Source organism: Aquitalea aquatilis, assembly GCF_005155025.1.
In the GTDB taxonomy this organism is placed as follows: Bacteria; Pseudomonadota; Gammaproteobacteria; order Burkholderiales; family Chromobacteriaceae; genus Aquitalea; species Aquitalea aquatilis.
In genome coordinates, this window is record NZ_CP039731.1 from 2,634,321 (window position 1) to 2,690,483 (window position 56,163).

At 61.6% G+C, this 56,163-nt stretch carries 53 protein-coding genes (2 of these 53 running past the window's edge); 38 read left to right on the forward strand and 15 right to left on the reverse strand.

The window, feature by feature from the left end; translation table 11 throughout:
• The 7 genes from cheY to eat form a co-directional block, all read right to left on the reverse strand.
• Nucleotides 1–191, reverse strand: the 5' portion of a protein-coding gene (gene cheY, locus FAZ30_RS12320; protein WP_059284316.1) for a chemotaxis response regulator CheY. The gene continues 199 nt to the left of window position 1, outside the view; the window shows 191 of its 390 coding nt (coding positions 1–191); it begins with the start codon at nt 189–191; its stop codon lies off the left edge, out of view.
• Between the two features lie 78 nt (nt 192–269).
• A complete protein-coding gene (locus FAZ30_RS12325; protein WP_124644361.1) occupies nt 270–1,208 on the reverse strand; it encodes a chemotaxis protein in 939 nt (312 codons plus the stop codon).
• 36 nt (nt 1,209–1,244) lie between these two features.
• Entirely contained in the window at nt 1,245–2,195 is a 951-nt protein-coding gene (locus FAZ30_RS12330) for a chemotaxis protein (RefSeq protein WP_124644360.1), read from the reverse strand.
• Nucleotides 2,196–2,566: 371 nt separating this feature from the next.
• The gene (locus tag FAZ30_RS12335; protein ID WP_124644359.1) at nt 2,567–2,980 is read right to left on the reverse strand and encodes a hypothetical protein; all 414 of its coding nucleotides are present in this window, start codon (nt 2,978–2,980) and stop codon (nt 2,567–2,569) included.
• Nucleotides 2,981–3,269: 289 nt separating this feature from the next.
• Complete coding sequence (eutC, locus tag FAZ30_RS12340; protein WP_124644358.1) at nt 3,270–4,100, reverse strand: ethanolamine ammonia-lyase subunit EutC; 831 nt, start codon at nt 4,098–4,100, stop codon at nt 3,270–3,272.
• Nucleotides 4,100–5,479 carry an ethanolamine ammonia-lyase subunit EutB gene (locus FAZ30_RS12345; RefSeq protein ID WP_124644357.1) on the reverse strand — a complete coding sequence of 460 codons (1,380 nt, stop codon included), beginning with the start codon at nt 5,477–5,479 and terminating at the stop codon, nt 4,100–4,102. The genes eutC and FAZ30_RS12345 overlap by 1 nt, the downstream gene beginning before the upstream one ends.
• 37 nt (nt 5,480–5,516) lie before the next feature.
• The gene (gene eat, locus FAZ30_RS12350; RefSeq protein ID WP_137009529.1) at nt 5,517–6,932 is read right to left on the reverse strand and encodes an ethanolamine permease; all 1,416 of its coding nucleotides are present in this window, start codon (nt 6,930–6,932) and stop codon (nt 5,517–5,519) included.
• 366 nt (nt 6,933–7,298) lie between these two features.
• Between eat and FAZ30_RS12355 the strand changes: the two genes are divergently transcribed.
• Complete coding sequence (locus FAZ30_RS12355; protein ID WP_168190836.1) at nt 7,299–8,273, forward strand: helix-turn-helix domain-containing protein; 975 nt, start codon at nt 7,299–7,301, stop codon at nt 8,271–8,273.
• A 7-nt stretch (nt 8,274–8,280) separates the two neighbouring features.
• Here the strand turns inward: FAZ30_RS12355 and FAZ30_RS12360 are convergent, their stop codons facing one another.
• Complete coding sequence (locus FAZ30_RS12360) at nt 8,281–9,750, reverse strand: aminotransferase-like domain-containing protein (protein WP_137009531.1); 1,470 nt, start codon at nt 9,748–9,750, stop codon at nt 8,281–8,283.
• 224 nt (nt 9,751–9,974) lie between these two features.
• Between FAZ30_RS12360 and FAZ30_RS12365 the strand changes: the two genes are divergently transcribed.
• The 6 genes from FAZ30_RS12365 (at nt 9,975) to FAZ30_RS12390 (ending at nt 15,180) form a co-directional block, all read left to right on the forward strand.
• On the forward strand, nt 9,975–10,589 hold the full coding sequence (locus FAZ30_RS12365; RefSeq protein ID WP_124644353.1) for a LysE family translocator: 615 nt from the start codon (nt 9,975–9,977) through the stop codon (nt 10,587–10,589).
• Between the two features lie 110 nt (nt 10,590–10,699).
• Nucleotides 10,700–11,245, forward strand: a complete 546-nt coding sequence (locus tag FAZ30_RS12370; RefSeq protein ID WP_137009532.1) for an isochorismatase family protein — start codon at nt 10,700–10,702, stop codon at nt 11,243–11,245.
• Nucleotides 11,246–11,305: 60 nt separating this feature from the next.
• Complete coding sequence (locus tag FAZ30_RS12375) at nt 11,306–12,214, forward strand: EamA family transporter (RefSeq protein ID WP_137009533.1); 909 nt, start codon at nt 11,306–11,308, stop codon at nt 12,212–12,214.
• Nucleotides 12,204–13,127: a GlxA family transcriptional regulator gene (locus FAZ30_RS12380; RefSeq protein ID WP_137009534.1), complete on the forward strand. Its 924-nt coding sequence runs from the start codon at nt 12,204–12,206 to the stop codon at nt 13,125–13,127. The genes FAZ30_RS12375 and FAZ30_RS12380 overlap by 11 nt, the downstream gene beginning before the upstream one ends.
• Before the next feature lie 104 nt (nt 13,128–13,231).
• Complete coding sequence (locus tag FAZ30_RS12385) at nt 13,232–13,885, forward strand: LPP20 family lipoprotein (protein ID WP_137009535.1); 654 nt, start codon at nt 13,232–13,234, stop codon at nt 13,883–13,885.
• Nucleotides 13,885–15,180: a flagellar assembly protein T N-terminal domain-containing protein gene (locus FAZ30_RS12390; protein WP_137009536.1), complete on the forward strand. Its 1,296-nt coding sequence runs from the start codon at nt 13,885–13,887 to the stop codon at nt 15,178–15,180. Before FAZ30_RS12385 ends, FAZ30_RS12390 begins: the two co-directional genes overlap by 1 nt.
• A 64-nt stretch (nt 15,181–15,244) precedes the next feature.
• Here the strand turns inward: FAZ30_RS12390 and FAZ30_RS12395 are convergent, their stop codons facing one another.
• Nucleotides 15,245–15,727, reverse strand: coding sequence for a GNAT family N-acetyltransferase (locus FAZ30_RS12395; RefSeq protein ID WP_124644347.1), 483 nt, complete (start codon nt 15,725–15,727; stop codon nt 15,245–15,247).
• Between the two features lie 105 nt (nt 15,728–15,832).
• On the reverse strand, nt 15,833–16,702 hold the full coding sequence (locus FAZ30_RS12400) for a serine hydrolase (RefSeq protein ID WP_124644346.1): 870 nt from the start codon (nt 16,700–16,702) through the stop codon (nt 15,833–15,835).
• Between the two features lie 236 nt (nt 16,703–16,938).
• On the opposite strand from FAZ30_RS12400, the gene uvrB reads away from it, so the two are divergent.
• Nucleotides 16,939–18,951: an excinuclease ABC subunit UvrB gene (uvrB, locus tag FAZ30_RS12405; RefSeq protein WP_137009537.1), complete on the forward strand. Its 2,013-nt coding sequence runs from the start codon at nt 16,939–16,941 to the stop codon at nt 18,949–18,951.
• Nucleotides 18,952–19,026: 75 nt separating this feature from the next.
• On the opposite strand, the gene FAZ30_RS12410 is transcribed toward uvrB, so the two are convergent.
• Nucleotides 19,027–20,010, reverse strand: coding sequence for a bile acid:sodium symporter family protein (locus FAZ30_RS12410; RefSeq protein WP_124644344.1), 984 nt, complete (start codon nt 20,008–20,010; stop codon nt 19,027–19,029).
• 99 nt (nt 20,011–20,109) lie between these two features.
• Between FAZ30_RS12410 and FAZ30_RS12415 the strand changes: the two genes are divergently transcribed.
• Together FAZ30_RS12415 and FAZ30_RS12420 are read left to right on the forward strand one after the other, a co-directional pair.
• On the forward strand, nt 20,110–21,045 hold the full coding sequence (locus FAZ30_RS12415; protein WP_124644343.1) for a LysR family transcriptional regulator: 936 nt from the start codon (nt 20,110–20,112) through the stop codon (nt 21,043–21,045).
• 72 nt (nt 21,046–21,117) lie between these two features.
• Nucleotides 21,118–21,726 (forward strand): hypothetical protein, encoded by a 609-nt coding sequence (locus FAZ30_RS12420; protein WP_124644342.1) that lies wholly within the window; start codon nt 21,118–21,120, stop codon nt 21,724–21,726.
• A 166-nt stretch (nt 21,727–21,892) separates the two neighbouring features.
• On the opposite strand, the gene FAZ30_RS20405 is transcribed toward FAZ30_RS12420, so the two are convergent.
• Nucleotides 21,893–23,470, reverse strand: a complete 1,578-nt coding sequence (locus FAZ30_RS20405) for a methyl-accepting chemotaxis protein (RefSeq protein WP_158613609.1) — start codon at nt 23,468–23,470, stop codon at nt 21,893–21,895.
• A 420-nt stretch (nt 23,471–23,890) separates the two neighbouring features.
• On the opposite strand from FAZ30_RS20405, the gene FAZ30_RS20410 reads away from it, so the two are divergent.
• The 13 genes from FAZ30_RS20410 to fliJ all read left to right on the forward strand — a co-directional run bounded on the left by FAZ30_RS20410 (nt 23,891) and on the right by fliJ (nt 40,853).
• Nucleotides 23,891–26,080: a methyl-accepting chemotaxis protein gene (locus tag FAZ30_RS20410; RefSeq protein ID WP_168190837.1), complete on the forward strand. Its 2,190-nt coding sequence runs from the start codon at nt 23,891–23,893 to the stop codon at nt 26,078–26,080.
• A 210-nt stretch (nt 26,081–26,290) separates the two neighbouring features.
• A complete protein-coding gene (locus FAZ30_RS12435) occupies nt 26,291–30,469 on the forward strand; it encodes a sensor domain-containing protein (protein WP_158613608.1) in 4,179 nt (1,392 codons plus the stop codon).
• Between the two features lie 44 nt (nt 30,470–30,513).
• Nucleotides 30,514–31,281 carry a substrate-binding periplasmic protein gene (locus FAZ30_RS12440; RefSeq protein ID WP_205676595.1) on the forward strand — a complete coding sequence of 256 codons (768 nt, stop codon included), beginning with the start codon at nt 30,514–30,516 and terminating at the stop codon, nt 31,279–31,281.
• 90 nt (nt 31,282–31,371) lie between these two features.
• On the forward strand, nt 31,372–32,382 hold the full coding sequence (gene rlmF / locus FAZ30_RS12445) for a 23S rRNA (adenine(1618)-N(6))-methyltransferase RlmF (RefSeq protein WP_137009538.1): 1,011 nt from the start codon (nt 31,372–31,374) through the stop codon (nt 32,380–32,382).
• A 57-nt stretch (nt 32,383–32,439) separates the two neighbouring features.
• Nucleotides 32,440–32,934: a low molecular weight protein-tyrosine-phosphatase gene (locus tag FAZ30_RS12450; RefSeq protein WP_124644336.1), complete on the forward strand. Its 495-nt coding sequence runs from the start codon at nt 32,440–32,442 to the stop codon at nt 32,932–32,934.
• Nucleotides 32,935–33,016: 82 nt separating this feature from the next.
• Nucleotides 33,017–33,706 carry a chemotaxis protein CheB gene (locus tag FAZ30_RS12455; protein ID WP_124644335.1) on the forward strand — a complete coding sequence of 230 codons (690 nt, stop codon included), beginning with the start codon at nt 33,017–33,019 and terminating at the stop codon, nt 33,704–33,706.
• Nucleotides 33,707–33,715: 9 nt separating this feature from the next.
• Nucleotides 33,716–35,089 (forward strand): sigma-54-dependent transcriptional regulator, encoded by a 1,374-nt coding sequence (locus tag FAZ30_RS12460; RefSeq protein ID WP_124644334.1) that lies wholly within the window; start codon nt 33,716–33,718, stop codon nt 35,087–35,089.
• Nucleotides 35,090–35,091: 2 nt separating this feature from the next.
• Nucleotides 35,092–35,412, forward strand: a complete 321-nt coding sequence (fliE, locus tag FAZ30_RS12465) for a flagellar hook-basal body complex protein FliE (RefSeq protein WP_089085233.1) — start codon at nt 35,092–35,094, stop codon at nt 35,410–35,412.
• Between the two features lie 60 nt (nt 35,413–35,472).
• On the forward strand, nt 35,473–37,233 hold the full coding sequence (gene fliF, locus FAZ30_RS12470) for a flagellar basal-body MS-ring/collar protein FliF (RefSeq protein ID WP_124644333.1): 1,761 nt from the start codon (nt 35,473–35,475) through the stop codon (nt 37,231–37,233).
• The gene (gene fliG / locus FAZ30_RS12475) at nt 37,226–38,224 is read left to right on the forward strand and encodes a flagellar motor switch protein FliG (protein ID WP_059286226.1); all 999 of its coding nucleotides are present in this window, start codon (nt 37,226–37,228) and stop codon (nt 38,222–38,224) included. Before fliF ends, fliG begins: the two co-directional genes overlap by 8 nt.
• Complete coding sequence (locus FAZ30_RS12480) at nt 38,202–39,017, forward strand: FliH/SctL family protein (protein ID WP_137009539.1); 816 nt, start codon at nt 38,202–38,204, stop codon at nt 39,015–39,017. The genes fliG and FAZ30_RS12480 overlap by 23 nt, the downstream gene beginning before the upstream one ends.
• Nucleotides 39,001–40,392 (forward strand): flagellar protein export ATPase FliI, encoded by a 1,392-nt coding sequence (gene fliI, locus FAZ30_RS12485; protein WP_124644331.1) that lies wholly within the window; start codon nt 39,001–39,003, stop codon nt 40,390–40,392. The genes FAZ30_RS12480 and fliI overlap by 17 nt, the downstream gene beginning before the upstream one ends.
• Before the next feature lie 11 nt (nt 40,393–40,403).
• On the forward strand, nt 40,404–40,853 hold the full coding sequence (fliJ, locus tag FAZ30_RS12490; protein ID WP_124644330.1) for a flagellar export protein FliJ: 450 nt from the start codon (nt 40,404–40,406) through the stop codon (nt 40,851–40,853).
• 23 nt (nt 40,854–40,876) lie between these two features.
• Here the strand turns inward: fliJ and FAZ30_RS12495 are convergent, their stop codons facing one another.
• Genes FAZ30_RS12495 through FAZ30_RS12505 form a run of 3 tightly spaced genes read right to left on the reverse strand, consistent with a single transcriptional unit; the run spans nt 40,877 to nt 44,542 of the window.
• The gene (locus FAZ30_RS12495) at nt 40,877–41,917 is read right to left on the reverse strand and encodes an ABC transporter ATP-binding protein (protein ID WP_124644329.1); all 1,041 of its coding nucleotides are present in this window, start codon (nt 41,915–41,917) and stop codon (nt 40,877–40,879) included.
• Nucleotides 41,914–43,524, reverse strand: a complete 1,611-nt coding sequence (locus tag FAZ30_RS12500; protein ID WP_137009540.1) for an ABC transporter permease — start codon at nt 43,522–43,524, stop codon at nt 41,914–41,916. Before FAZ30_RS12500 ends, FAZ30_RS12495 begins: the two co-directional genes overlap by 4 nt.
• A gap of 4 nt (nt 43,525–43,528) precedes the next feature.
• Nucleotides 43,529–44,542, reverse strand: coding sequence for an iron ABC transporter substrate-binding protein (locus tag FAZ30_RS12505; RefSeq protein ID WP_124644327.1), 1,014 nt, complete (start codon nt 44,540–44,542; stop codon nt 43,529–43,531).
• A gap of 223 nt (nt 44,543–44,765) precedes the next feature.
• Here FAZ30_RS12505 and FAZ30_RS12510 point away from each other — a divergent pair, with 223 nt between their 5' ends.
• The 15 genes from FAZ30_RS12510 to FAZ30_RS12580 form a co-directional block, all read left to right on the forward strand.
• Nucleotides 44,766–45,725, forward strand: a complete 960-nt coding sequence (locus tag FAZ30_RS12510; RefSeq protein WP_168190838.1) for a flagellar hook-length control protein FliK — start codon at nt 44,766–44,768, stop codon at nt 45,723–45,725.
• Between the two features lie 106 nt (nt 45,726–45,831).
• Complete coding sequence (locus FAZ30_RS12515) at nt 45,832–46,362, forward strand: flagellar basal body-associated FliL family protein (protein WP_124644325.1); 531 nt, start codon at nt 45,832–45,834, stop codon at nt 46,360–46,362.
• A gap of 3 nt (nt 46,363–46,365) precedes the next feature.
• Nucleotides 46,366–47,370, forward strand: a complete 1,005-nt coding sequence (gene fliM, locus FAZ30_RS12520; protein WP_103523974.1) for a flagellar motor switch protein FliM — start codon at nt 46,366–46,368, stop codon at nt 47,368–47,370.
• The gene (gene fliN, locus FAZ30_RS12525) at nt 47,367–47,816 is read left to right on the forward strand and encodes a flagellar motor switch protein FliN (RefSeq protein WP_124644324.1); all 450 of its coding nucleotides are present in this window, start codon (nt 47,367–47,369) and stop codon (nt 47,814–47,816) included. The genes fliM and fliN overlap by 4 nt, the downstream gene beginning before the upstream one ends.
• On the forward strand, nt 47,816–48,286 hold the full coding sequence (gene fliO / locus FAZ30_RS12530) for a flagellar biosynthetic protein FliO (RefSeq protein WP_124644323.1): 471 nt from the start codon (nt 47,816–47,818) through the stop codon (nt 48,284–48,286). Before fliN ends, fliO begins: the two co-directional genes overlap by 1 nt.
• Complete coding sequence (gene fliP / locus FAZ30_RS12535; RefSeq protein WP_124644322.1) at nt 48,286–49,029, forward strand: flagellar type III secretion system pore protein FliP; 744 nt, start codon at nt 48,286–48,288, stop codon at nt 49,027–49,029. The genes fliO and fliP overlap by 1 nt, the downstream gene beginning before the upstream one ends.
• 5 nt (nt 49,030–49,034) lie before the next feature.
• Nucleotides 49,035–49,535: a GNAT family N-acetyltransferase gene (locus FAZ30_RS12540; protein ID WP_124644321.1), complete on the forward strand. Its 501-nt coding sequence runs from the start codon at nt 49,035–49,037 to the stop codon at nt 49,533–49,535.
• A complete protein-coding gene (gene fliQ, locus FAZ30_RS12545) occupies nt 49,532–49,801 on the forward strand; it encodes a flagellar biosynthesis protein FliQ (protein ID WP_103523979.1) in 270 nt (89 codons plus the stop codon). Before FAZ30_RS12540 ends, fliQ begins: the two co-directional genes overlap by 4 nt.
• 11 nt (nt 49,802–49,812) lie before the next feature.
• Nucleotides 49,813–50,589: a flagellar biosynthetic protein FliR gene (fliR, locus tag FAZ30_RS12550; RefSeq protein ID WP_124644320.1), complete on the forward strand. Its 777-nt coding sequence runs from the start codon at nt 49,813–49,815 to the stop codon at nt 50,587–50,589.
• Nucleotides 50,590–50,663: 74 nt separating this feature from the next.
• On the forward strand, nt 50,664–51,389 hold the full coding sequence (locus FAZ30_RS12555) for a YebC/PmpR family DNA-binding transcriptional regulator (protein WP_137009542.1): 726 nt from the start codon (nt 50,664–50,666) through the stop codon (nt 51,387–51,389).
• A 168-nt stretch (nt 51,390–51,557) separates the two neighbouring features.
• Nucleotides 51,558–52,853 carry an aminopeptidase P N-terminal domain-containing protein gene (locus tag FAZ30_RS12560; protein ID WP_137009543.1) on the forward strand — a complete coding sequence of 432 codons (1,296 nt, stop codon included), beginning with the start codon at nt 51,558–51,560 and terminating at the stop codon, nt 52,851–52,853.
• A gap of 2 nt (nt 52,854–52,855) precedes the next feature.
• Nucleotides 52,856–54,052 (forward strand): FAD-dependent monooxygenase, encoded by a 1,197-nt coding sequence (locus FAZ30_RS12565; RefSeq protein ID WP_124644317.1) that lies wholly within the window; start codon nt 52,856–52,858, stop codon nt 54,050–54,052.
• Nucleotides 54,053–54,062: 10 nt separating this feature from the next.
• Nucleotides 54,063–55,211 (forward strand): UbiH/UbiF family hydroxylase, encoded by a 1,149-nt coding sequence (locus FAZ30_RS12570; protein WP_124644316.1) that lies wholly within the window; start codon nt 54,063–54,065, stop codon nt 55,209–55,211.
• 15 nt (nt 55,212–55,226) lie between these two features.
• Nucleotides 55,227–55,964, forward strand: coding sequence for a DsbC family protein (locus tag FAZ30_RS12575; RefSeq protein WP_124644315.1), 738 nt, complete (start codon nt 55,227–55,229; stop codon nt 55,962–55,964).
• A gap of 27 nt (nt 55,965–55,991) precedes the next feature.
• Nucleotides 55,992–56,163, forward strand: partial view of an energy transducer TonB gene (locus FAZ30_RS12580; protein WP_124644314.1) — the beginning only. It continues 620 nt past the right edge of the window; 172 of the gene's 792 nt are visible here — the first part of the coding sequence; the start codon lies at nt 55,992–55,994; the stop codon falls past the right edge of the window.

Consider the following 56,163-nt stretch of genomic DNA (forward strand, 5'->3'; position numbering starts at 1 on the left):
GTCATGTTTGGCATGTTCCAGTCGGAAACGATGAAGTCGAAGTTCTGGCTTTTCAGCTTGTGCAAGGCCACCTGGCCGTCTTCGGCTTCATCAATATTGGTAAATCCCAACTCTTTCAACAGATTGCGAACAATTCTTCTCATGGTTGAAAAATCATCGACCACCAGGAATTTGATATTCTTGTCCACCATGAATGACAGCTCCAGAAAAATGATTTTCCACGGAATCAGCAGCGCTGCGCCCTTGTTTTATTTCCTGTCGGTAAGGCTTTACCTTTGCAGGTAAGGCATCAGGGTTTCTGACAAGATGGTGGGGTCGAATTTGGCCACATAGGCATCCACCCCCACGCTGGAACCCATTGCCTTGTTGGCGTTGGAGGAGAGCGAGGAGTGCATGATGACCGGAATGCCTTTGAAGCGGACATCAGACTTGATCAGCTTGGTCAGCACATAACCGTCCATTTCCGGCATTTCCGCATCCACCAGAATGATCTTCAGATAGTCGTGCAGCGATTCGTCCTCACCCCAGCTGCGGCCAGCCAGTACTTGCAGGCGATCCCAGGCTTCGCGGCCATTGGTGGCCTGCTGGAATTTGAGGCCCATCTTTTCCAGCACGCTGGTGATTTCCTTGCGTGCCACCACCGAGTCGTCGACGAAGAACAGGTACTGGTCGTTCTCCAGTTGTGCTTGCGGGATGTCCGGCAGGCGTGGCTCGCCAATGACCGATGCCAGGATCTGTTCCACATCCAGAATGGAGATCAGCTTGCCGTCTTCCAGTTCGGTAATGGCGGTGATCATGCTGGAGTTGCTGCCGCTCATCATCATGTTTTCCGGCGCGCGTACCCGGTCCCAGTCGACACGGATGATGTGGTCGACCGAATCCACCAGAAAAGCCTGCGTGCTCTTGTTGAATTCGGTGACGATCATGGTATCGAACTTGTGCTGCCCGCGTTCGGGGTCGACAAAGCTGGCCAGTGAAATCACCGGGATGATGTTGCCGCGCAAGGACAGCACACCCTGCACCCCGAACGGCATGTTGGGGGTTTTGGTGATGGCCGGCGTCTGCGAGACTTCCCTCACCTTGAACACATTGATGCCGAAGGTTTCGCGCGTGCCCAGCGAAAACAGCAGGATTTCCATTTTGTTGGAGCCTGCCAGTTTGGTACGGGCATCGACACTGGCAAGCAAGGATGCATCTGTGGCTGACATGGTTGGTCCCTCTCCCGGGTGGTGACCCGGTCTGGTTTAGTTTTTTGCCAGGCTGAGCATTTCGCGCAGTTTCATCGACAGCTTCTGGGCTTCGAACTTGGATACATAGGCATCGACACCCACCGACTGGCCCAGCTTCTGGTTGGAAGAACCGGACAGCGAAGAGTGCATCAGTACCGGGATGCCGGCAAAGCGCGGGTCGCTCTTGATCAGCTTGGTCAGCATGTAGCCGTCCATTTCCGGCATTTCCACGTCGGTCAGCACCAGATGCAGGGTTTCAGACAGGCGCTTGCCGGACAGCTCGGCCTGCATGGCCATTTTTTGCAGTTCTTCCCAGGCGCGCATGCCGTTGATGGCGAAGCTGTACTTCACCTGCATGGCGTCCAGGGTTTGCTGTACCTGCTTGCGGGCGACGGCGGAGTCGTCGGTGAAGAAGATCATGCGTTCTTCTTCGATGGGTTCGATATTGATGAAGTGGTGGGCGTCGTCAACCAGCGAGGTTTCCGCCAGCACTTTTTCCACATCCATCATCATGGCCAGCGTGCCCTGTTCCAGCTCGGTGACGGCGGTAACCAGGCCGGCCATGCGGTTGGTGATCATGTCCGGCGGCACGCGCATGGCGGACCAGTCCAGGCGCAGAATGGTGTCCACCGCCTCCACCAGAAAGCCCTGCGTCTTGCCGTTGTATTCGGTGACGATCATGATTTCCGGCTTGTTGCTGGTGACGATGCCGGCGTATTTGGCCAGATCGATCACCGGCACCAGCGAGCCGCGCAGGCTGACCATGCCTTCGACCGACGATGGCATTTCCGGGGCGGACGTGATTTCAGGGGTGCGCATCACTTCGCGCACCTTGAACACGTTGATGCCGAAAATTTCCTTCCTCCCCGTACGCTGGTCGTGACCCAGGGAGAACAGCAGGATTTCCAGCTTGTTGGTCCCCGCCAGTTTTGTTCTGGCATCGATTTTTTTAAGAAGGTCTGACACTAAGGCATCCTAGGTGATGTTTGGAATGGTGCAGCGCAAGCGCCCGTTCTGGCGGATGTGCCATTTCTGCTGGCGCAGCGGCAGGTGGCGGCCATTTACGGTCATGACCGCAGCACTGTTTGGCTGCTTGCAGTTTATTGCATTGTTTTTAAACTTTTATGCGCGGCAATGCCGTGCTTAATAAACCACACTATAGCTACTGTTGTTGAAAACAGCCAAGCGATGCAAGGTTTTGTCTGATGCAATTACTGGTAAATAGCTGTTGCAGGCAAGAATGAGAGGAATCTATGCGCTCCGCTGGCTGATTTCCTGCCATTAATCATGCTGCAGCTTGGCGCTGTCGCAGCCTTCATCCCCATCTGTTTGCGGCATTACAACTTGTCCGGATAGCCCTGGTGGCACATGACGCTGGCGCGCAATCGCGTGCGGTTGTCGTAGTTTGGCAGGTCGACAATCCAGTCCCCCGCCGCAGAGGACATCAGCAGCGCCACTTCATGGCCTTGCTTCTGCATGATGTCGCGGAATACCGCGCCATCATCCACATGCAGCTTGCCCTGGTCGGTGGTGATGCCGTAGCTGCTGACAAAGGGGCTGGTGTTCGCTTCCGCATATTCTTTACCCGAGCCGATCAGGTATTTCCTGATGTGGCAGTCGTGCTGGCTGTCCACCTGTGGGGTGACGCTGCTGGTTTTGCTCAGGGATTGCAGCAGATCCTTGCCACTTTGCAGCAGATTGCTACACGCGCTGAGGCAGAGAACACAGCTGAGGAGAAAGATGGCCCGCATGGTGCTCCGGGGGTTCTGGCAATGCTGCGCAAGGGCAGTCTGGTTTTAGGGTCGGGCATTGTTGCAGCAGCCTGGCTGATGCATTGCGCATGCTACCGTAAATCAGCGCGCAAGCGGAATGTTTGGCCAGGTAAAAGACCCGCGAGTTGGCGGGGCTGGGGGAGCGGTCAGGATTGAATCAGGCGAATGGCCGGGCGGGTAGCGCTTGCTGTGGCATGGGCAGGCCCCGCATGAGCGCGAGCAAGCGCCATACGGTCGGCTTGCCTGAGAGCCTGCTCAGCGTGAGGACTCACGCCGCTTGTTCTGTCTTCGCAGCCAGCCGGGTTTGCAGATCCAGCCAGCCTTGTTCCGCCGCGCTGCCGTCCTTGAGTGCCACCCCGGTGCCGCCGCTGCGGCCAGCACGGATCAGCCAGGCCAGCTTGTAGGCCGCCAGCGGGTAGGGCAGGCCTTGTGGCCGCACATTGGAAATGCAGTTGCGTTCCGAATCCATGCGCCCGCTGCGCGGTGCGCTGGTGAGATAAATCCCCAGGCTGTCCGGTGAGCTCAGGCCCGGCCGCTCGCCAATCAGCATCACCACCATGGCCGCCTGCAGGCATTCGCCCACCTCGTCGGCCAGTGCCACCCGCGCTTCACTGGCAATCACCACCGGCCCCACCTGCAAGCCTTGTTGCTGCAGCAGGGGCAGGGTGGCGGCGATCAGCGGCACGGCGTGGCTGGCCACGGCGCGTGCCGACAGGCCATCGCCAATCACGAACAATACATCGCAGGCCGGTACCGGTTCCGCCAGCAGGCCGGCACGGCTGTCCGGGTGCAGCCGGCGGCCCTGGTCGGGGCGCTGCAGGTAAGCTGCGCGGCTGGCAGCGGCACTGCGCGCTGACAGCGCTGGCAGGCCCAGCGTTTGCAATTGCGTCAGCAGGCTGGCCTGATCCAGCGCGGTATGCACGGCATCGCGCGCCTGGGCGTGCGCCAGGGCAAAGCGCAGCGTTTCGCGCGTGGGCAGGCTGGCCCCCACCCGGCCCAGCGCAATGCGCGCCACGGTGTGGCTGGCCAGTTCCTGCCAGCTGTCTTCGGTAATGTGGCCGGCATGCAGTGTGCTGCTGACTGGCAATGGTGCATTCATCAGAAGGTCTCCATCAGTTGCAGCAGGGCTTGCTGGCGGTCTTGCGCCTGCAAGCGGCCTGCGCGGGTAATGGCCATGCTCTCCAGCCAGTCTTCGAATTCCGGAGCCCGCTTCAGCCCCAGCAACTGGCGCAGATAGAGCGCGTCGTGGAAGGAGGTGCTCTGGTAACCGAGCATGATGTCGTCGGCACCCGGCACGCCGATGATGAAATGGATGCCGGCCGTGCCCAGCAGGGTGAGCAGGCTGTCCATGTCGTCCTGGTCGGCTTCGGCGTGGTTGGTGTAGCAGATGTCGCAGCCCATGGGCAGGCCCAGCAGCTTGCCGCAGAAGTGGTCTTCCAGCCCGGCGCGGATGATCTGCTTGCCGTTGTACAGGTATTCCGGGCCGATGAAACCGACCACGGTGTTCACCAGCAAGGGTGAGAAATGCCGTGCCACCGCATAGGCGCGCACTTCGCAGCTTTGCTGGTCCACGCCCCAGTGGGCATTGGCCGACAAGGCGCTGCCCTGGCCGGTTTCGAAATACATCACATTGTCGCCCACCGTGCCACGGCCCAGTTGCTGTGCCGCTTGTTGTGCCTCGGCCAGCACTGCCAGATTGATGCCGAAGCCGCTATTGGCTTTTTCCGTGCCGGCAATCGACTGGAACACCAGATCCACCGGCGCGCCGCGCTCGATCAGCTCCAGCGTGCTGGTGACGTGGGTGAGCACGCAGCTTTGGGTGGGGATGGCATAGCGCTGGCGCACTTCGTCCATCATGGCCAGCATGCTGTGAATGGTTTCCGGGCTGTCACTGGCCGGATTGATGCCGATCACCGCGTCGCCGGCACCGTACAGCAGGCCGTCCAGCATGGCCGCCGCGATGCCGCGGGCGTCGTCGGTGGGGTGGTTGGGCTGCAGGCGCACCCCCATGTGGCCGGGCAGGCCCTGGGTATTGCGAAAGCGGGTGATCACCCGGCATTTGCTGGCCACCCACACAAGGTCCTGGTTGCGCATCAGCTTGCTGACGGCGGACACCATTTCCGGGGTCAGGCCGGGAGCCACCGCCGCCAGCATGGCGCTGCTGGCGGCATCGGACAGCAGCCAGTCACGCAGGCCGCCCACCGTCAGCTGGCGGATGGCGGCAAAGGCCTGGGCGTCGTGGCTGTCGATGATCAGGCGGCTGATTTCATCCTGCTCGTAAGGAATCAGCAGCTCGTTGAGAAAGGTCACCAGCGGCACGTCGGCCAGGCACATCTGTGCGGCTACCCGCTCTTCGGCGCTGCTGGCGGCAATGCCGGCCAGCTGGTCGCCGGAGCGCAGCGGCGTGGCGCGGGCCAGCAGGGTTTTCAGATCGTCAAAGCGGTAACGGCGCGGGCCGATGGTGATGGCGTAGGACATGGTTTGTCGGGGTGCGCCAGGCACACCCCGCCTTTCATTATTTGCTGCTGGCGACAGCCGGTTTCAGACGTGCGGCATCACTGCCTTCCAGCAGGACATCGCTGGCTGCTGCCGCACGCTGGCGGTGGGTCAGCAGGTAGTAGGCATAAGCCACGGCCAGGCTGCCGGCAAAAATCAGGGCCAGCAGCTGGTTGTACCAGATCATGGCAATCAGGCAGACCACGGCGCAGGCCAGGGCCAGGCCCGGCAGCAGCGGATAGGCCGGGGCGCTGAACGGGCGGGCCAGCGCGGGTTCGCTGCGGCGCAGCTTGAACAGCGCCAGCATGGACACGATGTACATCACGATGGCACCGAACACCGACAGGGTGACGATATTGGCAGTCAGCGGCTGGCCTGCGATCTGGATCAGGTCGTCACTGAAGATGGCGGCGATGCCGACGAGGCCGCCAACGATGATGGCGCGGTGCGGCGTCTTGAAACGCGGGTGGATCACCGCCAGCAGCGGCGGCAGGTAGCCGGCACGGGCCAGCGCGAAGATCTGGCGCGAATAGCCCATGATGATGCCGTGGAAGCTGGCAATCAGCCCCAACAGGCCCAGCCATACCAGCATGTGCAGCCAGCCGCTGTTACTGCCCACGATCAGCTTCATCGCCTGCGGCAGCGGGTCGTTGATATTGGCCAGCTTGCTCCAGTCGCCCGCGCCACCGGCCATGATCATCACGCCCATGGCCAGCGCCACCAGGGTGAGAATGCCGGCCACATAGGCACGCGGAATGGTGCGGCTGGGGTCCTTGGCTTCTTCGGCGGCCATGGCAGCGCCTTCGATGGCGAGGAAGAACCAGATGGCAAACGGAATGGCGGCAAACATGCCACCGATGGCGCTCAGGCTGAAGCTGTCGCTGCCGGCCCAGCCGTGGTGGGTGAAGTTGTCCCAGCTGAAGCCCGGCGATACCACGCCCATGAACAGCAGCAGTTCAAAGATGGCCAGCAGGGTGACCACCAGCTCGAAGGCCGCCGCCACGCTGACGCCGACGATATTCAGCGCCATGAACACGATGTAGGCACCGCAGGCAATCCACTTGGCGCTCAGTTCAGGAAACTGCACGTTCAGATAAGCACCAATGGCCAGCGCGATGGCCGGCGGGGCAAACACGAATTCGCACAAGGTGGCAAAGCCGGCGATAAAACCGCCCAGTGGGCCGAAGGCGCGGCGGGCATAGGCAAACGGCCCGCCGGCATGCGGAATGGCGGTGGTCAGCTCGGTAAAACTGAAAATGAAGGCCGTGTACATGATGGCCACGAAGATGGAGCTGAGCAGAAAGCCCAGCGTACCGGCCTGCGCCCAGCCATAGCTCCAGCCGAAATATTCGCCCGAGATCACCAGCCCGACGGCGATCCCCCACAGTTGCCAGCCGCCCAGCTTGCGTGCCAGGCCATGATTGTTGCTGCTCATCAAATTTCCCCTTGTTTTGTCACTGCTCCCTGTCCAGCGCTCTGGCGACTGGTTCCTGCTGTGCATGCTAGGCAGTGGCTTGCCGGTGGCGTTATCGAAAATCGGAAAACAATTTGTGCCGGATTGCTGGCGGGGCGGGTACGGGCAAAGTCTGTGCAAAAGCCGTGCCTGCCGCTGGTCTTGCTGCGGTGCACATAATGGGCGCTGCGGCTGGAATCAGGCACCAGGATGAGGCATGGCGTGCTGACGCTTGCACCGAGGCAGGGAAATTGCCGATTTACGATAGCAATGACCCGCTGCCGGCCGGGCAAGGGCTGGTGCGCTTCTTGCTGTGACTGTCTGCATCAGGCAATGCAGGAGCAGGCAATGGTGCCGCTGGGACATGGAATATCGCTGCAGTTCGTTACCCGACTGGCAGAAGACGCCGCCGATCAGGCCGCCTTCATCAGTGGCTGGCAGCAGGATTACGCGCAGATTTCCTGCGGGCGTTTTGCCGGCCGGCTGGATGAACTCTGTCTGGGGCGCTTGCAGGTGTTTCGCGAATACTCGGCCCGGGAAACCTTTCAGCTGTGCCAACCATGGCCGGGGGCGATCTGGTTTGGCATTCCGGCACCGGGCAGTGGCGAGCGGCTGCGTTTTCATGGCCGCAGCGTGCCGCCCGCTGCGGTGCTGGTGGCGATGGGTGGCAGCGATTTTTCATTGCGCACACCGGATGACTTCACCATCTACGGCGTGGTGCTGGAACAGGCGGTGCTGCAGCAGCGACATTTGCAATTGTTTGGCCGGGAAATGCCGGCGCGCTGGCTGCAAACCGCCGCCGTGCAGCTGCCGCAGGCCAGTCATCTGGCACTGTGCAGCCAGTTGGGCGAGCTGCTGGCGCTGGCGCGGGAGACACCGGACCGCATAGGACGGCAGCTACTGCTGGATTGCTCGGCCGATGCGCTGCTGCTGGCCATGGCGCAGGCCTTGCCGGCCACGGTGGCCGGGCGCGACAGCAGCAGCCAGCGGCACTGGCAATGGGTGGAACAGGCGCGGCAGCGTGCCTTGCACCCGGCCGCGCGGCAGTTGACGGTGGAAGATTTGTGCCGCGAATTGCACGTGACCCGGCGTACGCTGCAAAACGGTTTTCAGCAAGTGACCGCCATGAGCCCGCTGCCCTTCTTGCGCGCCTTGCGGCTGAACCAGGTGCGCCGCCTGCTGCGTGCGCCGCAGGGGGCGGCCGACAGCATCCAGCAACTGGCCGAGGACTGGGGCTTTGCCACGCCCAGCCACTTCAGTTACGACTACCGCCGGCTGTTTGGCGAAACGCCCAGCCAGACCCGGCAGCGGCCACACGGCTGAGTCGGTATCAGCCCCCTTGCAGGGCCAGTTGTTGCTGCACCAGCATGCCGACGCGGGTGAGGGCGGCGACATAGCGCTCGTCCAGCGGATAGCAGCAGGACAGGCGCATGGCATTGCGGTAACGGCCGCCCGGTGAATACAGCGGGCCGGGCATGATGCTGATGTTTTCGGCCAGGGCGGCATGGAATAGCGCCACGCTGTCACAGGCTTCCGGCAGCTCCAGCCAGATCAGAAAGCCACCGGCAGGGTCGGTGGCGCGGGTGCCCGCCGGGAAATGGCGGGCGATCAGGCCGCGTACCTTTTCCACATGCTGGGCGTAGTGGCGCTTGAGTGCGCGCAGGTGGTGGTCGTAGCCGCCAGACTCCAGAAACGCGCCCAGTGTTTCGGACAGCACCATGGGCTGGGCCACCGAGGAGGCAAACTTCAGCTTGCGCAAGGCCGTGCCAAAGCGTCCGCCTTCCATCCAGCCGATGCGGAAATCCGGGGCCAGTGTCTTGGTGTAGCTGGTGCAGAAGATGATCCAGCCATCTTCGTCAAAGGCCTTGGCCGCCGGAGCCTGGGTGTCGCTGAACTGCAGCTCGGCATACAGGCCGTCCTCGATCAGCGGCACCTGATAGTGATTCACCAGCCGCGCCAGCCGCTTCTTGGCTTCCAGCGGCATGCTGCAGCCCAGCGGATTGTGAATGTTGGGCATGGCCACCAGCGCGCTGATGCGGCCTTCCGACAGCAACAGCTCCACGGCGTCCACCGACAGGCCGTGTTGCGGGTCGGTGGGAATCTCCACCGCCTTCAGGCCCAGGCTGGCAAACAGCGGCAGCAGATTGAAATAGGTAGGCGATTCCAGCCCCACCGCATCCCCCGGCTTGGTCACCGCGCGCAATGCCAGCTGCAATGCCTCCATGCAGCCATTGGTGAGAATGATGTTTTCCGCCTGCAAGGCCATGCCCAGTTCCATGCTGCGGCGGGCAATCTGTACCCGCAGCCGTTCCGAGCCGGGCGGCAAGGCATAGGTGCTGACCATGCCGGGCTGGCGCCGCAATATCTGCCCCATCAGCCGTGCCAGCTTGTTGCCGGGGTAGAAGTCGCTGCCGCGCGGGCAGGCCAGTGCCAGGTCGATGAAGCCGGGCGTCTGCTGGGCATCCAGTACGGTGCCGATCAGGTCCAGTACCTTGTTCTCGGTCGGTTTGGCCACGCTGCTTTGCATCATGGCCGAGCGTGCGGGCGAGGGCAGGCGGGCGCGCACATAGTAGCCGGACTGTGGCCGGGCCTCGATCAGCCCACGGTCTTCCAGCACGCGGTAAGCGGCCACCACGGTATTCAGGCTCAGTTGCCGGCTTTGCGAGGTGCGGCGCACCGAAGGCAGGCGCGAGCCGGGTGGCAGCGTGCCACGGGCAATCGCCAGTGACAGGTCTTCGGCCAGTTGCTGGTAAAGCGTGGCGCTGACAGCGCTGCTGCGGGGCTGGGGGGAGCTGGGCATGGCAAGGAGTCCGGGCAAGACAGGTAACAGGCAGACAATGCCGCAGCCGCTGCCGGAGCGACAGTGACAGTGCCCGGCATAGTCTGTGGTGACAGTTACAATAAACCTGACACTGTCACCATGACAATAGTGGATTATTGCAGCTGTCACCATGTGACTCACCCGCCTTAGCATGATGGGGAAGCGCCGCACTGTGGCCGGCGCATGCACACCGGAGCCCTGACATGCTGGAAGTCGCCTTGCTGTCCTATGTGGGCGTGATGTCCATCACGCCCGGTCCCAACAATCTGATGCTGGCCAGTTCCGGCGTCAATTACGGTTTTCGTCGCACCCTGCCGCACATGCTGGGTATCAGCCTGGGCTGTGCGGCGCAGGTATTCATCACCGCCAGCCTGCTGGCCTGGGCCTTGCAATGGCTGCAGGCCGCGCGGCTGCCGCTGGCGGTGGCCGGCTGTATCTATCTGCTATGGCTGTCGTGGAAGATTGCCCGCTCCAGCTCGCCGCAAGGCGTGGCCGAGGGCCGGCCGATGAGTTTCATCGCGGCAGCCCTGTTCCAGTGGGTGAATCCCAAGGCCTGGGTGATGGTGCTCAATGCCGCCATTCTGTTCATGCCGGCCGATGGCAGCCAGCGCCTGAGCGCAGCCTTGCTGCTGGCCGTCATCTTTGCCGTGGTCAATCTGCCCTGTATCAGCCTGTGGGCTTGGCTGGGTGAGCGCTTGCGCCACCTGCTGTCTGCGGCGCGTGGCCTGTTGCTGTTCAACCTCAGCATGGGGCTGCTGATGGCCGGCACCGCCGTGTATCTGCTGCTGGATGAGCTGCGCCATGCCATGCCACTCTGATACGGCATGCCGGCTTGTCCTAATCTGACAGTATCTTGTCTGTGACTGGCCTGCTGCCAGGCTTCACCAGCCGATAGACTGTGTCCATATTTCTCCCAAGGACCTCTATCATGAGCAAGGCAGCCCTGCTGGTAATCGATGTACAGGATTCGTTTTTACAGCGTGACTACTGGGACGAGGCGGCCTTGCCGCCGTTTCGAGCCAGGCTGCTGGCACTGATTGCCGGCGCGCGCGCTGCCGGGGTGCCGGTGGTCTATGTCTTGCACGAGGATGGCGACGGCCCGTTTGCCGCTGCCAGCGGGCTGGTGCGGCCCATGGCGTGGTTGCCGGATGCGCCGGATGCCATCTTCATCAAACACGTGCACAATGCCCTGCTGGAATCCGGCCTGCAGTCCTGGCTGGCCGAGCGTAGCATTGGCAAGCTGCTGGTGTCGGGCATCCGTACCGAGCAGTGCTGCGAAACCACCACCCGCGTGGCATCTGATCTGGGCTTTGCGGTGGATTTTGTCAGCGAGGCCACGCTCACCTTTGCCATGCGTCACCCGCTCAGCGGCAGGGTGTTTAGTGCCGATGAAATCCGCGAAAAAACCGAGCTGGTGCTGGCCGGCCGCTTTGCCGACATCGTCACGGTGGAGCAGGCGCTGGCGCGGCTGTAGGCGACCCATTTACCCGGCAGGCAGGCCATGGCGGCCGGCTGCTGTTACGGAGCAAGTTTCATGCCCTTGAAGGATGTTTTGCAGGCGCTGGCCATCGTGCTGATCTGGGGCGTCAATTTCGTGGTGATCAAGTACGGCGTGGCTGATGTGCCACCCTTGTTGCTAGGGGCGCTGCGCTTCATGCTGGCGGCTTTTCCTGCCGTGCTGCTGGTGCGCCGGCCCAGCCTGCCCTGGGGCTGGGTGGTGGCTTATGGCTTGTGCGTGGGCTTTGGCCAGTTTGCCTTCCTGTTTTCCGCCATCAAGCTGGGCATGCCGGCTGGCCTCGCCTCGGTGGTGCTGCAATCGCAGGCATTCTTTACCCTGATTCTGGCCGGGCTGATGCTGCATGAGCGCTGGCAGGCGGCGCAGATTCTGGGCCTGTTGTGTGCCTGTGCTGGCCTCGCGCTGATTGGCCTGGCCAAGGGCGGCAGCATGACCGCCATCGGCTTTGGCCTGACGCTGGCTGCGGCAGTCTGCTGGGCTTCGTCCAACATCATCGTGCGGCTGATGGGCAAGGCCGGCCACACGGTGCAGCCATTAAACCTGGTGGTGTGGTCCAGCCTGGTGCCGCCGCTGCCTTATCTGGCCATGTCGTGGTGGCTGGAAGGGCCGGCGCGCATGGAGCTGGCGCTGCGCCATTTCTCGGCGGGTTCATTCCTGGCGGTCGCCTATCTTTCCTTCATGGCCACGCTGCTGGGCTATGGCATGTGGAGCCGTCTGCTCAGCCGCCATCCGGCCAACAAGGTGGCGCCGTTTTCCCTGCTGGTGCCGGTGGTGGGGGTGCTTACCTCGGCTCTGCTGCTGGGGGAGCGACTCAGCCTGTTGCAGGCCGCAGGCAGCGTGATGTTGCTGGCGGGTCTGGTGGTGAACGTGTTTGGCGGCATGGTGCTGGCGCGCTGGCGGCGCGGGGCGGTGATCCATGGCGCGTGAGGTCTGGTTTGTCCTGCCGCCGCGTTTCATGCTGCTGGATTTTGCCGGCCCGGCCGAGGCTTTTCGCATTGCCACCGAATTTGGCGCGGATTTCAGCTTGCATTACGCGGCGGTAGAGCCGGAGGTGCGCTGCTCGCTGGGCTTGCCGCTGGGCGGCATGGCTGTGCTGCCACAGCAATTGCCGGATGACAGCCTGATCATCATCCCCGGTGCCGACTGCTCGGCCGAGGCTTATGCCATGCCCGAGGCGCGGCAGATCGTGCGCTGGCTGGCTACGCGCATCGATCCACAGCGGCAGTTGCTGGCCACCATCTGTTCTGCCGCCTTGCTGGCCGGTGCGGCCGGCTTGCTGGCGGGGCGGCAGTGCACCACCCATCACAGCCTGATTACGCGCCTGCAAGCCAGCGATGCCAGCGCCCGGGTGCAGGAAAACCGGGTATTCGTGCAGGATGGCCGCTTGTGGACCAGTGCCGGCATCACCGCTGGCATCGATCTGGCGCTCTACCTGATCAGCCAGTTGGCTTCGCCGGCCATTGCCCGCGATGTGGCGCGGGAAATGGTGGTGTACTTCCGCCGCTCCGGGCAGGATGCCCAGCTCTCGCCCTGGCTGGCCCATCGCAATCACCTGCATCCGGCGGTGCACAAGGTGCAGGACCTGATTGCCGCCAAGCCGCAGGATGACTGGAGCCTGCCGGCGCTGGCTGACCTTGTGCATGTCAGCCCACGCCACCTGTCGCGGCTGTTCCGCGAACATGCTGGAGTTTCGGTACACGATTATCATCTGGCGCTGCGGGCTGCCCTGGCTGGGCAGTGGCGTGCCGCCGGCCTGTCCAAGGAAAAGGCCGCGCTGGCGGCAGGTTTTTCCTCGGCCCGGCAATGGCAGCGCGCCCTGCAGTCGGCCCCTGCGGGCTGACAAAAATTAACTCAAGTTTACCTGTTGCCAGCCGATATAATGCTGACGCTGCGGGATGGACCCTCCGCAATCCGCATCCAGAACAAGTAGAAATGGTAATCGCCATGAACACCTGCACTCGCCGTATGGCCGCCGTATCCCTGTTGCTGGGCCTGACTGCCTGCGCCTCCGCCAGCCAGCCCGCCGCCGAGTCAGCCATGCGCCCACTGGCCGAGCCACTAGCCAGCAGCGGCAACTTTACCGGCGTTGGTTATGCCGGCCCCGGCATCGAACCGGAAGCCCCCAAAGTGGTGGTGAAAGAAGTGAATCCTTATGCGCCGGTGATCATCCGTGCCACCGGCAATGGTGCCGCGCCTTATACCTCGGCGCTGACTCCGTCCCAGCGCAAGCTGCTGTCGATGCGCGCCGCCCGGCTGGATGCTTACCGCTCCATCGCGGAACAGGTGCAGGGCATGAAGCTGGTGGGTAACAGCTCGGTGGCCAATATGGTGGCCACCAGCGACGGCTTCCGCACTTATGTGGATGCCTATCTGCGCGGTGTGCGCATGGTGTCCACCAATTTGCTGCCGGACGGTACCAGCGAAGCCGTGGCCGAAATCACCCTGGATCAGGATTTCTACAAGCAATACAAGAACGCCCTGGAAAAAACTGGTAGTGTGATGAAGGCAGCCCAGCAAAATGGTGTTGCCGGTGTCGAGTGCACCGAGGGCAACTGCGGAGCCTCGCGTTACGAAAGCAATTTTTACGTAGCCCACTGATGACGATACGTTTGCTTACCTGCAAAGTTGCCGCCCTTGGGGCGGCTTTTGCTTTGTGTGCCCCGGTGTGGGCCGCGCCGATTACCGCCGAGGGCATGGCCGCCATGGATGCCGGCAGTCCGGCTGCGCGTGAAATGGCGATTCGCGATGCCTTGCAGCAGGCTGCCATCAGCAATGGCGCCGAGCTGCAATCGCTGCAGCTGATGGAGTCCGGCAATGTCAGCGAAAGCAGCGTGCTGTCTGCGCCATCGCTGCAGGGCAAGGTCAAGATCCTGCAGGAGTACAACAGCGATGGCGTGTATCACGTGCGGCTGAGCATAGACCCGCAAGCCAGCGCAAGCGGACCGGTGGGCAGTGCGCCCAAGCCGACGCAAAACGCCAGCTGCGGCATGCCGGCGGGGCGTAGTCTGCGTCGCAAGCTGCTGACCACCTATTTCTATGTGGCCAACCCTGCCGAGGCCAATGACCTGCAGGATCTGGCCACGGCGCTGCCCGGCGAGATGGCGCGCCGCCTGCGCCAGCAGGGGCCGTTTGACGTGCGTAATGCCAGCCACCTGACCGTGCTGAGCAATATGGCTGCCGACGAACCGGTGGCCGGCTGGGATACCGTGCGCGAGCTGGGCCGGCGCGAGGACGTGCAGTTCGTCATCGCCGGACGGGTACTGTCTACCGCAGTGGTGGGCAAGAGCCTGCGCCACACCATGTATGAATCCAACAATACCAGCCAGCAGGGCGCATATTACATAGGACCGCTGGCCGGGCTGTTTGGCGGTGCGTTCAAGTACACGCCATCGGCACGGCAGTTCGACATGGAACTGTGGGTGTATGACGCGCTGACCGGCGCAGTACTGGCCGACCAGCGTTTCAGCCGCGTAGCCCAGGGCAAGGTGGTAGCGCAACTGCCGGCCACGTTTGCCACCACCGCTTTCTGGCAGGGTGATTACGGCAAGGCGGTGGATGGCCTGCTGGATCAGGCGAGCCGCCAGCTGGTGGATCTGGTCAGCTGCATTCCCCTGTCGGCCAAGGTGGTGAAAGTGGAAGATGGCCGTCAGCTGTTCATCAATGTGGGCGGGCTGGATGGCATGAAGGTGGGCGACCAGATGCTGCTGTACAAGCCGCGCTCGGCACAGATTCTGCGCAGTGGCGGCGGCGTGCGCGAACTGGGTGTGCCGGAGGATTTGTCCGGCACCATCAGCATTACCCAGGTGCAACCCAATTTCTCCATCGCCCAGGTGCAAAGCGCCCGGCTCAAGGTGGAGGAGGGGGATTACGTCCGTTTCATGACCAGGCGCTAAATCCCTCACCACCATGACAAAGCCCCGCCAGAGCGCGGGGCTTTGTCATGCAGCAGGCCTGGCTTCAGGCCTGTTCGGCAAACTTCAGCAGGGTGTCGCCGGCCAGACGGTAGCGTACCCATTCGGACTGGGCGGCTGCGCCAAAGGATTCGTAGAAATCGATGGCCGGCTGGTTCCAGTCCAGCACGCTCCACTCGAAGCGGCCGCAGCCCTTGGCCACGGCTAGTTGCGCCAGATGGCGCAGCAGCCGTTTACCCGCACCGCTGCCGCGTGCCGCGGGGGTGATGTACAGGTCTTCCAGATACAGGCCGGATTTGCCCAGCCAGGTGGAATAGCTGAAAAAATACACCGCGTAGCCGATGGGCTGGCCGTGCTGCAGGCAGATCAGGCTTTCGGCGCTGGCATCGGCACCAAACAGCGACTCTTCGATATCGGCCACGCTGGCGACCACTTCCTGTTCGGCTTTTTCATAGATGGCCAGCTCACGGATGTAATGCAGGATCAGCGCGGCATCGGCGCGGGTGGCGGGGCGAATTTCTATGCTCACAAGCAACTCCTGGTTCAAGCGGAACAGCCCGCTTCAATATGGCAAGTGCAATGAAAAGGGCCGGTTTGCCCGGCCCTGCGTGTCAGGAATACCAACAGGCGGCGATCAGCCGGCCAGCCAGTTGCCCGGGTGGGCCTCCAGCCAGGTCTTGATGTTGCGGGCATCGTTGACGCGGGCCGAGTTGCCGCCGGCAGCCAGCAGTACGATGATCAAGGGCTGCGAACCTACCGTTGCCTGCATCACCATGCAGCGGCCGGCTTCCTGGATGTAACCGGTTTTCTGGATGCTGATGTCCCAGTTGCCTTCACGCACCAGCGCATTGCTGTTGCGGTACTGCAGCACGCGGTTGCGTACCGAGACGATCTGGTGTTCCGGCGTGGTGGTAAAGGCGCGGATCAGCGGGTAGCTGTGGGCGGCCTTCACCATGCGTGCCAGATCACCGGCGGTGGAGGTGTTGCGCAGATCCAGGCCGGTGGGGTCGTAGAACACGGTTTCGTTCATGCCCAGGCTACGTGCTTTGCGGTTCATGCGCTCGACGAAGGCCGCCGTGCCACCCGGCAGGGCGGTACGGGCCAGCGTGGCGGCGGCGCGGTTTTCCGAGGACATCAGCGCCAGCAACAGCATTTCCTTGCGCGGCAGGGTGGTGCCCACGGCCAGCCGCGAGGTGGTGTTTTTCAGACGATCGATTTCGGCATCGGATACCGAAACCTCCTGTTCCAGCGATACGCCTGAATCCAGCAGCACCATGGCGGTCATCAGCTTGCTGATGGAGGCAATCGGCATGCGTTGATGGATGTTCTTTTCGTATAGCGGCTCGCCGGTGGCACCGTTCAGTACCAGCACCGAGTGCGAACTCAGGCGCGGTGCTGCATGGTCGGCCATCTGGCTGGCAACCATGACGCCCGGTGGCGGCGCGGCCACTGCCGGCATCGCCAGGGCGGCGGAAACCAGCAGGGCGGCAAATTTTCTCAGCATAAGAGATACACTCCCGTGTCTTGTCGTTGGAGATACAGCCTGTCAGAAATCATGCTTGCATCATATTGATGCGCAAGGATTCTTCATCTCGCCTCGTGATCGGGCTGCTTGTATTTTAAACAATGTTTTGCCTCTCAGGCAGGCAATTTTGCAGGTAAAAATCAATTACGCAGCGGGAGTGAGTTAAAAACGTTATCGGCGTAAAATCGACCGACTTGAACCCGCTCAGAAAAGCCATGCTGCTTACATTTCCGGATAGCCCGTTTCGCCTGCACCAGCCCTTCGCCCCGGCTGGCGACCAGCCCGCCGCCATTGCCCAGCTGGTAGAGGGGCTGGACGACGGCCTGTCCTACCAGACCCTGCTGGGGGTCACCGGTTCCGGCAAGACCTTCACCATGGCCAATGTCATCGCCCGCACCGGTCGGCCTGCCATCATCATGGCCCACAACAAGACGCTGGCGGCGCAGCTGTACAGCGAGATGCGCGAGTTTTTCCCGGAAAACGCGGTCGAGTATTTTGTTTCCTACTACGACTACTATCAGCCGGAAGCCTACGTCCCCAGCCGCGACCTGTTCATCGAAAAAGACTCCAGCATCAACGAACACATCGAGCAGATGCGCTTGTCGGCCACCAAGTCCATCCTCGAGCGGCCGGACTGCATCATCGTGGCCACGGTATCCGCCATCTACGGTATTGGGGACCCCTCCGACTACCACCAGATGATCCTGCATCTGAAAGAGGGCGAAAGCACCCCGCAGCGCAGCATCATCAGCCGCCTCACCACCATGCAGTACGACCGCAATGATGTCGATTTCGGCCGCGGCACCTTCCGCGTGCGCGGCGACGTGATTGACATCTTCCCGGCAGAAAGCAGCGATACCGCCCTGCGTGTCAGCCTGTTTGACGATGAGGTTGAAACGCTCACCCTGTTCGATCCGTTGACAGGTGTGACCAAACAGCGGGTAGGGCGCTTTACCGTTTTCCCCTCCAGCCACTATGTGACGCCGCGCGATACCGTGCTCAAGGCCTGCGAAAAGATCAAGCTGGAACTGGCCGAGCGCGTGGCCTGGTATCTCAAGGAAGGCAAGCTGGTGGAGGCGCAGCGCATCGAACAGCGCACGCGCTTTGATCTGGAAATGCTGTATGAAATGGGCTTCTGCAAGGGCATCGAAAACTACTCGCGCCATTTTTCCGGCCGTGCGCCGGGCGATGCACCGCCGACGCTGATCGACTACCTGCCGAAAAATGCGCTGATGTTCATTGATGAATCGCATGTCACCGTGCCGCAGGTGGGCGCGATGTACAAGGGTGATGCCGCTCGCAAGAGCAATCTGGTGGACTACGCCTTCCGCCTGCCCTCGGCAGTGGACAACCGGCCATTGAAATTCCACGAATTCGAACAGCTGATGCCGCAGACCATTTTTGTTTCGGCCACCCCGGCCGCTTACGAGAAAGAGCATGCCGGGCAGGTGGTGGAGCAGGTGGTGCGGCCGACCGGTCTGGTCGACCCTATTATCGAAATCCGCCCGGTGGCGACCCAGGTGGATGATTTGCTGTCGGAAATCCGCTTGCGCATGGAGCTGGGCGAGCGGGTGCTGGTGACTACGCTCACCAAGCGCATGTCCGAACAACTGGCGGATTACTACACCGAGCACGGCATCAAGGTGCGCTATCTGCACAGCGACATCGACACCGTGGAACGGGTGGAAATCATCCGCGACCTGCGCCTGGGCATGTTCGACGTGCTGATCGGCATCAACCTGTTGCGCGAGGGGCTGGATATTCCGGAAGTCAGCCTGGTGGCGATTCTGGATGCTGACAAGGAAGGCTTCCTGCGTTCGGACCGTTCGCTGATCCAGACCATCGGTCGCGCCGCGCGTAACCTCAACGGCAAGGCGCTGCTGTACGCCGACCGCATTACCGATTCCATGCGTCGTGCCATGGATGAAACCGAACGCCGCCGCAACAAGCAGCTGGCTTTCAATGCCGAACACGGCATCGTCCCGCAGGGCATCAACAAGAAGATCAAGGACATCATCGACGGCGTCTACAGCGTGGAAGACCAGCGCAAGCGGCTGGTGGACGAGGCCAAGGTGGCCATGATGGACGAAAAGACGCTGGCCAAGGAAATCAAGCGGCTGGAAAAGGAAATGATGGAGGCCGCGCGCAATCTGGAGTTCGAAAAAGCCGCGCATGTGCGCGACGAACTGAAGGCGCTGAAGGAAAAAATGTTCATCGGCGACCTGTAAGTAAACCAGGCTACGCAGCAACAAGCCCCCTCCGACATGGCGTCGGCGGGGGCTTTTCTATTGGGAGGCAGCGGGTCAGGCCGGCTGACTGGCCGCCTGTGCTGCCAGTTGCTGCTTGCGGTAGCGCTGGGCCAGCACCGCGCAGGTCATCAACTGGATCTGGTGAAACAGCATCAAGGGCAGCACGATGGAGCCGATGGCATGGCCGGCAAACAGCACCTTGGCCATGGGCACACCGCTGGCCAGACTCTTTTTCGAGCCGCAGAACACGATGGTGATCTGGTCGGCACGGTCAAAACCCAGCTTGCGGCTGGAGTAGGCAGTCAGCCCCAGCAGGATGGCCAACAGCAGGCCGCATACCAGTAGCAGGCCCAGCAGCGATTGCGGCGGGGTTTGTTGCCACAGGCCGCTAATGACCGCCGCACTGAAGGCAGTGTAGACCACCAGCAGGATGGAGCCTTGGTCGACATAGCGTAGCAAGGGCTTGTGCTTGTCCACCCAGCCGCCCATCCAGCGGCGGGCGATCTGGCCGGCGATAAAGGGCAGCAACAATTGCAGCACGATGTCGGTAATCGACCCCATGCCCTGATCGCTACCGTGATGGCTGATCACCAGCATGCCCACCAGCAGCGGCGTGATGAAAATGCCGAAGATATTGGATGCGGTGGCACTGCAGATGGCGGCCGGGATATTGCCCTGTGCCATCGAGGTAAAGGCGATGGACGACTGCACCGTGGACGGCAGCATGCACAGATAGAGCACGCCCAGATACAGCTCTGGCGTGACCAGCGGGCCGAGCAGCGGCTTGAGCGCCAGACCCAAGGCCGGAAACAGCAGGAAGGTGCAGGCCAGTACCGTCAGGTGCAGCTTCCAGTGGGTGGCCCCGGCAATCACCGCTTCGCGTGACAATTTGGCACCGTGCAGGAAAAACAGCAGGCCGATGGCCAGGGTGGTAATCAGGTTCAGGACCTGTGCCACCTCGCCCTGACAGGGCAGCAGGCTGGCCAGTGTCACCGTGGCAATCAGCGCCAGGGTGAAGGAATCGATCATTTTCAGCATGAGGCCACTCGTATTACGACAAGGAATCAGCTTGCTATTGAAACCGCAAACGATTCAGACTACAAATTCATTTATCGGATCAATACATGATTTTTTATTATGAATATCAGTTTGCGGCAGTTGCAGGTGTTTCGTGCGGTGGCCCGCTTGCGCAGTTTCAGCCGTGCCGGTGATGAAATCGGCCTGACCCAGCCGGCGGTCAGCCGCTGCGTGCGTGAACTGGAGGCCGAGCTGGGCATGCGCCTGCTGGACCGCACCACGCGTGAAGTGGAGCTGACCGCCGCCGGCTTGCGTTTTGCCGGCCAGCTGGGACGGCAGCTGGACGAACTGCAACTCTTGCTGGAGGAGGCGCGCAAGGAGGGCGAGCAGGCGCATGGCACGGTGCACATCGCCAGCAGCCCCACCTTGTCGGCCAGCCTGATGCCAGCCTTGCTGGCACACTGCGCGCAGCAGTATCCGCATATCCGGCCAGTGCTGCACGACCAGGTACAGCGGCTGAACATCGACAGCGTGCGCAGCGGCGAAGTGGATTTCGGCATCGTGGTGGAACCGGATGCCATGGATGAACTGGAATGCCAGCCCTTGCTGGACGATGGCTTCTGGCTGATCTGTCGCGACGATCACCCGCTGGCCGGCAAGTCCACGCTGAACTGGGGGGAACTGGATGGCCAGCCGCTGGTGTTGCTGGATTACAATTCGGGCAGTCGCCCCATCATCGACCGCATTCTGGCCAGCCAGGGCGCACATTGCCCGGTGGTGCAGCAGCTGGGGCATTCCAGCTCGGTCTTCCAGATGGTGCAGGCCGGCATCGGCATCAGCGTGTCGCCCGGTCTGGCGCTGCCGCTGCCAGCGGGCTCGCGTCTGGTCGTGCGTCCACTAGTGCCCGAGCAGCGCCGCACCATCATGCTGATACGCCGCCGCCAGCGCTCGCTGTCGCCGGTGGCGGAGCGCCTGTGGCAGCTGGCCTTGCAACTGGGGCCGCAATTGCAGGAAATCGCCAGCGCTACACAGGCTGGCCGTGCCGTCGCCGTCTGAGCTTGTGGTTGGGCGCGGCTGCTTTGATGAATCCGCTGTCATGGTGATGGCGGACTTACCCGGACAAGTGCAATGAAAAAACACGCTCGCCTGCTGGCATTGGCCCTGGGGCTGCTCTGGCATGCCGCCAGCCAGGCAGATCAAACCATCGTGCTGTTCCGCCATGCGGAGAAACCGGCGGCTGGCCTGGGGCAGCTTAGCTGTCAGGGGCTAAATCGCGCACTGGCGCTGCCGGCAGTGCTGCAAGGCAAGTTTGATCGGCCGGCCGCACTGTTTGCACCCAATCCTGGAGTACGCAAGAAGGACGGCGGGGTGGAATACAACTATATCCGGCCGCTGGCCACCATTGAGCCCACTGCCATCCGTCTGGGTTTGCCGGTGAATACTGATTACGGACTGGACGATCTGGCCGGGCTGGAAACGGCGCTCGGCCAGCCGCAATACGCCGATGCCACCGTGTTTGTTGCCTGGGAGCATCGGCTGGTAGCCAAACTGGCGGAGCGCTTGCTCAGCCGCAATGGAGCCGACCCGGCACAGGTGCCGGCATGGCAGTCTGCTGATTTCGACAGTATTTATATTGTCACGCTGCACCAGCAGGACGGGCGGCGTCAGGCCAGCTTTCGTGTGGAGCAGCAAGGCTTGAACCTGCAGTCGGCGGTTTGCCCCGGAGCAGGGGCGTAGTGCCGTCCTGAGGGGTGAGCCGGTCAGAGCCTGTTCAAAGTCTCGCGAGCTAGAGTGAGACAAGGCGAAAACGGCTAAGGAAGCGGAGTTTACCTAGAGTAAATGAGCATTCCGCAGACGTTTTTAACGCGGTATCACCAAAGCGCAGCAGACTATGAACGGGTTCTCAGGTGCGAAAGCGGCTGACCACCCCCTGCATCTGACCCGCCAGCTGTTCCAGTTCGCCGGCCGACTGTGAGGTGTGACGGGCTACGCCATGATTGTCCTCGGTCATCTTGGCCACTTTTTCCACCTGGGCGGCAATTTCATGGCTGGTGGCACTTTGCTGTTGCAGGGCGGTAGAGATGGCATTGATGGCATGAATCACTTGCTCGGCCCCGCTCTGGATTTCGCTCATGCGCTCGCCAGCCTGCTTGGCCAGCTGCTCGCCGCTCCCCACCCGTAGCACCACTTGCTCCATTTCCTTGGCTGCCGTGTTGGTGCTGCCCTGGATCTGGCTGATCATCTTGCCGATTTCCTGGGTCGAGCTGCTGGTGCGTTCCGCCAGCGAGCGCACTTCGTCGGCCACAACGGCAAAGCCACGCCCCTGTTCGCCGGCGCGTGCCGCCTCGATCGAGGCATTCAAGGCCAACAGATTGGTCTGATCGGCGATTTCCTTGATCACCTGCACCACGGCAGAAATATTGCGCGAGTGCTGGTTCAGCTCCTGCACCGTATCGCTGGCACTGTGCACCGCGCTGACGATATGGCTCATTTCTGCGGCGGCATCATGGATGATCTGCCCGCCCTGGCGTGATATCTCGCCGGCATTATGCGACAGCTGCAGCGCGGTGCCGGCATTGTTGGCCACATGGTTCACGCTGACCGACATCTGTTCCACCGCCGCTGCCATTGATGCGGCTGCTTCGTTCTGGCTATCCACGCTGCTGACGATTTCCCTGGCCGTGCCGTAGAGCACGACGGCAGAGGAAGACAGCTGCTGCGACCCCTGCTGGAACTGCTGCACCATGGCATGGGTGTGTTCGATGAACTGGTTGACCGCCTGGGCGATGGCCGCCAGCTCATCCTTGCCTGCGGCCGGCAGCCGGGTTGCCAACTGCCCGGTGCTCAGTTGCTGCAAGGCTTGCAGCATGGGCTGCAGGGTATTTCGCAGGCCACGTGACATGCTGGTCACAAACAGCAGCAAGCAGCAGGCCAATACCATTAGCGGTGCCAGCACCAGCCAGAACTGCATGGCCAGCAGCTCGGCCACCTTGGCTTTGGAAGCCGCGCAATCGCGGCTCATGCTGCTGATGGCGGCTTCCACTTCCTGTTGCAGTGGCACGAACTCCTTGTTGTACAAGGGAATCAACTGATCGTTGGCCGCCTTGGCATCGGTCTTGGCCTGGCTCATCAGCGCATGCGAGTCCTGGTCATAGCGCTGCCACAGCGAGCGCAGATGCTGGGCCTGTTCGCGGATGGCTGGTCGGCGTGCCAGCTTTTCCAACTGCTCCAGTTGCAGTTCGATGTTCTTTTCGGCATCAGCAAAAATCTTGGCGGTTTCCACCGTGGTGGGATCCAGCTGGATGGTGGAAAGGGCGCTGGCCTTGACCTCCAGCAGGCGCTGCACATGCTCGGTACGTCGGGTCAGATCATTCTGGTTGCTCTGCAAATTGCTGAGGCTGATGAACACTGCCACACCGATGGCAATAAAGCCCAGAATCGTAATCGCACTGAGTAGCTGCATTTTTCTGGCGATGCTCATCTTTTCCCCTTTCAAACCTGTCATTTTTCTGCTGCCTGAGTGCTGCAAGCTGCCTATCCCTGATGGGAGCGGCGCTGCCGGCTCATGCTGGCGGCTGTGCTTCTACTCTATAGCATGTAAGTGCCGGCACTGATTTTATATTTGAATGTCATCAAAATGTTGCGGTAGCGCAAGGCGGAATGTTATGTGGGGTTTTCTTCTGCCTGGTGTGCTGTGAAGTCGGCACTTTCTGCTGCCCGTGTAGGGGCTGTTTTTAAATTAAATCATTTTTATTTGATGGGATTTGTAATGAGAAGGCGAGCGCAGGCTAGGTATTGGCTGAGGCCAATCGGGAAATCAGCCGATGCTGGCTAAAAGTCTTCTATAACTCTCTTAACAGCATTTTTCTGTTTGTCATATTTAATAAGAAAACGAGTTGACATGACAAAAACGCGCTTGTCGCCCTGGAGAGTATTTCTTTACATCCGCCTGTTCTGGCTGCTGCTGCTGTTTGCCGTGCTGTTTGTCGCCAGTCAGTGGTGGCTACGGCATCTGTATGCCGAACGGCTGACAGAGGCCCGCCAGCAGGTGATCCAGCAGGAAGCCATGCCGCAGCTGGAACGCAAGCGCCGGCAATTGCAGGACATGTTCAACACCATGTACGAAAACAGCCGCACCATCAGCCTGCTGCCGAGTGTGCGGCAGATCCATGGCGGCAACCGGGCAGACGAAAAGGAAGATGTGGTGGCCGGCCACCGCTTTACTGCGGATGCCTTCAATACGGTCCAGCAGATTTTCAACAATATGGTCAGCCGCACCCGCGTCTCCGAGGTGTATGCGGTGATGGACGGGCTGGATTACAAAAAAGGCCAGGTGCCGTTTTTCATGTTTGACACCGTGCGGCTGGAGCCAGAGGCCGGCAAGAAAGAAGAAGACGAAGCCAAGAGCAAGGATCCGGACCAGCCAGAACAACTGGAAGACGAGGAGTACAGCTATTTCCCGCGCCAGCTGGCCGAACTGAAAGCCGCCTATCCACGCTTCAATTTCAAGGTGCTGGATGATATTCCGGCGGCCACCTCGCCGCTGATGCGCACCTGCGACAATACCCAGTACTACTCCAAAGCACAGTGCAATGTGTACGACGCCTCCGGCTTTCTGTATTCGGTGCCGGTGTACAACAACGAGCATGCGTTCATCGGGGTCATTTCCGCCATTGTCCGTGGCAATGTCTTCGAGGCGGCGCTGCTGGACCTGCCCTATCTGGTCCTGACCGGCAAAGACCGCGAAGAAGCCGCCAAGACCGGGCTGAAAATGCCGGCCGAGGCCGCCGGTTTCGCGCTGGTGAATGCCGAGCGCGGCATCCGCATCTTCGACCGGCGCAACACCGTGCTGCCGGATCTGCTGGCTGGCAAGAGCAATGCCGAGGCCCAGGGTGGAGCCATGCTCAGCCTGCCCTTGCAGATACACAGCGACAAGGCCTGGCTGGTGTACTACCACCTGACGCCGGCGCAGCTGGCGCAAAAGCTGGCACCGCTGCAAGCCAGTCAGCGCAATACCATGCTGAGTGTGGCGCTGGTCATGGGCTTGCTGTTGTTGTTCGGCCTGTTCGTGGTGTACCGGCAATACCTGACCTTCAAGCAGATTTACGATTTGCGGCGCATTGAAAAAACCATGATTGCGGTGGCTGACCATTTCGACCTGACCTGCCGGGTGGAGGGCTTGTGCAGCAAACAGGCCGCCCGGGCGGGCATGGCGCTGAACAATCTGCTGCAAGCCTTGCAGGACAGCATGCTGGAAGTGGAGCAGCGCCTGCAGCAGGTGGTGATGGCCAATCGCAATATGGGTAGCGCCTCGCAGCATCTGACTGCGGTGGCCGAGGCGGGTGAGCGCGCTTCGCAGCATATCGACCAGGAATTGCAGCAGCTCAATGGCGGCATGCTCGACATCCTGCAAAAAACCGGACAAGCCGCCGCGCTGTGTAGCGAATCCGCCGTGCAGGCCAGACAGAACAACGCGGCCATCCAGACTGCGTTGGGGGATATCCGTTCGGTGGCTGCCGCCGTCGGCCAGACGGCAACATGCCTGCATCAGTTGCAGGATTCGAGTTCCGCCATTACCAAGATTGTCGGGGTGATCGAGTCGCTGGCGGATCAGACCAACCTGCTGGCGCTGAATGCTGCCATCGAAGCCGCGCGCGCCGGCGAGTCTGGCCGTGGCTTTGCCGTGGTGGCGGACGAGGTACGCAAGCTGGCCGACTCCACCAGTCGTTCTACCGGCGAAATCGACACCATTGTCAAATCCATCGGCAGCCAGGTGCAGGTGGCGGTGCGCGACATGCAGGCAGTCGAGGCCAGTGTCAGTACCAGCGTGGACAATATCAGCCAGGCTGGCGATGCGGTGAAGAGCATCAGCCTGCAGTCTGATCAGGTAGTGCAACTGGTGGGCAGTGTCAGCCAGAAAGTGGCGGTGCAGCAGCAAAGCTGTGCCGAGGTGGCCAATGATGTCAGCGGCATTGCCGGCAATGCCTCGGAAACCCGTAGCGAGGTGGATGCGACCAATCAGGCGCTGAGCGCACTGGACAGCCAGGTCGAACATATTCACGCCATCGTGGCACGCTTCCGTTTGAGCTAAACCGGCCACAGTTGTAGAAAATTAGCAGGGAAAATCAGGGTTTTAATGATTTTCTATCGAAAGATGGATTTTTTGATGAAAATATATAAATAATCAGCGGTTTTTTACACGATATTTCTGCTTGGCCAGCCCGCCCGTTGACAGCAAGGCTGTCGGGGCCGGGCCGGCCATCTCGAAGCAGCCCCTTCACCGCTCAAGGCAATGGCTGGCATGGTCGCGTCTGTTCGTAATCGTTATATCCGCCTGGTCGTCGTGGCCTATGGCGTGCTGGCCATGCTGTGGATTCTGCTATCGGACAGCCTGCTCAGCCTGCTGGCCGATGCCGACACCATGCTGCAGCTCTCCACCTATAAAGGTGGCGTGTTTGTCCTGATGACCGCCGTCATGCTGTTCTTTTCCCTGCGTGCCGTGCCAGCGGCAGAGCCTTCACCGGCATCTGGTTTGCTGGAAAACTGGGCCGAGCGCATGGGCCATGGCCGTATTGCGCCCTGGCTGGGCTACCTGTTTGCCCTGCTGCTGGCACTGGCGGTGCTGGGCTTGCGTTATCTCTTGCCCATCAGCGTGTATCAGCGGCCCATGCTCATCATGTTCATGTTGCCCATCATCCTCAGCGCCTTGCTGGGCGGGCTGGGGCCAGGGTTGCTGGCTACCGCGCTGACGGTTGCCGGGGTCGACTGGCTGGCCACGCCGCATTTTCACAGCAGTGCCGCCGAACCGTTCACTACCTTGCAATGGGGTTTTCTCGCCTTGTGCGGCGGTGCCGTCAGCTTGTTCAGCGGCTTGCTGCGCCAGCTGGCCAAACGCAATGAATCGCACCGCAATCTGCTGGAAGCCGTGGTGACGGGCACATCGGATGCGATTTTCGTCAAGGACCGGCAAGGGCGCTACCTGATGGTGAATGCCGCTGCCGCGCGCATGGTGGGCCGCGAGGTGAGCGCCATTATCGGCGAGGATGACCATGCCTTGTTTGATGCGGCCTCTGCCGCCGAGCTGATGGCGCTGGACGATGCCATCATGCGTGACGGCAGCCTGCACACCCACGAAGAATTCCTGCGCTTGCAGGATGGTGCCGCGCTGGTGTTTCAGGTGAGCAAGGGGCCGATATTTGATGCCGAGGGTCAGGTTGTTGGCCTGTTCGGCATTGCACGTGACATCAGCCGCCACAAGCAGGCCGAACAGGAGTTGCAGGAGAGCGAGGCCGCCTTGCGTGCGGCGCAGCGCCTGGCGGGTATTGGCAACTGGAGCTGGGATCTGGCCAGTGATCAGCATGTCTGGTCCAGCGAGGTGTATCACCTGTATGGGCGCTCTCCGGCATTGCCACCGGCAGTCTACCCCGAAGTCTGCACCTATTTCACCGCCGAAAGCTGGGCCGTTTTGTCTGCCCTGGTGCAGCAGTGCCTGCAGGATGGCCAGCCCTACCAGTGTGATGCGGAAGTGCTGCGGCCCGATGGCGAACAGCGCTGGATCACCGTGCGGGGCGAAGCGGTGCATGACAGCGCTGGACGGATAGTGCGCTTGCAAGGCACGGTGCAGGATGTCAGCGAGCGCATGCGGCTGACCATGCAGATCCGCAGCAGCGAGCGCCGGCTGCAGCAGGTGGTGGAGGCCACCAGCGACGGTTTCTGGGATTGGGATCTGCGCAGTGGCCATATCTATCGCTCTGCCCGCTATTACGCACTCACCGGCTACCGGCCGGAAGACGACACGCACGATATCGGCTTTTTCAAGCAACTGTTGCTGCCGGATGATCTGGGTGTGTGGCAGCAGGCTTTGCAGGCGCATTTGCGTGGTGAAACCGCTTTGATGGAATTTGATGTGCGGCTGATCACCCGCAGCGGTGAATTGCGCTGGGTGCGGGTGTGTGGGCGGGCGGTGGAGCGCAATGAAATCGGCGAAGTGCAGCGGCTGGTCGGCACGCTGTCCGACATCACCGAGCGGCGCCGGCTGGATGAGGATTTGCGCTTTGTGCTGAACGAGGCGGGTGATGCCATCTGGATTGCCGACGAGCAGGGCCAATACCTGTTTGCCAATCCTTCGGCCTGCCGCATGACCGGTCACGACCAGGCCCAGCTGCAACAGATGCATCTGGAAGACCTGCTGGCGCCGGCCAGCCTGCCCGTCTTGCCGGGGCATCTGCGTCAGCTGGAGCAGCAGCACTTCATTCGCAGTGAATGGACGCTGCAGCGGCTGGATGGCAGCGAGGTGCTGGCCGAGCTGACCACGGTGCACATGCAGGATGGCCGCTACATGGCCTTCGGCCGTGATCTGACCGAAAAGAAGCAGGCGGAACAGACGCTGCTGCAGCGCGAGCAACAGTTGGCGCGTGTGCTGGAAGGCTCCGATCAGGGGTACTGGGACTGGAATGTCCAGACCGACGATTTCCAGGTCAGCAAGCGCTGGAAGGAAATGCTGGGCTACCCGCCAGACAGCGGCGACATCACGCGCCAGGTCTGGCTGGGGCATATCCATCCGGAAGATTACCCCCAGGTGGAGGCGTCCTTGCAGCGCCATCTGGCAGGGCAGACCCCGGCTTATGAAATGGAAATGCGCTGCCGTAGCCTGGCCGGTGGCTGGCGCTGGATACTGTCGCGGGGACGGGTGGTGGAGCAGGATGGCCAGGGCCGGCCCTTGATGATGTCCGGCACGCATACCGACATCACCGAGCACAAGATTTACGCGTTGGCACAGAAAGAGGCTGCCATCGTGTTCGACAGCAGCTACGAAGGCATCATGGTGGTCTCGCCGGCACGGCTGATGACCAAGGTCAATGCGGCGTTTACCCGCATCACCGGCTACAGCGAACAGGAAGCCATCGGCTGCTCGCCGGCCATGCTGTCTTCGGGCCAGCACGGGCCAGCTTTCTATCAGGAGCTGTGGTCCATGGTGCAGCAGCATGATTTCTGGCGTGGCGAAATCTGGAACCGGCGCAAGAATGGCGATCTGTATGCCGAGCTGCTGTCGATCTCGGTGGTTCGCGACCAGTTTGGCCAGATTCAGCACTATATCGGTATTTTCTCCGACATTACCCAGTTGAAGGCGCACGAAGCCGAGCTGAATCGCATCGCCAATTTCGACCCGCTGACCGGCGTGCCCAATCGCCGCCTGCTGTCCGACCGGCTGGAGCAGGCCCTGATCCGCAGCCGGCGCAGCGGCAAGTCTTGTGCGGTGTGCTTTCTTGATCTGGATGGCTTCAAGGCCATCAACGACCTGCACGGCCACGAAGCCGGCGACCAGTTGCTGATCGCGGTGACCGAGCGCTTGCAGTCGGTGCTGCGTGCCGACGACACGCTGGCGCGGCTGGGTGGTGACGAATTCGTCCTGCTGCTGTCGGGGCTTGAGGGCAGTGAGGAATGCATCCCGGTGCTCGACCGCGTGCTCAGTGCCGTGCGACAGGAAGTCAAGCTGGCGGCAGCTGCCATCTGTACCAGTGCCAGTGTGGGCGTCACCTTGTACCCGCTGGACGATGCCGATGCCGACACCTTGCTGCGACACGCCGATCAGGCCATGTATCAGGCCAAGACATCCGGCAAGAACCGCTACCAGCTATTCGACCCGGAAAGCGACCGCAAGGCCCAGCTGCACCGCCGCACACTGGAGTCGCTGGCACTGGCCTTGCAGCAGCAACAATTCCTGCTGTATTACCAGCCCAAGGTCGATCTGGGCAGCGGCTGCATCATCGGCGTGGAAGCGCTGATACGCTGGCAGCACCCCGAGCGCGGCGTGCTGGCCCCGGCAGCCTTCCTGCCCACCTTGCAGGGGAGCGAGCTGGAAACCGCATTTGGCCGCTGGGTGCTGGATGAGGGCGTGGCGCAAGCCGCCCGCTGGCAGGAGCAGGGCCTGGACATGGCCATCAGCATCAACGTTAGCGCCAATTACCTGTTGCATGCCGATTTTTACCATCATCTGCAACAGGCGCTGCAGCGCTACCCGCAGCTCCAGCCCTCATTGCTGGAGCTGGAGGTACTGGAGTCGGCGGCACTGGCCGATATGGATCAGGCCCTGGCCGTGCTGCAGCAATGCCGTGCATTGGGCGTGCACTTCGCCCTGGACGACTTCGGTACCGGCTATTCTTCGCTCACCTATTTGCGCAAGCTGCCGCTGGATACGCTAAAGATCGATCAGAGCTTTGTCTCCAACATGCTGGACGATGCCGACGATCTGGGCATTGTCGCCAGTGTCATCCAGCTGGCAGAAGTATTTCAGCGGCAGGTGATCGCCGAAGGCGTGGAAACCATGGCGCATGGCGCGGTATTGCTGCAGATGGGCTGCCGTCTGGTGCAGGGTTATGGTATTGCCCGGCCCATGCCGGCAGCCGAACTGGAAGGGTGGTGCCGGCAGTGGCAACTGCAGGGACTGTGGCGACAACTGGGCGACGGGCCGGTCATCTGATGATGGCGGCAACTGGCGTAGAGCAGGGCAGGGCAGTTCAGGTGATGACAAAACTGGGCAGTGTGTTGATAGCGTGGTGCTGGATGTGGTTGTGCATGCCGGCGCAGGCCTTGCCGGCCAATGGCGTGGTATTGCAGATCGGCTTTGGCAGCAACAAGCCACCTTATATCTTAGAGGCCGAGCGCCGTGGACTGGAGCTGGACATCGTGGTGGCGGCCGCGCGGCGTGCCGGCATGGAGGTACAGCCTTTCTTTGCGCCCATGGAGCGCTTGCAGAGCATGTTGCAGCAAGGCCGGCTGGATGGCATTGCCACCACCAACCCCTACAGCGGGCTGCATGCCTATTTTTCCCAGCCCTATCTGGAATATCACAATGTGGTGGTTGCCCTGGCCCAACGCCAGCTGACGATTCACAACATCAGCGACTTGCAGCGTTATTCCATCAGCAGCTTCCAGCGTGCGCGCCAGCTGCTTGGCCCGTCATTCGAAGCCATGGCCAGTACCAATACCCGTTACCGGGAAGAGGGCGATCAGAAAATCCGCAACCGGCTGCTGTATGCCGGCCGCGTCGATGTCATTGTGGGCGACTGGCGCATCATCAGTCATTTCACCCAAGAGATGAGCGCCGAACAGGGGCGGCTCCCGGCGGTAACCGTTTACCAGCTGTTTGCGCCCACTCCGTATCAGATGGCTTTTCGCTACCAGTGGCAGCGCGACAATTTTGACCGCGGCCTGGCCCTGCTGCGCCAGAGCGGAGCCTACCGCGAGATCGAAGCCCGTTATGATGAAGCGGCTGTTCATGCACAGCCCTGAGTCCTGTGCAGGCAGGCGCGGATCGGACGCCGCTGCCGATTGCTGGCACAATGCCGGCTTTTCGCCGTATTGCTGTATCAAGGAGCCTGCATGCCAGCCAAGCCGCATGCCCAGGCGCGGTCGCCAGGCCCCCGCCTGCACCCGCGCAACCGTCACCGGGGCCAGTATGATTTTTCCCGGCTGCTGATCGCCTGTCCCGCACTCAAAAACCATGTGCGGCCCAATGCTCATGGCTTGCCCAGCATCGACTTTGCCAATCCGCAAGCCGTCAAGCTGCTGAACCGCGCCTTGCTGGCCGACTGGTACGGCATTCGCGACTGGGACATCCCGGCCGCCTATCTGTGTCCGCCCATACCGGGGCGTGCCGATTATGTGCACTGCCTGGCCGACCTGCTGGCGGAATGCCAGCAAGGCCGCCTGCCGCAAGGCGAGGAGATCCGGCTGCTGGACATCGGTGTGGGGGCCAATGCCATCTATCCCTTGCTCGCCCATGCCGAATATGGCTGGAGCTGCGTCGGCGCCGATATCGACAAGGTGGCGCTGGCCAATTGCCAGGCCATCCTGGCGGCCAATCCGCAATTCGCCGCGCATATCGAATTGCGCCACCAGCCGCACACCGATCAGATGTTCAGCCACATCATCGCCAGCGGCGAGCATTTCGATGTGACCATGTGCAATCCGCCCTTTCATGCCTCGCGGGCGGAAGCTGCCGCCGGCAGCCAGCGCAAATGGCGCAATCTGGGCAAGACCGGGCCTAATCAGGGCAAACAGCCGCTGCTGAACTTCGGCGGCCAGGAAAACGAATTGTGCTATCCCGGTGGCGAACAGGCTTTTGTTGCCAGCATGATTAGCGAAAGTGTGCGCTTCGCCCGGCGTTGCTGCTGGTTCACCAGCCTGCTGTCCAGCGCCGATAGTCTGCCGGCCTTGCGCCACGTCTTGCGTGAGGCCGGCGTCAAGCAAAGCCGGGTGCTGGACATGGCACAGGGGCAGAAGCGCAGCCGGCTGCTGGCCTGGAGTTTCTGGGATGTCGCCGGACAGCAGGCCTGGGCGGCCCGTTACTGGACCGCGCAGGACAAAGCCCCGGCTGCCAGCCGGCGTTGATTGGTTTATGGTGAAAGCAGGTGGCAGCAATGCGGCCAGCACGGAGTAGCGCCAGACATGAAGCAACATTACGCAGTCTTGATGGTTTGCATGGGCAATATCTGCCGTTCGCCCACGGCCGAAGGAGTGTTGCGCGCCCATTTGCAGCAGGCTGGCCTGGCCGGGCAGGTGACTGTGGATTCGGCCGGCACCCATGCCTACCATCTTGGAGAAGCACCCGACCCGCGCAGCTGCAAGGCGGCCTTGCGCCGCGGCTATGATCTGTCGGCACAGCGTGCCCGGCAGGTGAGTGCGGCCGATTTTCAGCGTTTCGACCTGATTCTGGCGGCCGATCGGGCCAATATGACCGCCTTGCGCGCACAGTGCCCGCCAGACAGCCTGGCCCGGCTCGACTTCATCCTGGCTCCGCTGGATCATGTGCCGGCACTGGAGGTCCCCGATCCCTACTATGGCGGCCCCGGCGGTTTTGACCGGGTACTGGACCTGATCGAACAGGCGAGTGCGCTCTGGGTCGACCGGCTGCGGCAAACGCTGCGCGCGGCGGCCGACTGATTATCTTGGCATAAGACGGGTGGGGCTTTAAGCTAGGCACCTGTATAAAGCTGGCATGGCCGGCATGTTTGCAAGGAAATAAATGGGACAGTTTTCGCGGGAACCATTGGCACCAATGGAAGTGGTACCCAGCCATAACGCAGATGTCATCCTGCCACGCCAGACCGGACGCACCCCGCTGGCCCGCCAGACCGTGATCGTGGTGGGTTCGTCCACCGGTGGCACCGAAGCCTTGCGCGTGCTGCTCAGCGCGCTGCCAGCCACCATGCCGCCCATTCTGGTGACGCAGCACATGCCCGAGCTGTTTACCAAATCTTTTGCTGCCCGGCTTGATTCACTGTGCCAGTTGCAGGTCAAGGAAGCCGAGGATGGCGAACGGCTGCAAGCCGGCACGGTGTATATCGCCCCCGGTCACTCGCACTTGCTGCTCAAGTCGGCTCCCACCATCGGTTATGCCACCTCGCTGCATCAAGGCCCGCCGGTCAATCGCCACCGGCCCTCGGTCGATGTGCTGTTCCGCTCGGCCGCCAATCTGGCCGGCAAGAACTGTATCGGCGTCATCCTTACCGGTATGGGGCGCGACGGTGCGCAAGGCATGCTGGAACTGAAAGAAGCCGGGGCCTACAACATTGCCCAGGACGAAGCCAGCTGCGTGGTGTTTGGCATGCCCAAGGAAGCCATTGCGCTCAAGAGCCAGCACGAAATATTGCCGCTCACCTCCATCGCCAGCCGTCTTGTCGCGCTGGTCGCCCAACGCCAGCCAACCGTATAGAAACCCGCGATGAAGTTGCCCATTCTTGTAGTCGAAGACGACGCTGACCTGCGCGAAGCCATTGTCGACACCCTCAGCCTGGCAGGTTATCCCACGCTGGAAGCCGGTGATGGCAGCGCAGCCCTGCTGCAACTGAAGAAAACCCCGGTGGGGCTGATCATCTCCGATGCCCAGATGGCACCGATGGATGGCTACAGCCTGTTTGAAGAAGTAAAAATTCGTTATCCCGGCGTGCCCTTCATCCTGATGACTGCCTACGGCATCATCGAGCGCGCCATTGCGTTGCTGCGGGCCGGTGCCACCCACTACCTGCTGAAACCCTTCGAGCCAGCCAGCCTGATTGCCGAGGTGGAAAAACACATCCTGCAGCTGCCGGACAGCGCGCGCGATGAAACCATCGCCGAATCGCCACAAATGCGTCAGCTGCTGGCGTTGGCCAGCCGCGTAGCCGGCAGCGATGCCAGCGTGATGATCACCGGCCCCAGCGGTGCCGGCAAGGAAGTGCTGGCGCGTTACATTCATCGTCATTCGCGCCGCCATGAAGGGGCGTTTGTGGCGGTGAATTGCGCCGCTATCCCGGACAATCTGCTCGAGTCCACCTTGTTCGGCCACGAAAAAGGCGCGTTTACCGGCGCAGCCCAGGCCTTGCCCGGCAAGTTCGAACAGGCGCAGGGCGGCACCATCCTGCTGGATGAAGTCACCGAAATGCCGCTGTCGCTGCAGGCCAAGCTGCTGCGGGTATTGCAGGAGCGCGAAGTAGAGCGGGTGGGCAGCACCCGCACCATCAAGCTGGATATCCGCGTGCTGGCTACCTCCAACCGCGATGTGGCGGGCGAGGTGGAAGCCGGGCGCTTTCGCGAAGACCTGTATTTCCGCCTGAACGTATTCCCGCTGCGCATTCCGGCGCTGGCCGAGCGGCGCGAGGACATCCTGCCGCTGGCACGGCTTGTGCTTAAGAAGTACGCTGAAGCCGCCGGGCGTTCCGGATTAAGCCTTTCCGAAGAGGCTGAACGTCATTTGACGGCCTATAGTTGGGAAGGTAACATCCGCGAATTGGAAAACGTCATGCAGCGGGCGGTGATTCTTGCCGCCGGGCCGGCAATTCTTGCCGGCGACCTGTTGCTGGATGATGTTTCCGGTTCGACACCGCTTACCCGGACAGAAACCACCGTTCCGCCTATCATGTCTGCAGAATCAGATATGAAAACGCTGGAAAAACGTCATATTCTGGATACACTGGCTGCAGTTGGAGGAGTCAAGAAACTCGCCGCCGAAAAACTGGGCATCAGCGAACGCACCTTGCGCTACAAATTGCAGCGCTACCGCGAGGAAGATGGCCAGGAAGTGGACCCGGATGACCTGGACGTACGCAGTACGGAGTAGCCATGTCGATTAATAATGTAGACCAGATGTTGAGCGAGCTGCGGGCCGCGTCGGCCCTGGCTGGCGGCAAGCCGGCCGCGCAGTCGCAGGACGCGTCGCAAGTTGACTTTGCCGATGTTCTCAAATCCACGATTGAGCAGGTCAATTCTGCTCAGCAAACTTCGCAGGAAATGCAGAAGCAGTTCGAGTTGGGAGATGAGGGGGTTAACCTGCAGGACGTGATGGTCTCCTTGCAGAAAGCCAGCCTGTCGTTCCAGACAATGGTCCAGGCGCGCAACAAGCTGGTGTCCGCCTATCAGGAAATCATGAATACCCAGGTGTAGCCTGGCCGAATACATATCCATGTTGCCGGCAGTGGCTGCGCTTGAAACTAAAACCACTGTATGGCTGATCTGGCAGAACAAAACGCGACTCCTGTTTGGCGAACCCGGCTTAACGATGCGTCTGATCGTTTCAAGTCGCTTCCCAACAATAAAAAAATCCTCTTCCTGGTGGCCTTGGCCGCCCTTTTCTCTGTCATTGTCGGCGCGGCGGTGCTCAATCGTCAGCCCAGCTACAAAATCCTGTTTTCCAATATTGCCGACCGCGACGGCGGTCAGGTTACGGCTGCCTTGCAGCAAATGAACATTCCCTATCAGCTGGGCGATGGCGGCACCGTGTCCGTGCCGTCAGACAAGGTCTACGATGCCCGTCTGCGGCTGGCGGCCCAGGGGTTGCCCAAGGCGGGTGGCGTCGGCTTCGAGCTGATGGACAACCAGAAATTCGGCATCAGTCAGTTTGCCGAGCAAGTCAACTATCAGCGCGCCATCGAGGGTGAGCTGGCGCGCACCATCGAAGCCATCGGCTCGGTGGAAACGGCCCGCATCCATATCGCCATCCCCAAGCAAAGCGTCTTTGTGCGCGACCAGCAGCAGCCCACCGCATCGGTCATGCTCAATCTGTTCCGTGGCCGCACCATGGACCAGGGGCAGGTGGCCGGCATCGTGCATCTGGTGTCCAGTGCCGTGCCCAATCTGCCGGTGAAGAACGTCACCGTGGTCGATCAGGACGGCAATATGCTGTCCAAGCTGTCCGACAAAGACACCGCCGGCATGGACCAGACCCAGCTGGGCTATGTGCGTCAGGTGGAGGATGGCTATGTCAAACGTATCGAAAGTATTCTTGAGCCCATTTTTGGCCAGGGCAATATCCACGCCCAGGTAACGGCCAATGTGGACTTCTCCGAAGTGGAGCAGACTTCAGAAAGCTACCGCCCCAACTCCACGCCGAATCCCTCGGCCACCCGTAGCCAGCAGATCGTCGAACGGCTGGGCAGTGGTGCGGCCAACGCGGGTGGCGTGCCGGGAGCCTTGTCCAATCAGCCGCCGTCATCCGCTTCGGCGCCGATCACCCTGCCGCCGGGGGCGGCTCCGGGGACCGCCACCTTGTCCGGCCAGGCCATGGGGCAGTCCGGTGCGCTGGAACGCGACATCACCACCAATTACGAAGTGGACAAGACCATCCAGCACACCAAGATGCCGCAAGGTGTGGTGAAGCGCCTGTCCGCTGCCGTGGTGGTCAATTATCGCAAGATGCCCGACAAGGCCGGCGAGGTGAAACCGACGCCGCTGACCGCCCAGGAAATCCAGCAGATCAATAATCTGGTCAAGGAAACCATGGGCTACAACAGTCAGCGCGGCGATACGCTGAATGTGGTGAATGCCGCCTTTGCCGATGCCGCCGTGCCGGTCACCATGCAGGAAAAAGTCACCGATTATCTGAGCAGCAATGCCTCCAGCCTGATCAAATACGCCTTGTTGACCATAGCCGTGCTGTATCTGCTGTTTGGTGTGGTGCGGCCTATCGTCAAGGACCTGGTCAAGCCGGTGGAAGCCGGCAAGAAGGGTGCCGATGGCCGTCCGGCTACCGATGCCGGTGGTCGTCTGCTGGCGGTAGCCGGGGATGATGAAGGTGGCGCTGCGGCGGCTGCAACCGCTGGTGGCAAGGCCGTGGCGGGCACCAATCCCGATGGCACGCCGGAAAGTCCCAAGGACGCCCAGATGCGTCAGTACAACCTTAATCTGGAAGCCGCGCGAGAGCTGGTGAAGTCTGATCCGCGCATGGCCGCCCAGATCATCAAGGAATGGATCAGCTCCGATGAGTGATAACGGTGTGCATCGCAGTGCCGTCCTGCTGTTCAGCCTGGGTCAGGCCGAGGCGGTAGAGGTGTTCAAGTATCTGGGGCCGAAGGAAGTGCAGAAGATTTCGCTGGCCATGGCGGCCATCAATAATCTCAGCTACGACCAGATCGACGACATCGTCGGCAAATTCCGCGAAGAATGCGCGGCGCGCGCCAGCATCGGCGCTTCGGACGAATACTTGCGCAATGTGCTGATCGAGGCGCTGGGGCCGGACAAGGCAGCCAACCTGCTGGACAAGATCATGCAGGGCAACGACCACAGCGGTATCGAAAGCCTGAAGTGGATGGACCCGTCCTCTGCGGCCGATCTGATCCGTCACGAGCACCCGCAGATCATCGCCACCATTCTGGTCCATCTGGAGCCGGACCTGTCCAGCTCCATTCTGGCCTTCTTCCCCGAGCGGCTGCGCAACGAGGTACTGATCCGTACAGCCACGCTGGAAGGCGTACAGCCACAGGCCCTGCGCGAGCTGAACGATGTGCTCACCCAGCTGTTGTCCGGTTCGGACCGTATCAAGAAGAGTGCTTCCGGCGGCATCAGCCTTACCGCGGAAATCCTCAACTTCATGGGTTCCAATGTGGAAGGCTCGGCGCTCAACTACATTCGCGAGTACGACCCGGAGCTGGCGCAGCGCATCCAGGACAAGATGTTCGTGTTCGAGAACATCCTCGACATCGACGACCGCTCGATTCAGACCATTCTGCGCGAAGTACAGTCGGATTCGCTGGTGGTTGCACTCAAGGGCACCAGTGCCGAGCTTAAGGACAAGATCTTCCGCAATATGTCACAGCGAGCTGCCGAAATGCTGCGGGACGATCTGGAATCCAAGGGGCCGGTCAAACTGTCCGAGGTGGAAGCCGAGCAGAAGGAAATCCTCAAAGTCGTACGCAAACTGGCCGACGATGGCCAGATCGTGCTAGGCAGCAAGGGTGGTGACGAAGGCCTTGTCGAATAATCCGATTATTCCGGGCGAGCAACTGCAAGGCTGGAGCAGCTGGACCCCGGCCGAGCTAACCCATGACGATGGCGAATTCAGCCCGAGCCAATTGGCCGGGCTGGATGCCTTGCGCCGTCACCTGGAACAGGCCCCCACCGCCGCTGCGGCTGAAATGGCCGAAGACCAGGCCGATGCCGCAGCAGCCGCGGCGGAAGCCGCCGCGCAGGAAGAGGCGGTTGGCTATCCCACCGCATCCGAACTGGAAGCCATTCATCAGGAAGCCTGGCAAACCGGCTACGACGAAGGCGTGCAGGCAGGCCATGCCGAAGGGCTGTCACGCGGCATGCAGCTGGGGCACGACCAGGCCAGTGAACAGTTTGCCCAGTTGTGGACGCCGCTGCAGGAGCTGTCCGGCAATTTCGCCCGCGAACTGGCACGGATGGAAGAAGAACTCTCCGGCTCGCTGCTTAAGCTGGCCATGCAATTGGCCGAGCGGCTGACTGGCGAGCACATCGCCCACAGCGACACCGCCATCGTCGCGCAGCTGCGCCAGGTGCTGGGCGAATTGCCCGCCACCATGAGTCAGGCGCGCCTGCGGGTCAATCCGGCCGATCTGGCCGCCGCCCGTGCATTCTTGCAGCAGGAAACACCGGAAACCCAGTGGCAATGGATAGAGGACGCGCATATCCAGCGCGGTGGCTGCATCGTCGATACCTCGTCGCTGCAGCTGGACCTGCGGCTGGCGTCACGGCTGGCTGCGCTGAGCAGTGCCCTGGGGCTGGATGCCGCACAAGATGACCTCGCTGATTGATCGACAACGCGCCTTTCTGGGCGATTGCGGCCGCGCCGCGCAAGAGGCTGCGCTGTGGCAACCCTGCGGCCGGCTGCTGCGCGTCACCGGCATGGTGATGGAAGCCACCGGCATCAAGCTGCCGGTAGGCAGCGCCTGTCAGGTAGAACTGGCCGACAAGCATGTGGTGGAAGCGGAAGTCGTGGGTTTTTCCGGCGACCGCGTCTATCTGATGCCGCTGGCCAATGTCCACGGCCTGTTGCCCGGCACGCCGGTGCGTCCGCTGGCACCGTTGCACCCGCCCTGTTACGGGCAGAATGTGGTGTCCGCTCGCGTCAATGGCCCGGCCGGTCGCCAGGTGCCGGTGGGTGAAAGCCTGCTGGGGCGTATTCTCGATTCTCTGGGCCGGCCTCTGGATGGCAAGGGCCCCATCCATCCCGAAGCTTATTTTCCCCTGCATAGCCAGCCGATGAATCCGCTGGACCGTTCGCCGGTCAAGCAGGTGCTGGATGTGGGCGTACGCGCCATCAATGGCCTGCTGACTGTCGGGCGTGGCCAGCGGCTGGGCCTGTTTGCCGGCTCGGGCGTCGGCAAGTCGGTACTGCTGGGCATGATGGCGCGCTTTACCCGCGCCGATGTGGTGGTGGTGGGGCTGATTGGCGAGCGGGGTCGCGAGGTCAAGGACTTCATCGAAAACATCCTGGGCGAGGAGGGTATCGCCCGCGCCGTGGTGGTGGCCGCCCCGGCGGACATGCCGCCGCTGATGCGTCTGCACGGTGCGGCTTATGCCACGGCACTGGCTGAATATTTCCGCGCGCAGGGCAAGGACGTGCTGTTGCTGATGGACTCTGTCACCCGCTATGCCATGGCCCAGCGCGAAATCGCCCTGGCCATCGGCGAGCCGCCAGTGACCAAGGGCTACCCGCCGTCAGTATTTGCCCGGCTGCCGCAGCTGATCGAGCGCGCCGGTAATGCCGCCAACGGTGGTGGTTCCATCACTGGCTTCTATACCGTGCTGTCCGAAGGCGACGACCAGCAAGACCCGATTGCCGACTCGGCACGGGCCATTCTGGATGGCCACTTTGTGCTGTCGCGCGAACTGGCCGAGGCCGGGCACTATCCGGCCATCGATATCGAGCAGTCCATCAGCCGGGTGATGGTGGATGTGGTGCCGCCCAAACAGATGGACCAGGCGCGCTATTTCAAGCAGCTGTATTCGCGTTATCAGCGCAATCGCGACCTGATCAGCGTGGGGGCCTATGTACCGGGCTCGGACCCGGTGCTGGACGAAGCCATGCGTCGCCAGTTGCAGATGACCAGCTTTCTGACCCAGCCCATGCACGAGTCACAGGACTACACCACCAGCCAGTTGCAACTGGACAGTGTGCTGTCGTAAGCGGCTAAGCCATGGCGCAAAGCAAATACACTTTTCTGATCCAGCTGGCCGAGGACAAACAGGCCGCCGCCGCCGAACGCATGCGTCAGGCGCAGGCCAAGGTGCTGGAGGCAATGAACCGGCAGGAGCAGCTGGAAAATTTCCGCAATGAATACCGCGAGCGCTTAACCACCGGCGGAATGAAGGGCATGAGCATTGCCCAGTGGCAGGACTTTCAGAAATTCCTTGGCCGGCTCGACGAAGCCGTACGTATCCAGCAGGGCGATACCGAATTCGCCAAGCAGCGTTTCATCATGGAACGCCAGGCCTGGCGCAACGAGCATAAAAAGCTCAAGGCCTATGAAAAGCTGCTGGAGCGGGAGCGCGAGCGCGAACAGCTGGTGCAGGCGCGGCGCGAGCAGAAAACCACCGATGAATTTGCCACCCGCCGCTTCTGGGACCAGACCCACGGCGAGGACTGAGCCTCGCCGCTGTTGTCACTGGCTCAGGCCTGCAGCAAATGGGCGCGGCCTTGCACCGTCAGCCCCACCATGCTGCCACATGCTGGCAGCGGCCAACTGGCGCTACGCAACTGCAGCGGGCTGCTCAGTTGTGGCAATTGCAGGCTGAGCAGGCTGGAATGGCCGCCAAAATCACACTCCACCACTTGTGCCATCACCGCTGGCGCGGCGTCAGCCTCGGCCTGCAGCGACAGTTGCTCCGGGCGCAGCATGATGCTGCCCTCGCCACAGAACTGTCCGTCATTGATGGCAATCTCCCCCAGCGCACAGTGCGCCCGGCCAGCCTTGATCTGTGCCGGCAGGATCAGTGCCTCGCCCAGAAACAATGCCGTAATCTCGTCGGCCGGCTGGCTGTATAGCTGCTGTGGCGTGCCGGACTGGATCAGCCTTCCCTGACGCATCACGGCCAGCTGGTCGGCAAAGGACAGCGCCTCGGCCTGGTCGTGGGTGACCAGAATGGCGCTGATGCCGGCCTCGCCCAGCAGCTGCGCCACCATCTTGCGCATGGCTGCGCGCAAGCCGGTGTCCAGTGCCGAGAAGGGTTCATCCAGCAGCATCAGCTGTGGCTGTTGTGCCAGTGCCCGGGCCAGCGCCACGCGCTGCTGCTGGCCGCCAGACAGTTCATGCGGCCAGCGCTGCAGCATGTGCTGCTCCAGCGCCACCATCTCTACCAGCTCGGCGATGCGCTGCTGGCGGGCAGGTCCCTTGTCTGACAGGCCAAAGCCGATATTGTCGGCCACCGTCAGGTGGGGAAACAGTGCGCCATCCTGCGCCACATAACCGATGCGGCGCAGATGAGCGGGCAGGGCGCGGCCATCTGCGGCCAGGGTCTGGCCGTTCAGGCTGATGCTGCCGCTGTCGGGAAACTCGAAGCCGGCGATCATGCGCAGCAGGGTGGTCTTGCCCGATCCGGAAGGGCCGACAATCGCCAGCCGGCTGCCGGCGGTGGCATGCAGGGAAACATGGTCGACAGCCTTGACGCTGCCGTAGTGTTTGCTCAGTTCGTGCAGATGCAGGGAGGTCATCGTCCAGCAGTCCGTTTGGAATGGTGATGGAGCAGCCAGGTCAGCGGCAGCGACAGCAGCACCATCAGCAGCGCATAGGGCGCAGCGGCAATGTAGTCGATTTCGCTGGTCATGGCCCAGAAGCCGGTGGCCAGGGTGCGGGTGCCGTTGGGTGCCAGCAGCAGGGTGGCGGTCAGCTCGTTGCTGATGGCCAGAAACACCATGGCCATGCCGGCAGCCGCACCGGGTGCGGCCAGCCGCAGGGTGACCCGCCACAATGCCTTGCCGGGTGTGCAGCCCAGGCTGCGTGCCGCGTATTCCAGCTCGGCCGGTGCCTGGGCGATGCCGGCGCGCAGGCTGATCAGGGCGCGTGGCAGGAACATCAGCAAATAGGCCAGCAGGATGGTCAGCACTGTCTGGTACAGCGGCCGGGCAAAGTTGATGGTAATGGTCACCAGCGCCAGCGCAGTAACGATGCCGGGCAGGGAGCTGGTGATGTAATTGCAGCCCTCCTGCAGGCGTTGCAGGCGGCTGGGGGCGCGCACGGACAGCCAGGCCAGCGGGATGGCTGCCAGCACCGTGAGCAGGGCTCCGGCGGCGCCAAACAGCAAGGTCTGCCGCAGCGCTGGCCACAGCGCATCGTTCTGCCATGCTTCGCGTCCGCCAGACCACAGCCAGTGGCCCAGTGTCAGCAGCGGCACGCCCAGGGTCAGTGCTGCCGTTGCCAGGCACAGCAGCAGGGCCGGCAGGCCCCAGCGCCAGCCCAGCCTGGTTGGTACTGTCTGGCGTGCCGAGCCCGAACCTACGCGGGCGTAACGCGCATTGCCACGGGTGGCGGCTTCCGCGCTGAGCAGCAGCAGACAGCACAGCGCCAGCACGCCCGCCAGCATATTGGCGGCCGGGCCGTTAAAGCTGGACTGGAACTGGTCAAAAATCGCGGTGGTGAAGGTGTCGAAGCGGATCATGGCATACAAGCCATACTCGGCCAGCAGGTGCAGGCTGACCAGCAAACCACCGCCCCAGATCGCCAGGCGCAGTTGCGGCAGGGTGACACGCCGGAATCTCGCCCACGGGGCCAGGCCCAGCGCCGCGGCACTATCTTCCAATGCCGGGTCCATGCGCCGCAGCGCGGCGGCGGCCGGCAGATAGATAAACGGGAAATAGGCGATGACAGACAACAGCACAGCCGCCGCCAGGCCGTTGAAGGCGGGCAGCAGGCTGATCCAGGCATAGCTGTGCACAAAGGCGGGTACGGCCAGTGGGGCAATGGCCAGTGCCGACCACACGCGTCGGGCCGGCAAGTCGCTGCGCTCGGTCAGCCAGGCCATGGCAATGCCCAGCGCCACGCACAGCGGCAGCGTCAGCACCACCAGCAGGCTGGTGTTGAACAGCAATTCACCCACGCGCGGGCGGAATACCAGCCTGGCCACCGTCTCCCAGCCGGTCTGGATGGAAATGACGATGATGAAGGCCAGCGGCAGCAGCGCCAGCAGTGAGACCAGCAGCGAACTGCCGCTGAGCCACAGTGGCAGCCGCCGCCCCGGCAGCTGCAGGCCCGGAGTGGTGGCTGGGTGGGTAACATCGGCTACCGCGGTGGCAGCCGATGTGCTGGATGACGAGCTGGGCATGGTGTTACAGCAGGCCGGCCTGGGTCATCAGCTCAACCGTCTTGCGGCTGTTCAGGCGGGAAGCATCGATCTTGGGCGCATCCAGATTCTTCAGCGGCACCAGCTTGGGGTTGGACTGTGCGCCCAGGCCCACGGCGTACTCAAAAGAATTCTCGGTACGCAGGATGTCCTGACCACCCTTGCCGGTAACCCATTTCAGGAAGGCCTGGGCTTCTTCCTTGTGTTTGCTCGAAGCCAGCACGCCGCCACCGGACAGGCTGACAAAAGCACCCGGATCTTGTTGCTTGAAGTAGTGCAGCGCGGTGTTCTTGCTGTTTTCACCCGTCTTGCTCTGGTCGCCGAAGTAGTAATAGTGATAAATCACGCCGCCATCGATCTGGCTGGCATTCACCGCCTTCATCACCACGCTGTTGCCCTTGTAGGGCAGGGCGTTGGTTTTCATGGCTTTCAGCCAGGCCAGCGTGGCTGCCTCACCTTTTTGTTCCAGCAGGGCGCTGACAATGGCCTGGAAGTCGGCACCGGCCGGAGCCGCAGCCCAGCGGCCTTTCCATTCCGGTTTGGCCAGATCCAGCAGCGACTTGGGCAGCTCTTTCTGGTTCAGACGGTTCTTGTTGTAAACAAATACGGTGGAGCGCGCGGCAATGCCCACCCATTTGCCCTGGGCCGGGCGGTAAGCGGGGTCAACCTGGGCCAGCGTGGCCGGTGCCAGCGGTGCCAGCAGCTTGGCATTGTCTACCAGCACCATGGCCGGCGAATTCTCGGTCAGAAATACATCAGCCGGCGAGGAAGCCCCTTCCTGCACGATCTGGTTGCCCATTTCGCTGTCGCTGCCATTGCGCACCGTTACCTTGATGCCGGTTTCCTTGGTGAAGCCTTCCACCCAGGATTTGGTCAGGCTTTCATGCTGGGCGTTATACACCACGATACCTTCGGCGCTGGGGGCGGCGTGGGCGCTGCCAGCAAACAGGCTGGCGAGCAACAGGGTGATTTTGGCAAAGCGGGAGGAAGGGCTGGACATCTGGACGGTGCTCCTTGCTGAAAACTGAAAGGAAAGGCCGGGCCGGCGACAATACTTGGATTCATCGTCGGCGCTGACGCTGGAAGGCACTCATTGTAATGCAAAAGATAATGATTCGCATTAATAAAATTAATTGATGATGATTTGGCCGGCTGCGCGCTGTCAGTCTGCAGCTGGCATGCTAATTGCTGCTATGCCTGCATCTTTCCTAGGGGTTTCGGCCATGACGATTACCGTAATTCCGGCGACCAGCGCCAAAACTGCCATGCCGCAAGGGCAGGTGGACGCCAGTCCGCAAGATGGTGGCGGCCTGTTTGCCAGCTTGCTGGGAGCGCAGATCGGCAACCTGAGCAATGCCTTGTCCGGCCAGTCCGCTGGCAGCAGCGACGACAGCAAAGGCAAGCAGAGCAAGGATTCTGCGGCGTCTGATGATGCAAGTGCCGCCGATACCTCTCCCAATATGCTGCTCGCCGCCTTGCCCATGCTGCCGGCGGCCTTGCCGGTGCAGCCGGTACAGGACAAGCCTGCCGTCAGTACCACGCCTGGTGATGTTGCGACTGCCACAATCAAGGACGTGGCTATTGATCCACTGCTGCAGGGTGCGGCGGCACTGAAGCGTCAGCACGGCCTGTCAGCGCAAGAATTGCCGGCCAATGACGGCACTGCGCAGCAATTCTTGCCGCCCAATGCCGATCAACTGGCATCGGCCAGCCAAAGTGCCAACCAGGCGGCGCAGACCGCACAGGCCAGCCAGACCAAGATGTTGACCATCTCCCAGCCGATGACCGACCCCAATTGGTCAAAGGCCCTGGGGGATCAGGTGATGTCCATGGTCAGCATGAAAATGGACAAGGCCACCATTCAGGTCAATCCACCGCAATTGGGGCCGGTGGAAGTCACGCTGAAAATGAATGGCAATGACCAGGCGCAGGTGATTTTTACCTCAGCCGTGCCGGCAACCCGTGAAATAATCGAAAACAACATGCCGAAACTGGTTTCCATGATGGCTTCCAGTGGTATAGCTCTTGCCGATGCACAGGTTTCCAGCGGACAATCCGGGAATCGGCAACAGCAATTCAACCAGAACCAGAATGGCCGCCGCCAGAATGCCGCTGGCAACGATGAAGACGACACGCTGGCAGCCATCCAGTCCGCACGAGGGATACTCAGTATCTTTGCCTGATTTTGCTCAAAAGGGGGCTCTATTCAGTTCGTGCGGAAATCTGGAAAATAAAATAGGGAAATGGCTTAAGCTTTCCCTATAAACCTAACGTACGGACTGATGACCCATGGCAGAAGACAAAAAAGCGGAAAAAGCGGACAAGGGCGAGAAAAAAGCGGGCGGGGGCAACAAGCTGATGCTGGTGGTGGTTATCCTGCTGGTCTTGGTACTGGCCGGCATGGGCGGTCTCGCCTATGTGATGTTCAGCAATATGAACAAGCCGCATGACGGGGCCGCACAGACCGAACAAACCAAAGAAAAACCGAAGAAGAAAAAAGAAGGCCCGCCTATCTTCGAAAAACTGGAAACCTTTGTTGTCAATCTGTCTGGTGGTGATGGCAGCCTGCTGCAAGTGGACATGCAGGCTGAACTGGGCGATGAAGAAGCCAAGAAAAAATTCACTGACTACATGCCCAAGATTCGCAGTGCGCTGATTCTGCTGCTGTCGTCCAAGTCGGCCACCGAGCTGGCCACCCCGGATGGCAAGGTGAAGCTGAAGGCGCAGGTGAAGCAGATCATCAACGAGTCCATGGATGCTGGCGAAGAAGAGCCGGTGCAAAGCGTACTCTTCACTTCCTTCATCATTCAGAAGCAGTAAGCGATGGGCGACGATATCCTGTCCCAGGAAGAGGTGGACGCCCTACTCAGGGGCGTCACCGGCGAGGACGAAGATGATGACAGCGCGCAGGACTCGCAAGGTGTCCGCGGCTACGATATCGGGCGGCAGGAGCGCATTGTGCGCGGCCGCATGCCGACGCTGGAAATCATCAACGAACGTTTTGCCCGCAACCTGCGTATAGGCCTGTTCAATTTCATCCGGCGCAATGCGGAAATTTCCGTGGGCCCGGTACGGGTGCAGAAGTACAGCGAATTCATTCGCAATCTGGTGGTTCCCACCAACCTCAACCTGGTGCATGTCAAACCGCTGCGCGGTACCGGGCTGCTGATTTTTGACCCGGATCTGGTTTTCCTGATCGTCGATAATCTGTTTGGCAGCGATGGGCGCTACCATGTGCGCGTGGAAGGGCGTGATTTCACCCCGACAGAGCAGCGCATCATCCGCCGCCTGCTCGAGGTGGTGTTTTCCGAATGCCAGAAAGCCTGGGAACCGGTACACCCCATCGAATTCGTTTACCTGCGCTCGGAAATGAATACCCAGTTCGCCAACATCGCCACCCCCACCGAAGTGGTGGTGGCCATGACCTTCCATATCGAGCTGGGTGCCGGGGGCGGCGATTTTCACATCTGTCTGCCATACTCCATGGTCGAGCCGATTCGCGACGTGTTGTCCAGCACCATGCAGGCCGACCGTACCGAAGTGGACAACCGCTGGGTCAGCCTGATGACGCACCAGGTACAGGCGGCCGAAGTGGAACTGGTGGCGACCCTGGCCGAAACCAAGGTCACGCTGGGGCAGATTCTCAATTTGAAAAACGGTGACGTGGTGATGCTGGATGTGCCGGAGGCTGTCGTGGTCGACGTGTCCGGCATTCCGGTACTGGAGTGCCACTATGGCACCGTGCAGGGGCGATACGCCCTCAAGGTAGACAAGGTATTGGCCGGGGCTGGTGAATTCGCCGAGCCCGCAGGAGACAACAAGCAATGACTGAGCAGCTAGAAGAAGGCCAGACCGCCGGGGCGGCCGACGACGAAGTATCCATGGATGACTGGGCCGCCGCCATGGCGGAGCAGGAAACCACCGATGCCGAACAGAGTGCGGCCTCGGTGCAGCCGGCAACCAATCTGTTCCAGGAACTGGGGGCCGGCAGCGAGTCCTCGTTGAACGTGCCCAGCAATCTGGACATGATTCTCGACATCCCGGTGCAGCTGACGGTAGAGCTGGGCCGCACCAAGATCGCCATCCGCAACCTGCTGCAGCTGGCGCAAGGCTCGGTGGTGGAACTGGACGGGCTGGCTGGCGAGCCGATGGATGTGCTGGTCAACGGCTGCCTGATCGCCCAGGGTGAGGTGGTGGTGGTGAACGACAAGTTCGGTATCCGCCTGACCGACATCATTACCCCGGCGGAACGCATCCGCCGCCTGCAGAAGTAATGCGCCTATCCTGCCGCCTGTCAGGCCGGCTGGCAGCGTTCTGTCTGCTGTCGGCTTCCGGCATTACCGCCGCTGCGGCATCGGCTCCGGCGGTGCTGGTGGCTGCCTCAAGCCCGACACCTTTTTCCAGCCTGTTGCAGGTGATTCTTGGCCTGGCCGTGGTGCTGGGGGCGATTGTCGGCCTGGCCTGGCTGTTTCGCCGCATGTCGGGCGGCATGCTGGGCGGCTCCAACCGCCTGCGCGTGGTCAGCGGCGTGCTGGTTGGCCAGCGGGAAAAAGTGGTCATCGTCGAGCTGGAGGGGGAGTGGCTGGTACTGGGTGTCACCAGCCATAGCGTCAATCTGCTGACCAAGATGGACCGCCCGCCCGATGCCGGTGCCGAGGTCGTGCCGCCGGGCGAACCCTTTGCCCGCTGGCTGAAGGCCGCCATGGACAAGGGGCGTCAGCAATCCGAAGCCGTAAACAAATAATGAAACCTTTCTTTAGACTATTGCCACTCTTGTGGCTGGTCCTGCCATTGTTCAGCCAGGCCACCGGCCTGCCCTTGATGACCAGTACCCCCGGGGCTGGTGGCGGTCAGAATTATTCGCTGTCGCTGCAGATGCTGTTGTTCATGACGGCGCTGGGTTTTATCCCGGCCATGCTGCTGATGACCACGGCCTTTACCCGTATCGTCATCGTGCTGTCCCTGCTGCGCCAGGCGATGGGGGTGACGCAGTCGCCGCCCAATCAGGTGATTCTGGGGCTGTCGCTGTTTCTGACCCTGTTTGTGATGGGGCCCACCTTCGATCAGGTATACAGCAAGGCCTGGGCACCGTTTTCTGATGACAAGATCAGCTTCAATCAGGCGGTGGACGAAGCCAGCAAGCCGATGAAGGCTTTCATGCTTAGCCAGACGCGCGAAAAGGATCTGGCCTTCTTCGTCGAGATTTCGCGTTCGGAAAAGCCGGCCAGCAAGGCTGATGTGTCGATGAAGACGCTGATTCCCGCCTATGTCATCAGTGAATTGAAAACCGCCTTCCAGATCGGCTTCATGGTGTTCATTCCCTTCATGATCATCGACCTGGTGGTGGCCAGCATCCTGATGGCGATGGGGATGATGATGGTGTCGCCGGTCACCATTTCCCTGCCATTCAAGCTGATGCTGTTTGTGCTGGTGGACGGCTGGACCCTGCTGATGGGTTCGCTGGTACAAAGCTTTTATACCGGCTAGCCGACATGGAAAACTTCACACTGCAGCCCGAACATCTGCCCGACTGTCATGCCCTGCTGGCGGACTGTGTGGCGAACTTGCCGGATGACTGTTATTCCCTGCCGGCACGCCTGGCCTGGGCCGGTATCTGGGATGAAGACAGCCGCCTTGCCTGGGAAGGCCGGCTGGCAACTGCCTGGAGCGTGGGCATCCGCGATGGCGGCCACTTGCTGGCATTTGCCTGGCTGACACAGGCGGGCGAGCTCGACATGCTTTATGTTGCTCCCTGGGCGCAGCGGCGCGGGCTGGCCTTGCAGATGATTCACCACCTTGAGACCGCCGCTGCCACTGCCGGCGTGACTGCCCTGCATGCCTGGGCCAGCCATGCTGCGAAACCGGTGCTGGAGCGGGCCGGCTATGCGGTGCTCAGGCCCAATCGCGTCGAGCGCGACGGTATTGCGCTGGAAAACTGGCTGATGGCCAAGGGCGGCTGGCAAGAGCCTGCTGCAGCAAGGAGCGAAGCATGAGTCCGGAACTCGTCATCAATATCGTACAGAATGCGCTGTACATCCTGATCATCGTCTCGGCCCCGGTACTGCTGGTGTCGCTGGTGGTGGGTCTCTTGGTCAGCGTGCTGCAGGCCGCGACCCAGATCAATGAAATGACGCTGACCTTCATCCCCAAGCTGCTGGCCATGTTCCTGGTGCTGGTGCTGGCCGGACCGTGGATGCTCAACACCCTGGTGGAGTACACCACCCGGCTGTTTCAGAGCATTCCCAGCGTCATCGGCTGAGCCGGCGCGCCATGTTCAGCATTTCTGATGCGCAGATCAATGTGCTGGTCGCCATGTTTGCCTGGCCGTTTGCCCGCATCATCGGCCTGTTTCTGGTCGAACCCTTGTATGCCTACCGTGGCGTGCCGCGCCGTTTCAAGGCCGGCTTCGCCCTGATGCTGACCATACTGGTGGTGCCGCTGCTGCCACCCACCCCCGCCGTACCGGTGATTTCCGCAGCCGGCATCGCCATCCTGTTCCAGCAATTGCTCATCGGCCTGGCCATGGGTTTTGTCATGCGCCTGACCATGACCGCAGTGGAAATGGCCGGCTTCATCATGGGTGCGCAGACCGGTCTGGGTTTTGCCATGTTCTTCGACCCCATGCACGCGGCCCAGGTGCCGGTGGTGTCCCAGCTGCTGTCGATGTTCGTGTTTCTGCTGTTTCTCACTTTCGATGGCCACCAGGTGGTGCTGTCCACGCTGGTGGAAAGCTTCCAGGTGCTGCCCATCGGCATGAGCATGCCGGCCCAAGGTTTGAAGGCGCTGGTGCTGTGGGGCGGCCATATCATTTCCTGGGGCGTGTGGCTGTCGATGCCGGTGATCGCCGCCTTGCTGGTCACCAACCTGGCCATCGGCGTGATGACGCGCGCGGCCCCGCAATTCAATATTTTTACCTTCGGCTTCCCGCTGACGTTGATGATAGGTTTCATCACCATCTATCTCACGCTGCCCTTGATGGTGCCGGCCATCGAACAGATTTATGGCCAGGCCTTCACCTTCATGCTGGCCATGCTGAAGGCGAAATAGCTTTCTGCTAGAATAGCGGCCAACTTTTCTGGCATTAAACCGGCCCGGTCGGGCCACACGAGATTGAGGCAATTATGGCAGGTCATAGCAAATGGGCTAACATCCAGCACCGCAAGGGTCGTCAGGATGCCAAGCGCGGCAAGATCTTCACCCGTCTGATCAAGGAAATCACCGTTGCTGCCAAGATGGGCGGCGGCGATGTCAACATGAACCCGCGCCTGCGGCTGGCAGTGGACAAGGCCAAGGCCGAATCCATGCCCAAGGACAATATCGATAACGCCATCAAGCGCGGCACCGGCCAGCTGGAAGGCGTTGACTATGTTGAATGCCGTTACGAAGGCTACGGCATTGGCGGTGCTGCCGTGATGGTGGACTGCCTGACCGACAACAAGACCCGTACCGTGGCCGATGTGCGTCATGCCTTCTCCAAGTACGGCGGCAATATGGGTACCGACGGCTGCGTGGCCTTCCAGTTCAGCCATTGCGGTTTCCTGGTGTTTGCACCGGGTGTGGATGAAGACGCACTGATGGAAGCGGTGCTGGAGTGCGGTGCCGAAGACGTGATCACCAATGACGACGGTTCCATCGAGGTGATTACCGGCCCCTACGAATTCAGCGATGTGAAACAGGCGCTGGAAGACAAGGGTTTCAAGGCGGAAATGGGCGAAGTCACCATGAAGCCGCAAAACGAAACCGAACTGGCCGGCGAAGACGCCATGCGCATGCAAAAGCTGCTGGATGCGCTGGAAGACCTGGACGACGTACAGGACGTGTACACCTCGGCCACGCTGCTGGACTGATCGGCCGCTGCTGTCACTGCAAGGCTTGCCTGCCGGCAAGCCTTTTTCATGTCCGTCATTTGCCGCGCATCAGCATCAGCATCAGCATCGGCAGCCGCGCTGCCACAGTGTAAACTTCAGCCATGCCGGCGTTGTGCGCCGGCTCACCATCCTGCGAAAGAATCTTCCATGTACCAGAGCCATGCCGAGCGTCGCCGCCGCCTGATGCTGCAGATGGGGGAGGGCATTGCCATTCTGCCCACCGCGCCCGAAGCGGTGCGCAATGCCGACAACCACTATCCCTATCGCGCCGACAGCCATTTCCTCTACCTGACCGGCTTTGCCGAACCGGAAGCCGTGCTGGTGCTGGATGCTGCCCTGGGCAAGTCCATTTTGTTCTGCCGTGAAAAGAATATTGAGCGCGAGGTGTGGGAGGGTTTCCGCTTCGGGCCGGATGGTGCCCGCGAAGCCTTTGGCTTTGACGAAGCCTACCCGCTGGCCGAACTGGACCTGCGTCTGCCCGACCTGCTCAGCGGTCAGAAGGCGCTGTGGTGGAATGTCGGCCGTGATGCGGCTTTTGACGTGCGCGTCAACGGCTGGCTGGAAAGTGTGCGCCAACGCTATCGCAGTGGCGAGCAGCCGCCGGCGCTCTATCACGACCTGCGCTGGCCGCTGGATGAGATGCGCATGGTCAAGGACGCTGGCGAATGTGCCATGCTGCGCCGTGCCGGCCAGGTGTCCGCACAGGGCCATCTGCAAGCCATGCGCACCACGCGACCGGGCATGATGGAATACCAGGTGGAAGCGGAAATCCTGCACACCTTTATCCGCCATGGTGCGCGCTATCCTGCCTATGAAAGCATTGTTGCCGGTGGTGCCAATGCCTGCACCCTGCACTATGCCGCCAATAATGCGCGGCTGAACGATGGCGAGCTGTTGCTGATCGATGCCGGTTGCGAACTGAACGGTTACGCCGGTGACATTACCCGTACCATTCCGGTCAATGGCAAGTTCAGTGCTGCCCAGCGTGATGTGTATGAAATCGTGCTGGCGGCGGAACTGGCCGGCATCGCTGCGGTCAAGCCTGATGCGCTGTGGAATGCCCCTGGCGACGCCGCGCTCAAGGTGCTGGTGCAAGGCATGCTGGATTTGCAGCTGCTGAGCGGCACGGTGGATGGCGTGATCGAATCGGGTGCCTTCCGCCAGTTTTACATGCATGGCATTGGCCACATGATCGGCCTGGACGTGCATGATGTCGGCCAGCGCAAGCTTGGCGGCCAGTGGCGCAGCTACCAGCCCGGCATGTGCACCACCATCGAACCCGGTCTGTATATCCGCCCGGCCGATAATGTCCCCGCTGCCTTGCACAATATCGGCATCCGCATCGAAGACGATGTGCTGGTGACCGCAGATGGCCGCGAGGTGTATACCGCCGACGTACCCAAAGAAATCGACGAAATTGAAATACTGATGCAGGGCGTCTGAACATGAAAGCTACAGACAAGCAAACGGGTCTCCCGTGTGGCCACGATGGCGGCGAGCATGCTGACATCATCATTGTGGGTGGTGGGCCGGTGGGCGCGCTGGCCGCGTTGCGGTTTGCCGCAGCAGGTCGCCGTGTACTGCTGGTGGAGGCAAGGGCCAAGGATGCGCCGCTGACCGATGCGCGCGCACTGGCCTTGTCCTGGCATAGCCGGACGGCACTGGCCGCAGCGGGTGCCTGGCCGGATGATTTGCCGGCCAGCGTCATCGACACCGTCCATGTATCGCAACAAGGCGCATTTGGCCGTACCCGGCTGGACTGTGCCGACCTGAAACTGCCGCACCTGGGCGTGGTGGTGGATTACCCGGCGCTGACACTGGCCATCAATGCCCAGCTGGAGCAGGCCGGCGTGCAGGTCTGGTGGCAAACCCGCGTTGAAGCGGTGAACAGCCTGGGCTGCTATGCCTCGGTGAAAACCAGCGGCGTGCATGGCGACATCAGCCTGACGGCCCGGCTGGTGGTGCTGGCCGAGGGCGGTGCGCTGGCTGACAGCCTGCCCGGCATCAAGCGGCTGGTGCACGATTATCAGCAGTGCGCGGTACTGGCCGAGGTCACCACCGAACAGCCGCCGGCCGGCATTGCCTATGAACGATTTTCACGGCAGGGGCCGTTTGCCCTGTTGCCGCATGGCGACCACTACATGCTGGTGTGGACCCGCAGCCACGACGATGCCAAAGCCCTGCAACAAGCGCCTGACGAACAGGTGATGGCCGAGCTGCAGCAGGCGTTTGGCGAGCGCCAGGGCAAGGTACTGGCCATTGGCCCGCGTGCCAGTTTTCCGCTGGCACTGCGCCAGGTCAACCGCGTCAGCAGCGGCCGGGTGGTCTTGATTGGCAATGCGGCGCAGACCATGCATCCGGTGGCGGCGCAGGGCTTGAATCTGGGCCTGCGCGATGCTCTCGGCCTGGCCGATGCACTGGAAGGCATCCGCGATCCGGGCGATGCCGCAGCGCTGGCAGTCTATGCCGCCAGCCGCAAGCTGGACAGCCATGCCGTGGTCGGCTTTACCCATGGGCTGATCAAACTGTTTGACGGCGACTCCACCCTGGTCAGCGCCCTGCGCGGAGCCGGCATGAGCGCGCTGGACAGCGTACCGCCGCTGCGACGCGCCTTTGCCCGCCATCTGGTATTCGGGCTATAGAAAGCACTTCATGACACAGTACGACGTGATCATCGTGGGCGGCGGGCTGGTGGGTGCCAGCCTGGCGCTGGCGCTGGCCGACAGCGGCAAGAAAATTGCCCTGCTGGAAGGATCAGCCGCCCGCTTTGATGATCTGGAACAGGGCTGGGATGCGCGCATCTACGCCGTCAGCCCGCTCAACCGCCGTTTTCTGGAACAACTGCAGGCCTGGCCGGACATGGCGCGCATCGGCACCATCGCCAGCATGGATGTGCGCGGCGATGCCGGCGGCCGCATCCAGTTTGCCGCCAGCGATGCCGGTGCCAGTGCGCTGGCCTGGATTGTGGAAAACCGCTGGCTGCTGGCCAGCCTGTGGCAGCGGCTGGCCAGCAGCAGCGTCGACTGCTTCACCGGCGTGCGGCCGCTGGCCCTGGATACCACGGCCACTACTGCCAGCCTGAGCCTGGACGATGGCCGTGTGCTGCAGGCCAGTCTGGTGGTGGGCGCGGACGGTGCCAATTCCTGGGTGCGCCAGCAAACCGGCCTTGCCGCCAGCATCAAGCCTTATGGCCAAAGCGGCGTGGTGGCCAATTTTGCCTGTGAAAAACCGCATGGCGATATCGCCCGCCAATGGTTTACCGGTGACAGCATTCTGGCCTGGCTACCGATGGCGGGTAATCGCATTTCCATGGTGTGGTCCAGCCCGCGTCCGGATGAGCTGATGGCGCTTTCCGGCGAGCAGCTGTGCGCCCGGGTAGCGGCAGCCGGCAATCACCAGCTGGGCCATCTGAGCCTGCTCGGTCCGGCCGCTGCTTTTCCCTTACGCCTGATCCAGCCCGCAGCCGTGGTAAGCCAGCGGCTGGCACTGGTGGGAGATGCTGCCCACACCGTGCACCCGCTGGCCGGGCAGGGGGTCAACCTGGGCTTTCAGGACGCCGCCCAGCTGGCCGCGATGCTGGCCAGTGCCAGCGATGCCGGCGACTGGATGCTGCTGCGCCGCTACGAGCGCTCCCGCCGCGAAGCGGTGAAAACCATGCAGTTTACCTGTGACAGCCTGTATCGGCTGTTTCACACCGAACACCTGCCGGGATTGTCCTGGTTGCGCAATACCGGCCTGACGCTTACCAACCGGCTGACACCGCTGAAGCGGCAGTTTGCCCGTCATGCCATTGGCTTCTGAACCCAAGGAATCTGAATGAAAACCACCGTAAAAGCCCTGGCGCTGGCCGCCTCCATGCTGCTTAGCCTGACCGCCTGCAATGCCAATGCCACCCCCAATGGCAGCGAGCAGGTGAAAAAAGCCTTCAGCACCCGCTTCCCCACCCGTGAAGTGCTGAGCGTGAGCGAAACCCCGGTCAAGGGCGTGTATGAGGTGGTGGTGAAGGGCAAGCAGATCGTGTATACCGACGCCGAGGCCAAATACCTGTTTGTCGGTGACCTGATCGATACCGAAGCCAAGTCCAGCCTGACTGAAAAGAAAATGGCCGAGCTTAACCGCGTCGACTTCAACAAGCTGCCGTTCAAATACGCCATCAAGGAAGTGCGCGGCAACGGTTCCCGCAAGCTGGCGGTGTTCACCGATCCGGACTGCCCGTACTGCAAGCAGCTGGAGCGCGAAAGCCTGCCGGACATCACCAATGTCACCATTTACACCTTCCTCTATCCGCTGGCCCAGCTGCACCCGGATGCCCCGCGCAAGGCACGCCAGATCTGGTGCTCCAAGGACCGTCTGGCTACCTGGACCGCGTTCATGCGCGATGGCAAGGAACTCACCGGCACCGACAAGTGCGATACCAGCGCGCTGGACAAGATCGAAGCCATGGGTGATGAACTGGGCATTTCCGGCACGCCGGGCCTGATCTTTGCCAATGGCCGGCTGGTGCCGGGTGCCATTGCCAAGGACGACATCGAAAAACTGCTGGATGCCAAGTAAAGCTCATCGCGGAGTGTGGCCCGTTTCATGAAGCTGCCCGCCGGCATGCGCTGGATGCCGGCCCAGTGGCGCTGGGCCGCACTGTCGGAAGGCGACCGCTTGCTACTGGTGCTGAGCCTGTCGCTGCTGCTGCACCTGCCCTTGTTCATGCGGCTGACGCATGAAGGCAGTCTGCGCGGGCAGCCGCAAGCCATGTCGG

Excerpts from the sequence above, each read along its gene's own strand:
- fliN (WP_124644324.1), top strand. The coding sequence starts at position 47,367 with ATGACTGAGCAGCTAGAAGAAGGCCAGACCGCCGGGGCGGCCGACGAC.
- FAZ30_RS12355 (WP_168190836.1), top strand. The coding sequence starts at position 7,299 with ATGGTGCCGCTGGGACATGGAATATCGCTGCAGTTCGTTACCCGACTG.
- FAZ30_RS12410 (WP_124644344.1), bottom strand. The coding sequence starts at position 20,010 with ATGCTGAAAATGATCGATTCCTTCACCCTGGCGCTGATTGCCACGGTG.
- FAZ30_RS12335 (WP_124644359.1), bottom strand. The coding sequence starts at position 2,980 with ATGCGGGCCATCTTTCTCCTCAGCTGTGTTCTCTGCCTCAGCGCGTGT.
- FAZ30_RS12450 (WP_124644336.1), top strand. The coding sequence starts at position 32,440 with ATGAAGCAACATTACGCAGTCTTGATGGTTTGCATGGGCAATATCTGC.
- fliM (WP_103523974.1), top strand. The coding sequence starts at position 46,366 with ATGGGCGACGATATCCTGTCCCAGGAAGAGGTGGACGCCCTACTCAGG.
- eutC (WP_124644358.1), bottom strand. The coding sequence starts at position 4,100 with ATGAATGCACCATTGCCAGTCAGCAGCACACTGCATGCCGGCCACATT.
- FAZ30_RS12555 (WP_137009542.1), top strand. The coding sequence starts at position 50,664 with ATGGCAGGTCATAGCAAATGGGCTAACATCCAGCACCGCAAGGGTCGT.
- FAZ30_RS12435 (WP_158613608.1), top strand. The coding sequence starts at position 26,291 with ATGGTCGCGTCTGTTCGTAATCGTTATATCCGCCTGGTCGTCGTGGCC.
- FAZ30_RS12460 (WP_124644334.1), top strand. The coding sequence starts at position 33,716 with ATGAAGTTGCCCATTCTTGTAGTCGAAGACGACGCTGACCTGCGCGAA.
- FAZ30_RS12500 (WP_137009540.1), bottom strand. The coding sequence starts at position 43,524 with ATGCCCAGCTCGTCATCCAGCACATCGGCTGCCACCGCGGTAGCCGAT.
- FAZ30_RS12495 (WP_124644329.1), bottom strand. The coding sequence starts at position 41,917 with ATGACCTCCCTGCATCTGCACGAACTGAGCAAACACTACGGCAGCGTC.
- FAZ30_RS12380 (WP_137009534.1), top strand. The coding sequence starts at position 12,204 with ATGGCGCGTGAGGTCTGGTTTGTCCTGCCGCCGCGTTTCATGCTGCTG.
- FAZ30_RS12540 (WP_124644321.1), top strand. The coding sequence starts at position 49,035 with ATGGAAAACTTCACACTGCAGCCCGAACATCTGCCCGACTGTCATGCC.
- fliJ (WP_124644330.1), top strand. The coding sequence starts at position 40,404 with ATGGCGCAAAGCAAATACACTTTTCTGATCCAGCTGGCCGAGGACAAA.
- FAZ30_RS12390 (WP_137009536.1), top strand. The coding sequence starts at position 13,885 with ATGACGATACGTTTGCTTACCTGCAAAGTTGCCGCCCTTGGGGCGGCT.
- FAZ30_RS20410 (WP_168190837.1), top strand. The coding sequence starts at position 23,891 with ATGACAAAAACGCGCTTGTCGCCCTGGAGAGTATTTCTTTACATCCGC.
- FAZ30_RS12575 (WP_124644315.1), top strand. The coding sequence starts at position 55,227 with ATGAAAACCACCGTAAAAGCCCTGGCGCTGGCCGCCTCCATGCTGCTT.
- FAZ30_RS12455 (WP_124644335.1), top strand. The coding sequence starts at position 33,017 with ATGGGACAGTTTTCGCGGGAACCATTGGCACCAATGGAAGTGGTACCC.
- uvrB (WP_137009537.1), top strand. The coding sequence starts at position 16,939 with ATGCTGCTTACATTTCCGGATAGCCCGTTTCGCCTGCACCAGCCCTTC.
- FAZ30_RS20405 (WP_158613609.1), bottom strand. The coding sequence starts at position 23,470 with ATGAGCATCGCCAGAAAAATGCAGCTACTCAGTGCGATTACGATTCTG.
- fliP (WP_124644322.1), top strand. The coding sequence starts at position 48,286 with ATGAAACCTTTCTTTAGACTATTGCCACTCTTGTGGCTGGTCCTGCCA.
- fliI (WP_124644331.1), top strand. The coding sequence starts at position 39,001 with ATGACCTCGCTGATTGATCGACAACGCGCCTTTCTGGGCGATTGCGGC.
- FAZ30_RS12560 (WP_137009543.1), top strand. The coding sequence starts at position 51,558 with ATGTACCAGAGCCATGCCGAGCGTCGCCGCCGCCTGATGCTGCAGATG.
- rlmF (WP_137009538.1), top strand. The coding sequence starts at position 31,372 with ATGCCAGCCAAGCCGCATGCCCAGGCGCGGTCGCCAGGCCCCCGCCTG.
- FAZ30_RS12370 (WP_137009532.1), top strand. The coding sequence starts at position 10,700 with ATGAGCAAGGCAGCCCTGCTGGTAATCGATGTACAGGATTCGTTTTTA.
- FAZ30_RS12385 (WP_137009535.1), top strand. The coding sequence starts at position 13,232 with ATGAACACCTGCACTCGCCGTATGGCCGCCGTATCCCTGTTGCTGGGC.
- FAZ30_RS12415 (WP_124644343.1), top strand. The coding sequence starts at position 20,110 with ATGAATATCAGTTTGCGGCAGTTGCAGGTGTTTCGTGCGGTGGCCCGC.
- FAZ30_RS12420 (WP_124644342.1), top strand. The coding sequence starts at position 21,118 with ATGAAAAAACACGCTCGCCTGCTGGCATTGGCCCTGGGGCTGCTCTGG.
- fliR (WP_124644320.1), top strand. The coding sequence starts at position 49,813 with ATGTTCAGCATTTCTGATGCGCAGATCAATGTGCTGGTCGCCATGTTT.
- fliO (WP_124644323.1), top strand. The coding sequence starts at position 47,816 with ATGCGCCTATCCTGCCGCCTGTCAGGCCGGCTGGCAGCGTTCTGTCTG.
- FAZ30_RS12565 (WP_124644317.1), top strand. The coding sequence starts at position 52,856 with ATGAAAGCTACAGACAAGCAAACGGGTCTCCCGTGTGGCCACGATGGC.
- FAZ30_RS12360 (WP_137009531.1), bottom strand. The coding sequence starts at position 9,750 with ATGCCCAGCTCCCCCCAGCCCCGCAGCAGCGCTGTCAGCGCCACGCTT.
- FAZ30_RS12325 (WP_124644361.1), bottom strand. The coding sequence starts at position 1,208 with ATGTCAGCCACAGATGCATCCTTGCTTGCCAGTGTCGATGCCCGTACC.
- FAZ30_RS12440 (WP_205676595.1), top strand. The coding sequence starts at position 30,514 with ATGACAAAACTGGGCAGTGTGTTGATAGCGTGGTGCTGGATGTGGTTG.
- fliF (WP_124644333.1), top strand. The coding sequence starts at position 35,473 with ATGGCTGATCTGGCAGAACAAAACGCGACTCCTGTTTGGCGAACCCGG.
- eat (WP_137009529.1), bottom strand. The coding sequence starts at position 6,932 with ATGAGCAGCAACAATCATGGCCTGGCACGCAAGCTGGGCGGCTGGCAA.
- FAZ30_RS12510 (WP_168190838.1), top strand. The coding sequence starts at position 44,766 with ATGACGATTACCGTAATTCCGGCGACCAGCGCCAAAACTGCCATGCCG.
- FAZ30_RS12515 (WP_124644325.1), top strand. The coding sequence starts at position 45,832 with ATGGCAGAAGACAAAAAAGCGGAAAAAGCGGACAAGGGCGAGAAAAAA.
- fliQ (WP_103523979.1), top strand. The coding sequence starts at position 49,532 with ATGAGTCCGGAACTCGTCATCAATATCGTACAGAATGCGCTGTACATC.
- FAZ30_RS12570 (WP_124644316.1), top strand. The coding sequence starts at position 54,063 with ATGACACAGTACGACGTGATCATCGTGGGCGGCGGGCTGGTGGGTGCC.
- FAZ30_RS12345 (WP_124644357.1), bottom strand. The coding sequence starts at position 5,479 with ATGTCCTACGCCATCACCATCGGCCCGCGCCGTTACCGCTTTGACGAT.
- FAZ30_RS12400 (WP_124644346.1), bottom strand. The coding sequence starts at position 16,702 with ATGCTGAGAAAATTTGCCGCCCTGCTGGTTTCCGCCGCCCTGGCGATG.
- FAZ30_RS12375 (WP_137009533.1), top strand. The coding sequence starts at position 11,306 with ATGCCCTTGAAGGATGTTTTGCAGGCGCTGGCCATCGTGCTGATCTGG.
- fliE (WP_089085233.1), top strand. The coding sequence starts at position 35,092 with ATGTCGATTAATAATGTAGACCAGATGTTGAGCGAGCTGCGGGCCGCG.
- fliG (WP_059286226.1), top strand. The coding sequence starts at position 37,226 with ATGAGTGATAACGGTGTGCATCGCAGTGCCGTCCTGCTGTTCAGCCTG.
- FAZ30_RS12365 (WP_124644353.1), top strand. The coding sequence starts at position 9,975 with ATGCTGGAAGTCGCCTTGCTGTCCTATGTGGGCGTGATGTCCATCACG.
- FAZ30_RS12505 (WP_124644327.1), bottom strand. The coding sequence starts at position 44,542 with ATGTCCAGCCCTTCCTCCCGCTTTGCCAAAATCACCCTGTTGCTCGCC.